The organism is Actinoplanes ianthinogenes, from assembly GCF_018324205.1.
In the GTDB taxonomy this organism is placed as follows: domain Bacteria; phylum Actinomycetota; class Actinomycetes; order Mycobacteriales; family Micromonosporaceae; genus Actinoplanes; species Actinoplanes ianthinogenes.
Genome location: NZ_AP023356.1, coordinates 8,827,835 through 8,884,055, shown reverse-complemented (window position 1 = coordinate 8,884,055; position 56,221 = coordinate 8,827,835). Strand labels below are relative to the sequence as shown.

Genomic DNA, 56,221 nt, shown 5'->3' with positions numbered 1-56,221 from the left:
GCGCCTGCCCCGCCGATCTGCGCAATGACCGGCTGGACAGCGGCAACGAGGTCGCCCGTCTGATGGGACCCGAGGCCACCACCGACACGCTGAGTGCGGCGAGCCCGATCTGTCATGTGCACGCGTCGGCTCCGCCGTTCCTGCTCGCGCACGGCACCGCCGACAAGGTGGTCCGTTTCGACCAAGGTCTGGCTTTTCGCGACGCACTCCTTGCCGCGGGCGCCGAGGTGAGCTGGAAACCGATCGAAGGCGCGCCGCACGAGTGGGCCGACCTCCCCGGGCCCGGCGACGGCCCGGAGACCGCGGGCACGTTCGGCGCGACCGCCCTGCCCTTCTTTCGCGAACATCTGTAGCGAGACGCTCACCAGGTTCCCGTCACCTCGCGGAGCGGCTGGGCTCCGATCCGGCGCCGGAAGACCGCGGGGACCATCGGGTGGAACAGGCTCAGCACGTCGGCCACGAACTGCCGCCGGCTCACGCCCAGCACCCGCAACGCCCGTCCATGATCGAGCGCGACCACGACGGTGGCGCCGGTCATCAGCACCCACCAGCCGGCGGCCGCGGCGAGGCGGCCGAGCGGCGGCGTCCGCGCGAAGCCCTGCCGCAACCGATCGAGGTGGAACGGCACGTGCCGCTGCTCGTCGGCGAGGATCCGACCGGCGACATCACCCACATACTCGTCACCCGACCCGTCACGCAGCGCCCGGTAATACCGCAACGCCACCACCTCGGCCAGCATCAGCGTCAGCAGCTCCAGCCGCAGCCCGCCACCCCGGCGGACCAGCACGAAGACGGCCTTGGTCCAGTCACCGCCGATCGGGGCCGCACCGGCATACCGCAGCACGTTAGCCAGCCGGACCGCGTGGCTCTGCTCCTCCTGCTCGAACAGCCGGATCGCGGCCAGATACACCGGGTCGCCGGCGCGTTCCGCCGCCGCGAGCAGCCGGGTCCCGTCGCCGTCCTCCCCGGCCTGGAACCGCTGGATGCTGCGGATCAGCGCCGGCGGCAGCCATCCGCCGACCGGCTGCGGCTCGACCCGCCCGGCACGGCGGCGGGCATGGTCCTCGAACGTCGCGAGATGCTCCTGGAAGTCCATGCCGTCGACCCTGGGCCCGCGCCCGGCACCGGCGAAAGGCCCGTCACGCAACCTCCACACTCCCTGCCGGACGCCTTCACCCCGGCCGCACAATCTGCCCGAAAACGCCGGGACGTGGACGAACAGCGGGAGGCCGCACGCGACGTCGCGGCCTCCCACCCGGCGTCCGGAGTTACGGGAGAGCCCAGCGCTGGTTGTCGCCGGCAAAGCAGTCCCAGATCTGCAACTTCGTGCCGTCGGCCGAGGACGGGCCGGTCGCGTCCAGGCACTTGCCGAGGGAACGCAGGGTGCCGTCGGTGCCCGCGGTCCACTGCTGGGCCGCCGTGCCGTTGCAGTCGTAGATCTGGACCTTGGTGCCGTTGGCGCTGGACGCGGCGTTCACGTCGAGGCACTTGCCGAGGGCGCGGAGGGTGCCGTCCGATCCGACCGTCCAGGTCTGCGCCGACGAGCCGTTGCAGGTCCAGAGTTGCACCTGGGTGCCGTTGGTGGTGGACGCGCCGGGCACGTCGACGCACTTGCCGCCGTATCCGGTGATCTGGCCGGAGCGTGCCGGGCCGGTGCCCGCGTCCCCGGCGCCGGCCCACACGTAGGTGCCGGTGGTCTTGGCCGGCAGGGTGCTGGTGAACTGGCGGGTGCCGGCGCGCAGCGTGAAGGTCTGGTTCGCCGCGGTCTGATTGACCACGACGGTGACCAGGGAGTTGTCCGGGTTCACGAAGGCGACGTCGGTGACCGTGCCGGTCGAGCCGTAACCGGTGGCGACCCGCTTCGCGCCGGGCTGCACGAACTTCGAGAACTGGGCGATCATGTTGTAGTCCGGGGTCTTCCAGAACGTGTCCGGGTTCGACGTGCTCTGCACCAGCATGGTCGGGTCGGGCGAGCCGCTCCAGCGTTCCGGCGAGCGGTTCTGGTCGAGCATCGAGACCCAGCCCTCGTACAGGGTGGACTGGTTGCGGAAGTACTGCACGACCCGGTCGGCGCCCGCGGTGCCCCAGACCGAGCGCTCGGTCATCAGCACGTCCTTGTCCGGGAACTGCGCCCTGACCGTCGCCATCGCGGACGGGTCACCGGCGTAGTCATGGAAGGCGATCCCGTCGACCGAGGACCGCGCATCCGCGGTCAGAACCCCTTGCGCGTACGCGACACCCTCGCTGAAGTTGTGGTCGAAGGCCCAGATCTTGGTCCCGCCCAGCCCGTTGTTCCCGAGTTCGGCGCGCAACGCGATCGCGAGCCGCCGTTCCTGGTCGGCGGTGACCCGCATGCCGGGGTAGTCGGCCGGCTCGAACAGCGGCTCGTTCTGCAGGGTCAGGCCGTAGATCGGGATGCCCTGCGCCGCGTACGCCTGGATCGCCTTGCGGTAGTACGTCGCCAGCGTGGGGATGTACTGGTCGAGCAGGCTGCCCGTGATGATGTTGTTGCTGCTCTTCATCCACGGCGGCGCCGACCACGCACTGGCGAAGATCTTCAGGTTCGGGTTGATCGCCAGCGCCTCGCGTACCGTCGAAATGATCTTGTAGTCGATGTCCCGCTGGATCGAGAAGCGCGACAGCGACGGATCGGCGGCGCCGTCGTCGTAGGTGTAGAAGTCGTGCGAGGTGAAGTCGCTCGTGCCGAACGTGATCCGGGCGACGCTGAAGCCCGCCCCGGCGCTCGGGTCGACCAGTGCACGCAGGGCGTTCGTGCGCCCGGCCGCGCTCATCCGCGCCAGGTTGAAGATCGTCGACTCCTCCAGGGAGGAGCCGACGCCGAGCACGGTCTGGAACTTCTGCGTGGTGTCGACCGCGATCGTGGCGGTGCCACCGGCCGCGGTGGTGGCGATGTCGGCCTGCTTGCTGAGCTGGTACGGGGTCCCGGCCAGGCCGGTCGCGGGACTGGTGTACCAGTTGGCGTTCTTCGGCTCGTAGCCCGCGGTGCGTGACTCGGAGCTGAACCAGGCCTGCACGCTCGCGGCCGGGGCGGCCTGAGCGGCTTGCGGGACGACCAGGCCCGCGGTGGCGAGCAGGCCCGTGAGCAGGGCGGCGAAACGGGGACGGGGCATGCGACGGGGCCTCCCGACTAGGGCGAAACCGTAAGGAAACTGAGCGGAAATCCTTCTGGCCCGGTCGGGCCCCGTCAACGAAGTGGGCGCCCCCGGCCGGCGTGCGAGGCAAGAAAATGTGAAACACCGCAGTCCCCCGTTACGGTGGCGGCCATGACGAAGGATTCATCGGCGTCGACGAGGCGCGTGGCCACGTGGATCGGGCTCGCTCTGGTGCCGGCCGTGTCCCTGATGTGTTGTGTGCCGGGGTTCGCGGCGGTCGGCGGGATGGACGCCAGTTGCGGTGACGGCTTCGACCACGCGTGCATGCACACGAACACGCCGGTGTTCAGCGTCTGGCCACTGGTGACCGGAGGGGTGGCCGCCGCGGCACTGCTGGCGCTGCTCCTCGTGCCGCGGCGGCTGGTGAGTCTCCGGATGTTCCTGGGTGCCCTTGTCGTGGTGCCGCCCCTGATGAACGCGCTCGTCGCGGCCGTGGAGCTGGGCAAGGCCGGGTCGGCGTGAGCGCCGCGGTCAGGCGAGCGGGACGTCCAGCCAGGAGCCGCCGCTGAAGGTGACGGTGGCGTTCCGCTTCGGGTTGGCGTCCAGGTATAGCGGGTCCTTGGTGTCGACGACCAGCGCCAGGCGGTGGCCGGCGGGCACGTCGTAGGCGGTCACCTGGAGCGGGAGGTCCACGGTGGCGCCGGTGCCGTGCCAGGTGATCGGGGCGTGGGAGAAGAGTTTGCCGATGCCCAGGGCGTTGACGTCGTACAGATAGGCGATGATCGTGCCGGTGGGGTTCGACGAGGTCAGCGGTGCGTGCAGCTGGGGCACACCGCGGACCTTCCAGCCGGCGGCCGGTGCGGCGGCGGACAGCCACACGCCGGCGTTGCGCCGCGAGACCGCGGGGAGCGCCACGATCGGCGGGATGCCGGTGAGGCCTTCGAGGCCGTTGGTCAGCAGGGCCACGCCGCCGTCGGCGATGGTGTCGGTGCCGGCGTGGATCTGACGGGTCCAGGTGGCGGCCGGCGAGGCCGGGCTCAGATCGCCGGTGGGGATCAGGCCGTGCGGGGCGCCGAGCGCGAGGCGGTCGCTGTGGCCGGTCACGTGCGGCAGGTCGGGGTAGGACTCGACCGCTGACGAGTTGTGCGGGCGCACGACGACGCCGGGCTCGCCGCCGATGCCGGTGTCGACGCCGGCGAGGTACTGGTCGAGCCAGCGGCGGACGCTGGTCCAGACGTGGTTCGGGATGCCGGCCAGACCGGAGATCTCCACGGTGGCGTGGTCGCCGGGGGCCAGCTCCAGGCGTTTCGGGGTGGTCAGCGCCGCATAGAAGTCGAGCATCTGGTTGGCCGGGAAGATGCTGTCACCGAAGCTGTGCGCGATCAGGACGGCCGGGCGGCTGCGGTTGAGCGCGTCGATCGAGTAACGGGCCGAGCGCTCCCGGGCCCAGCGGTCGCGGCCCTCGGCGTCCCGGTCGGCCCAGTAGTCGTCGAGGATCTGGTTCATCTGCGGGGAGGGGCGGCCGACCAGCCGCGCGGCGGTCTGCAGGAACCAGGCCGCCTGCGGCCGGCGGGTGTCGCCGCCGGTCATCGAGGCGCCCAGGTCGGACCAGCCACTGAGCGAGCCGACCGCGCGCAGCCGCGGGTCGTGGGCGGCGGCGAGCAGGCTGATGCCGCCGCCGTAGGACATCCCGACGATGCCGATCCGGTGCGGGTCGACGCCGGTGTGCGCGATCATCCAGTCGACCGCGCTGGACGCGTCGGCGATGTCACGGGGGCCGGCCACGTCGATCGTGCCGCCGGAGAGCCAGAAACCGCGGGCGGTGTAGGACAGCACCACGTAGCCCGCCTCGGCGAGCTGCTTGGCCTGCGCCAGGTATTGGAAGTCATTGAGCGCCCAGCTCGCGACCAGCACGACGCCGGGGTGCGCGCCAGGGGCGGCCGGCTCGATGACGTTCGACTTGAGCCGCACGCCGTCGGTGGCGGTGATGTCGTTCCAGTGGAAGCCGGTGGTGGGCGCCGCCGCCGAAACGGGAGCGGCGACCACCGCCAGCATCAAGAGCACCATCGACAGTACGCCCGCAAGACGGCGCATAGATGAACCCCATTCCCTCAAGTTACTGGAGGGTAGTAAGTTCAGTGGCGTCGTTTCGTGATGGCTACAAACGCATTAAAAGTACGCAAATGGTGAACAACTACGCCTCCAGGATGACGGCGGAGCCCTGTCCCCCTCCCCCGCAGATCGCGGCCGCGCCGAGCGAGCCGCTGCCGCACCCCTGGAGCTGGCGGGCCAAGGTGCCCACGATGCGGGCGCCGGACGCGCCGATCGGGTGACCGAGAGCGATCGCCCCGCCGTGCACGTTGACGACGTCCGGGCCGACACCCAGCGCGGCGGCCGAGGCGACCGCCACCGCGGCGAAGGCCTCGTTCACCTCGATGCGGGCGAGCGCCGAGGGCTCGACGCCGAGCTGCTTGAGGGCGGCGCCGACGGCGTTCGACGGCTGGTGGTGCAGGCGCACGTCCGGGCCGGCGACCAGGGCCGAGGCTCGCACCCGGGCCAGCGCGGTGACGCCGTGCCCGGCCGCCGCGGCCTCGCTCATCAGGACCAGCGCGGCGGCGCCGTCGGTGAGCTGCGACGCGTTGCCGGCGGTGATGGTGCCGTCGGTGGCGAACGCCGGGCGCAGCCTGGTGAGGGTCTCCACCGTGGTGTCCGGGCGCACGCCGTCGTCCGTACCGTGGACCTGGTCTTTGATCGTGAAGGGTTCGATCTCGCCGGCGAGGAAGTCCCGCGAGGCGGCGGCCCGCTGGTGCGAGCGGGCGGCCCAGGCGTCCTGACCGGCGCGGTCCAGCCGCAGATCGGTGTTGCCGGCCTCGGTGGAGGCGCCCATCGAACGCTTCTCGAACGCGTCGGTGAGGCCGTCGTGCTCCAGGGTGTCGAGCAGTTCGATCGCGCCGTACCGGGCGCCGGCGCGACTGCGGGCGGCGTGCGGGGCGAGCGACATGGACTCCATGCCGATCGCCACGACGATGGCGGCGCGTCCGGATTCGATCAGGTCAACGGCCGCCACGACCGCTTCCATGCCGGAGAGGCAGACGGCGTTGATCGTGGTCGCCGGGGCGGAGAGCGGAATGCCCGCGGCGACGGCGGCCTGGCGGGCCGGGTTCTGCCCGGCCAGGCCCTGGAGCACCTGACCGGCGAAGACGCGCTGCACGGCGTCGGCCGGGACACCCGCGCGGGCCAGCGCGGCCCGGGTGGCGTGCGCGCCGAGCTCGGCGGCCGGAACCTTGGCGAACGCCCCGGTGTAGCGCAGGAACGGGGTCCGGGCGTAGCCGGCGATCACGACGCCCATGCCGCCACCTCGGTCAGGTCCACCGTGAAGCCGGCGCCGGTCAGTTCCAGCAGGCCGTCGACGGTCTGGTCGTCGGCGAGGCGGCGCAGCACCAGACCGTCCACGGTGACGTCGAAGACCGCGCGGTCGGAGATGATCCGGTCGACGACACCGGCGCCGGTCAGCGGCAGGGTGCAGCGGTCGACGATCTTCGGGGAGCCGTCCTTGGCGACGTGCTCGGTGACGACGATGACTCGTGGGGTGCCCGCGACCAGGTCCATCGCGCCGCCCATGCCCTTGACGAGCTTGCCGGGGATGGTCCAGTTCGCCAGGTCGCCGTTGGCCGCGACCTGGAGCGCGCCCAGGATCGCGGTCTGCACGTGACCGCCGCGGATCATGCCGAACGAGGTGGCCGAGTCGAACACCGACGCGCCGGGCAGCAGGGTGACGGTCTGCTTGCCCGCGTTGATCAGGTCGGCGTCCTCGTCACCCTCGTACGGGAACGGGCCCATGCCGAGGATGCCGTTCTCGCTCTGCAAGGTCACCCGCACACCCGCGGGCAGGTGGTTCGCCACCAGGGTGGGGATGCCGATGCCGAGGTTGACGTACTGGCCGTCGGTCAGTTCGGAGGCGGCGATCGCCGCCATGTCGTCACGCGTCCACACGGGGCCGCACCGTCCTCTGCTCGATGTCCTTCTCGGGGGTCTCGCACCGGACCAGCCGGTTCACGTAGATGCCCGGGGTGTGGATGTCGTCGGGCGCGATGAAGCCGTCCTCGATCACCTCGGCCTCGGCGATGGTGATCCGGCCCGCGGTCGCCACGAGCGGGTTGAAGTTGCGGGCGGTAAGCCGGTAACGCAGGTTGCCCTCGAGGTCGGCACGGTGGGCGCGGACCAGGGCGAGGTCGGCGACGATGCCGAGCTCCAAGATCGTACGCAAGCCGTTGAAGTGCATTTCGGGTTTGCCGTCGGCGATCGGCGTGCCCGCGCCCGTCGGGGTGTAGAAGGCCGGGATGCCGGCGCCGCCGGCGCGCAACCGCTCGGCCAGCGTGCCCTGCGGGACGAACTCGACGTCGAGCTCGCCGTCGAGGTACTGCTGGGCGAAGAGTTTGTTCTCGCCGACGTAGGACGCGAGGACCTTGGTGACCTGCTGATTTTCCAGCAGCAGCCCGAGGCCCTTGCCGTCGACGCCCATGTTGTTGCTGACGATGGTGAGGTTCTTGACACCGGTGTCGCGCAGGGCGGTGATCAGCGTGGTGGGGATGCCGGAGAGGCCGAATCCTCCGACGGCCACGGTCATGCCGTCCCTGGCGACGGCGGCGACGGCTCGCGCCGCGCTGTCGACGAGTTTGCTCATGGCGCGGGACGGTAGGCACATCGACGGCTCTCGCCCTCGATCTGATCACCTGGCGGCCGTGACGGGCGTCACGTGCTCATAATGTGAGCATGCAGGGATCGCAGCTGGTGGCGCGAGTGGCGGCGGTGTTGCGCCGGGTCGGGTCGGGCGCGGCCGACGGGGTGACGACGGTGGAGGTGGCCTCGGCCACCGGATTGCCCCGGTCCACCGCGCAGCGGGTGCTGGCGGCGCTGGCCGAGGAAGGGTTCGTGGACCGGGACGCTCGGCGGGGGCGGTGGTATCTCGGCCCGGAACTGTTCCTGCTCGGTTCGGTGGCGGCGGAGCGGTATGACGTGACGTCGACGGCTCGGGATGTGTTGCGGTCGCTGGCGGTGAAGACCGGGGAGAGTGCGTTCTTCTCGGCCCGGCGGGGCGACGAGACGGTGTGCCTTGCCGGGGAGGAAGGCAGTTTTCCGCTTCGGTCGCACGTGTTGCACGAAGGAATCCGGTTTCCACTCGGGGTGGCATCGGCGGGGCTGGCGATTCTGGCGATGCTGCCCCTCGACGACGCCGAGGCCTATGTACGGTCGCGAGCCGGCGAATTGGCGGCGGCCTATGGCGCGCAGCATGAGGCGGAAGCGCTGTCGCGGCGGGTGGCGGCCACCCGGCGGCGGGGATACGCGGTGAATCCGGGGCTGATCGTGCCGGGCAGTTGGGGGGTCGGGGCGGTCGTATTCGACCGGACCGGGTCGCCGGCCTGGGCCTTGAGTCTGACCGGCGTGGAGTCGCGGTTCAACGGCGAGCGGACGGGGCAGCTGGGTGCCCTGCTGCTGGAGGCGGCGCACACGTTGACGCAGCGGATCGCCCGCCGGGGCTGACCACCGGGCAGCGGTCGGCCGAACGGCCGGGGCCATCCAGCCGTTCGGCCAGATAGCGGTGGCCGGGTCGCGCGGCTGACCCATTTCCCCACGACCTCGCGGCGGGGCTCCTAGCGTTCTTGGCAGCCTGCGAATCCGTCAGAAACGGGGAGAGAAATCATGTCCGGAAAAGCTCGCGCCCTCGCGCTGCTGCTGGCAGTCGGTGCACCACTCGTACCGGCCGCACCGGCGGCGGCCACGCCACCATTCCAGCGGGTGCACGTCGGATACAACAACAAGTGCCTGGACGCCGACGTCAACAACATCTGGGCCAACGGCACCACGGTGCAACTGTGGGACTGCAACGGCTCGCCGCAGCAGCTCTGGTGGCGGCAGGGCAACACCATCCGGGTCGGTTACAACGGCAAATGCCTCGACGCCGATTTCAACAACATCTGGAACAACGGTACGAAGGTCCAGCTCTGGGACTGCAACGGCTCCGAGCAACAGCAGTGGAATCCCAGCGGTGGCGCCCTGCACGTCGGCTACAACAACAAGTGCCTCGACGCGGACTTCAACAACATCTGGAAGAACGGTACGAAGGTCCAGCTCTGGGACTGCAACGGCTCCGAGCAGCAGCAGTGGATCTTCCGGCCGGCGAACGTGTGAGCGTTCCGGCAGGCCATCGATAATCGATTGATGATCGAGGACAGGCCTGCCGGCTGGGGTGCGCGGCTCATCGCCGAGACGGAGCGGCTGCTCGCGGCGTGGCGGACCGCGCCGGGCGGTGACCCGGCCCTCGAACGGCTACGACTGATGCTGCTGGCACTGGAGCGGGAACAGATCGTCTCCAAGGCCTACGACGAGGCGGTCGTCGCTGAGCGAGTGGCAAGCCTTCCCGTCTCGGACGCCGTCCGGGCCCTCGTTCACCATGCCCTCGTCTGGGCTTGGAAGGACGAAGAACTGCACACGATCTACATTCGTGGGCGGCTGTTGTCCGTGCGCCGGCACCGGGCACGCGTCTACGCCCGCCAGGTCGTCGGCGTCATCGGCGGATGGGTATCGGCGACGCGGCACCACCGATCGTTCTCCCGGTCCTGGCTGGGCTGGCCGGTGGCGACGGTCGTGCTGCTGGCCGGGCGCCTGAGCGGGCAGGTGTCGCGGGACCTGGCAGCCGGGCTGTCCTACCAGAGCTTCGCGCGGTACTGCGCGCTCAACGAGGCGCTGGAACGCAGCGCGGAGCTGTGTTACGAGCGCCTGATCCAGCTGGCGGCCGACCCGGTGGAGCAGGCCCAGTTCGAGCGGATCCGGGCCGACGAGCAGCGTCACCGCGAGATGTTCGCGGTGCTGGCCCGGTCGTTCGACGCCGCGGATCGGCCGGCGGCCGGGACGAGCGAGGCGACGATCATCGCCGGGCTGGCGAAGGTCAGTGAGTGGTTCCTGCCCGGCGAGCACCGGGGCATCGCCGCGCGGCGGTCGTGGCCCGCCACCGGCGGACCGGTCTGGGTGGCGGAGCTCCCGGGTGTGCCGCTCGAAGCAGCGCTGTTCCCGCTGCTCGACGACGCCGGTCTCGGTGACCTGGTGCGCGCCAGGCCCGGCCGGGTCGCCATCCGCACCGCGTTCATCCTCGGCTACTCCCGCGCCGACCGTTCGAACATCGTCTCCCCCGAACTGATCGGAGCCCTGTCCCGGTACGTGCGACGGCACGGTGCGACGGACGTGGCGGTGCTGGAGGCGCCATCGGTGTACGAGCGGGTGTATGCGCGCCGGTCGGTCGGGGAGGTGGCCCGGTACTTCGGATTCGAGGCGCCCGAGTACCGGATCGTCGACGTGCAGTCCGATCAACGGCCGCTGGCCTTCGACCGCGGGATCTCCCAGTCCACGGCGAGCGGCACCTGGCTGGACGCGGACGTGCGCATCGTCGTGCCCAAGCTGCGGACCGATCCGCGGCAGGGTGGGCATCTCTCGCTGAACTCGCTGGTCGGCACCGGTATGCGTACGGAACAGACGGTCTACGCGGGGCGGGAGCTCGATCACGAGAGCGCCATCATGATGCTGCTCGACGCCTGCCCGCCCGACTTCGCGATCGTCGACGGCTGGGGGCCGGTGGCGACCGGTCTGTTCGGCGTGATGGGGTGCGATCGGCCGGTGACGCTGCATCGGCTGTACGCCGGGCCCGACCCGGTCAGCGTCGACTGGCAGGCGCTGGCCGACATGGGCATACCGGATCCCGGCCGGGTGCCGCTGGTGCGCCGGGCCCGGCACTGGTTCGGCCGTGACGTCCGTCCGGCGAGGGTGCACGGCGACGTCGGTCCGATCGCCGCGGATCTGCGCCTGCCGGGCAGATTCGGGCTGCGTCGGGTCCTGGCCCGGCTGGCGTCCCCGGTCTACGTGTACGCCAGCCGTTCCGGGGAGGTGTTCGTGCCGGCGATGGACACCGAGGCCTTTCCGCCGCTGCGCCGCGCGGGACCGGGCACCCGATTCGTGCGGTGGGCCACCCAGCGGGCCTTCGGGCTGCGGCCACCGGCCTGACCTCGAACCTCACGCGAGCGTTCTGCGCGGTGTGCGGCGGCAGGTGCGCGCTGACCTGATGGCGCGGGCGAGACCGGCTCGCCCGCACCACCGTCAGGTCAGTGGCCGTGCCGGAGCTGGCCGAGATCGAACGACCAGATTCCGCGACCGTGCGTTGCCGCGTACAGGACATGTCCTGTCGGGTCCGTGCGGACCTGAAGGGTCGTCGTGGTGGGCAGATTCTTTCCGAGCACCGACCAGCCGCGCTGGTGCGCCGCCCGATAGAAGACCGCGTTGTCCGTGGCCGCGACCAGCCCGCCGCCCTTTACCAGCTTGACCGAGTCGGCCGGGATGTCCGGCAGGTTCCTGGAGATGTCCGTCCAGTGCTCACCCGCGTCGTACGACTCGAAGACGTGACCGATGCCGGCGCCCGGCCCTTCCGTCCACCGCCGCGAGAAGCCATTGATCGCCACCACCACGTGGTTCGGGTCGGCCTGGTCCACGTCGAACCCGGAGACGTACCGGTTGGGAATGGTCCCGTCGATCGGCAGGGTCAGCTGGTGCCATCCGGTGCCGTCGGTACGCCCGACCGCAATCCCGCGAGTGAATCCCTGGTTGTTACAGGGCCCGCACCATCCGGCATAGACCAGCCCGCCCGAGGTCGACACCGCGGTGGCGGTATGCCCCGCCCCGAGGTCGAACAGATTCGTCCACTGGGAACCGGAGCGAATGGCGTACCCCAGGGTGTTGAGCCAGACGTGCCGCCCGCCGGCGACCCAGATCCGCGAGTCGCGCGGATCCTGGTTGATCGGCGCGATGAATCGGGCCTCCCCGGTCTCGTTGTCCGGCGGCGCCACGTTGTAACTCGTGGCCTTGCTCGGATCGGTCGTCCAGGAACCGTCGTTGACCGCGCAGTTGTTGGTCACCCAGACGGCCAGATACACGTACTCCTCGGCGATGTTGCACCCGTTCGCCGGATCGACGATGGTGTCGCCGCCGTCCCCGCCGAAGTTCGAGCCCATCGTCCGGTCGCCCGGCCGCAGAATCGACTGCCCGTTGTCCTGCAATCCGCCGGAAACCGCGACCCCGCCCCGATCGCGTCCCACGCCGACCGAGTAATACTGCAACGCGTCCATCGATCCGTCATTGAGCGACGTCCAGTCGGTGGCGTGCCCGGAAGCGTCGGTGGAACCGCGCACCGGCCGCCGATAAACTCCGCCGTCGTCGCCGATCAGCACGAATCGTTTCCCGTGGTTCGAGCCGATCGCCACCGAATGCTGATCCGGGTGCGTCGTCTGACGACAGTCCCCGGTCTGTTTGGCCGGATCGATCGACCAGCACGGGAAGGGGAAATTCCAGTACGGTCCGGGAGTGCCCCAGGTCGTACCGCCGTCGGTGGTCTCGAACACCTCTTCCAGTCCGAGATAGACGTGATTCGCGTCGGCCGGATCGACCTGCAGGAACTGGTTGTACCAGGCCTGCGCCCCGGGCATGTATCCCGGATCGGTCAGCGCCGAGCCGGAAGCCGCCAGCTTGTGGTAATCCGCCACCCGCGTCCACGGCCCGAGCGGCGATCCGGACGTCGATACGAACACTCCGTACAGATTGCTGTCCGGGTTCGACGCCAGCAGCGCGGGCGACTGTTCGATCGCGTAGTACCGGGACCCGTCCGCCGCCGCGGCGAACGTCACGGTGCCGACGTTGGCCGCGTCGGAGGCGATGTCGCCGGCCAGAACCGTGCGCTGCCAGACGCCGCCGACCTTGGTGTAGAAGCCGTTGTAGGCGTCACCACTACGCCAGCCCGCCGCGATGACCACCTTCGCCGGATCCGACGGATCGGCGGCGAAGTCGTTGATGATGTTCTTGTACGGCGCATTCGGGTCGGTCGCCTGCGCCCCGCCGGGCAGGAAGTCCGGGTTCGGCACGAACTCCTGCTTCCACGGTCCGGACAGGTTCTTCACCGAGTGGCTGAAGGCCCCGCGGTTGGTCGCCACCCAGGCGGTGTCCCCGAGGATCCGCAGCTTGCGGATGACCGTGCTCTCCAGCTCGGTGCCACCCACCCGGTCCTTGACCGAGAATGATCCGGTCCGCGGCCGGCTGAGCAGGTAGACCCCGCTGCCCACGTACGACGAGGCGCTGGTGTTGCCCTCGCCGGTGGCCCACCAGAGCCGCCCGGACCGGTCCAGGCGCAGATCACCGGTGGACGGCGACGGCACCTTCGCCGCGATCGGCGACCAGTTGCCGCCGCCGCTGCGCGAGCGCCACACGCCGCCGTTGGCCGACCCGGCGTACACATAGCCGCGGTCGTCCGCCGCCAGGCCGGTGACCCGCCCGGTGACCAGACCGGCGCCGCCGGAGGAGTTGCTGTCGATGTCGCGGTAGCGTGGGTCATCGGAGTTGTAGGGTCGGTCGGTCACGTGCCGCCAGCGGCCGGGGGTCGCCGGCAGGGCCTGCAACGCGCGCCACGCGGCCGTGTACGCACCGGGCGCGACGATTCCCGGGGCCGATCGGGCTTCGGCGTACTGTTCCGCCTGTTCCGCGATCTCCTCCGGGTCCTCGCCCTCGTCCGGCTCGGCGCTCGCCGTCAGGTGCGCCGGCTGCGCGGCGCGCGCCTGCGCGGCTTGCACGTGACGTTGATATGGCACCGGCCGTGGCGTGTCACCGGGCGCGGCCACCGCACCTGCTGGGGCCAGCCCGACCACGACGGTCAATGCCGCGCCCCCGGCCAGAATCCCCCGGTACCTGCTCCGTTTGTGTCGAGGCTGCATTGCCTCACCTCCCACAAGCAGAACTTTCACGACCGGAACAGCCCACACAACCATCCAGCTTGGTCAATAAGCCAAATGATGAAACCGGCACAGCGGTCGATGCGTCACAACTACATGCGTAAGGTCCTGATCGCCCTCCTGCTGGTGCCCGCGGCCTGCCACGAGGCGCCCGCGCCGCACCCCTCCGGAGCCGTCATGCCCACCACCAGCCCGTCGTCGCGAGGCGACCCGGAATATCCACAGGATCGCCGCGGCGCCCCGATCGTGCTCACCGGCCCGGTCGACACCTCCGGCGAATGCGTGGTGCTGACCGCTAAGGGTCACCGCTGGGCCCTGGTCGGCATGCCGCTCGGCCAGGTCACCGACGGCGAGACGATCACCGTCCGGGGCCGCCCGGCGGCGGTGCCACCCCACTGCGACGCCGATGGGGCACTGACCGTCTACCCTCGCTGACCGCTTTCCCCAACCCTTTTTCGTACGCCATGAGCACCGCGTTCCCGCCTCGCACGGTCCGGCCGCGCCGTTCCCGGCATGCGTCGCGGAACAGCCCCAGGACTCCCTGCGGCCGAGGAACTGGCGTCGCCTTGCCGGGCCTTCGCATGATCGTCATCAATCGGGGTGCCTTCGGCCGCCGGGGTGAACCTTTTTGGTGCGAACGATTCCGCTCGCCCTGTCGTATTCAGCTTCGCTGATCACGTCAGGGGCGGGCCGGGGCGGTCTCGGCGAAGGCGGCTATCCGGTCGGCGAACTTGCCGGGATGCTGGAGAACCAGGTCGTGCCCGGCCTCGGGGACGATCTCGACGGTCGCGTGGGGCATGTGGGCGGTGACGGTGGCCGCCACCTCGCGGGCGTCGTACAGCTGGCTGTGGCCGCCGAGCATCACCAGCGTGGGCGCGGTGATCCGGCCGAGCTGCTCGCCGGTGAACGTGTCGGGCAGGACGTGCCGGCGCCGGAAGCCGAAGCTGGCTCGGACCAGGCGCATGGCGTCGTCCTCGCGCAGCGTCACGTTGCGCAGCGGGCGGGACAGCGCGTGCCGGACCGGCCTGGGGGTGAAGCCCGCCAGCCCGCAGGCGACGAGCCAGGCGATGAACTTTCCGCTGACCTTGCCGAAGCCGCCCGGGTCGAGCAGGGCGAGGCTGGCGACGGTGTCCGGGGAGTGCAGGGCGTGGTGCAGGGCCACCCAGCCGCCGTACGACGTGCCGACCAGGTGGGCGCGGGTGACGCCGAGCGTGGTCAGCACCTCGCCGAGCCACCGGGACCACTCGTCGCCGGTGTCGATGGCTCGGGTCTGGACGGACGGGCCCGGCTCGCCGATCGGGTCGATGGCGATCACCGGGCGTGACGCGGCGAGGCGGCCGACGTAGGCGTGCCACATCAGCGCCGGCCCACCGGAGCCGGGCAGGAGCACGAACGGGGTGTCGTCGCCGGCGCCGAGGCGGTGCACCCTGGTCGTACCGAAAGTGGTGTCGATCTCGGCATCGACGGAGCCGGCCGGCCAGAGCCGGTCGACGGCGTCCTGGTAGGCGGTGAAGAAACGGTCGCGGGCTCGATCGCTCCGGAATTCGCCGACGGGCATCGTATCCTCCGATCGGGTTCGTGATACGACCGTATCACGTATTTGATACGGGCGTACCATCACAGGCGTGCCGAAACGGGTGGACCATGAGCAGCGACGGCGGCAGATCGGCGAGGCGCTCCTGCGGATCGCGAGCACGCGCGGCCTGCAGTCGGCGACCATGCGCGAGGTGGCGGCCGAGGCCGGTGTCTCGCTGCGGCTGGTGCAGTACTACTTCCACACCAAGGAGGAGCTGCTGGTGGCCGCGCTCGCCTACCTCGCGGAGCAGCTCACCGAGCGGGTGCGGGCCGGCATCCGGGCGCTCGGCCCGGCGACCCCGCGCAGCATCGTGTACGGCACGCTCACCGCCGCGCTGCCGACCGACGAGGAGAGCGTGCGGCTGACCCGGGCGTACACGGGGTTCTACACGCTGGTGTTCAGCGAGCCGGAGCTGGACAAGCGGCACGGCACCACCTATCCGGACCGGCTGGAGTCGCTGCTCGCCGGCCAGATCACCGAAGCTCAGGAGGCCGGCGACGTGGCCCCCGACGTGGACCCGGCACTGACCGCGGCGGCGCTGCTCGCGCTGACCAACGGGCTGGGGTCGAGCGTGCTGGGCGGTCAGCGTGACGGTGCCGCGGCGCTGCGGATCCTGAACAATCAGCTCGATCGGCTGTTCACGCCCACGACCGGGAGTCGTTGATGCCGCACGTGACGCTGTACGCACTGGAAGCTGAGCTCGCCGGGCGTGAGCCCGCCCTGATCACCGAGCTGACGGATGCGGTGGTCTCCGTGTACGGCGACTGGGTCCGTGGCTCGGTGGACGTCCGGCTGATCGGCATTCCCGCCGGTCGGTGGGCACGTGGCGGGGTGCCGGTCACGACGGCGGCGCCGGCGGTCAGCTTCGGGATGCGCGAGGAGGTGTTCGCGCGGGAGGACGCCGGCACCGTGATCGCGCGGCTCGTGACCGCGTTCACCGACGCGGTCACCGCCGTGTTCGGTGCGGGTCGCCACGACGAGGTGCTCGTCGAGCTGGTCGGCCAGCCCACCTCCCGGTCCGGGCTCGGCGGCCGGGTGATCGACAGCGGGCGGTAGGTGATTAGCCGCGGCGGGATCGGGCAATCCGGGCGGCATGAGAGCTATCGCGCTGGACGACTACGGTGACGCCGACGTGCTGCGGCTGGTGGAGCTGCCGGATCCGCCGGTCGGGCCGGACGTCGTCCGCATCCGGGTGCGCGGCGCCGGCCTGAACCCGGTCGACTACAAGATCCGGCAGGGCCATCTGCGCGGCGCCTTCCCGCATCACACGCCGCTGATCCCGGGCTGGGACGTGGCCGGGGTGGTGGACGCGGTCGGGCCGGCGGTCACCGGGTTCGCCGCCGGGGACGAGGTGATGGCGTACGCGCGCAAGGACACGGTGCAGCACGGCACGTACGCCGAACTGGTCTCCGTCGCCGAGGGCGCGGTCGCGCACAAGCCGTCCTCGCTGACCTTCGCGCAGGCGGGCGGCCTGCCCCTGGCCGGACTGACCGCGTGGCAGATGCTGCTGGCGGTCGACGCCGGTCCGGGCGACGTCGTCCTGGTGCACGCGGCCGCCGGCGGGGTGGGACACCTGGCGGTGCAGCTGGCCCGGGCGCTGGGCGCGGCCCGCGTCATCGGCACCGCCTCGAAGACCAACCACGACTTCCTGCGCGGACTGGGCTGCGAACCGATCGAGTACGGCGACGACCTGCCGGACCGCCTGGCGTCGCTGACCGGTGGGGACGGCCGGGTCGACGCGGCGCTGGACTTCGTCGGCGGCGCCGCGCTGAGCCAGTCGCCGCGGCTGGTCCGCTCCCCCGCCCGGCACGCCTCGGTCGTCGACCCGCAGGTCAAAGAGCAGGGCGGACGGTACGTCTTCGTCCGCCCGGACGGCGACCAGCTCGCGACCCTGGCCGCGCTGGCCGACGCCGGCCGGCTGCGCGTCGAGGTGGCCCGGGAGTTCCCGCTCGCCGAGGCCGCGCAGGCGCAGCGCGTGCTGGAGCAGGGCCACGTGCGCGGCAAGCTCGTGCTGCTGCCCGATTAGCTAGTTATTACCGACTCCTTACCTGGACCGGGTTCCGCGATCCGGACGCGTACGGCTCGCGTATCGAGGGGCGACGTCGCTTGCCGCGGCGGTGGTTCCACGATGAGGAGAAGCACGTGACAGCTCGTTACCGACGGCCTTCGCCGAAGAACCCGGTCCTGGTACGGATCCTCGCGGCCGGCACCGCGCTCGCCGCTGCCGGAGTTCTGACCGTCACGTTCGTCAGCGGTGGAGGCGATGGCAAGGCCGACGCCTCGACCAGCCTGAATCAGTACGTGCCGATCGAGCGGGTGGCGGCCGGCGTGGTGAACCCACCGCCCGGCCGGGATGCCTCGCGTGGCCGGTTCACGGTGGACTGCGGCACGAACGGCAACGGCAAGTTCAGCCCGGACAACCCGGTGGCGCAGCCGGGCATCCGCAACGGCGCCGAGCACGTGCACGACTTCGTCGGCAACAAGGCGATCACCGCGTTCTCCTCCGACGCGGACCTGGACGCCTCCGGCACGACGTGCCGCAACGGCGACAAGTCGTCCTACTTCTGGCCGGTCGTGCGGATCGACAAGTCGGTGCGCGCGGACGACGCGACGGTCCGTGAGGCGCTGTCGGGCACGTCCGGAGCGGTGGTCTGCCCGGCCGTCCGTGATCGCCTCCCGGCCGTGCCGGACAGCGCAAAGGCCTCGGTCGCGGGGCTGCTGTCCGAGCTGGATCGGATGGAGGCCTCCGCAGATCGGCGGATCCTCGCCGTCAAGGGCGTGAACGCGGACCTCAACAACGAGGTGCTGCGCAAGCTGGGTGCGGACCGGACAACCGCGCTGACGAGGATGGGTGACGCGATCCGCCGGGCCGGCGGCCGATGGCCGAGCCGCATGGTGTCGATGGCCGACTGCGACATCAGCTACGACGGTGTCCACGAGGTCCTGCACACCGCTGGGGCGAAGGCCGCCCCGGTGGCGACGCCCCAGATTCACTGCCCGGGCGTACGCGACAAAATCCCCGGCGTGCCGGCGCCGGCGCTGGCCGAGGTCGACCGCAGCCTCGACGAACTGGACCGGCAGATCTCGGAGGCCGACGAGCGACTGGTCGCCACCCGCGGGCAGGGTGGTGCCGCCTTCGTGGACAACGCGATTCTCGGCCCGCTGAAAGCCAAGCGGATCGCTGTCCTGGACCGCATCGCCACCGCCATCGGCCGTACCACCGCCCGCCCCGACGGCCTGGAGAAGCTGGCCGGCTGCACGCTCGACGGCCGGCAGAGCACCACGGGACAGGGCACCGGCCGGCCGTCGGCGTCACCGTCCGCTGTCGCGCTGCCGGATCCGCAGGGCCCGAATCTGGAACTGCCGAACAACACCGGCGGCATCGTGCGCCCCGCCTCGGTGCTGATCGAGTACCGCGGCAACCCGGTGAGCAAGGTGGTGCCGATGCCGAAGTTCCTGCGCGCACTGACCGGTGACGCGAAGCCGACCAGCCGCGGCCCGGCCAACGCCCGAGCCACCTGGACCTGCTCCGGTTTCGCCGACCGGCTGTCCGACAAGTACCCGGTGTGCCCGGAAGGTCGCCAGGTCCAGCGGGTGCAGGACTTCCCGGGCTGCTGGGACGGCAAGAACACCGACAGCGCCAACCATCGCAGCCACGTCGCCTTCGCCGACCGGAAGACCGGCGCCTGCCCGGCCGGGTTCGTGGCCATCCCGCAGCTGCGCATCACCCTGTCGTACAAGATCTCGCGGGCGGTCCAGCTGAAGGGCCAGTACGCCCTCGACTCCTTCCCGGAGGAGAACCACAATCCGTTCTCCGACCACAACGACTTCGTGAACGTGAACTCCGCCCGGACCATGCAACGCATCGCCACCTGCATCAACAAGGGAAAGAACTGCCGCTGACCGGCAGCGCCGTGTCCATCTAGCACGAGGCTGTGGGTCAGCGGGCTTCGAGCTCGTCGGGCGGGGGACGCTCATCCCCCGAAAATGTCCCGGTGGGCCCGGCTCCACTCGATCCGCCGGGCCACCTCGTCGAGCAGGCCGGCCCGCTCCCAGGCGACCTGCGGCTGCCGGCCCTCGGCGGCCAGTCGCCGGGCCCGCTGCCAGACCTGATGCTGCTGAGTGATGACCTCGTCGACCAGGCCGTCCATCGTGGTGAGCCCGTACGCCTCGGCGAACAGTTCCATCCGGCGCCTGCGGTCCGGCGGCGCCGGATGGTGCAGGTCGGCGGCCGCCACCGCGTCGTCGCGAAACGGTGTCACATATTCGAGGGCGTAGGCGACGTCGTGGACGGCCGGGGCCGGCCAGGCGTAGTCCCAGTCCAGGATGCCGACCGGCTGACAACCGCGCCACACCAGGTTCCAGGGCCCGAAGTCACCGTGACAGACCAGGTCCCCGGCATCGAACCCGCCGGCGCTGGCCGCCCACCCGGCCGCGGCCGCCGGCCGGAAGTCACGCACGGCGTCGTGGTAATCCCGCAGCAGCCGGGCCATCGCCACCAGCCCCGCGTCGCCGACCACCTTGGACCATGCCGCCCCGCCGGACTCCCCCGCGATGTAGGTGAGCACCTCCCGCCCGTCCGTGTCGATCCCGAGCACCCTCGGCGCGTACGGAAAACCGACCGCCTCCAGGTGCCGCAGCACCTCGTGAATCGTCGGCGACCAGGGGTGCACGGGCCGGCGAACGGTGTCGCCGACCCGCACGACCCGGCGGTGCGGATCGTCCTGAAGCACCTGTGCATCGGTCATGCCCAGCGACAGTACCGGTCTAATATCCAGTGATGACCGGCGAAAGCGGACAGGCAGGAAAGCTGGTGCGCGACCGGATCCCGGAGATCATCCGGCGGGACGGTCTGGAGCCGATCGTGCGCACCGCCACCGAGGACGAGTTTCGCGGATACGTGCAGGCCAAGCTGCGCGAGGAGCTCGCCGAGTACCTGGAGAGCGAACGGGCCGAGGAGCTCGCCGACGTTCTGGAGGCGTGTTTCGCGGCGGCGGCGTTGCAGGGCGTCAGCCGCTCCGAGCTGATCGAGTTGGCCGAGCAGAAGCGGCAGGAGCGCGGCGGTTTCGACGACCGGCTGATCTGGCTGGGCAACGCGTAGGGCCGCGGGCCGCGTCAGCACCGGACGCGGCCCGCGTTCCCGGTGTCAGCGCACGGCCGGCACGTCCAGCCCGGCGGCGCCGAGCACCTCGTCGGCCTCCACCTCGGCCACGGTGAGCTTCGGCTCCCGGACACGCGGCAGCAGCCAGGCGACGGTGACCGCGGCGATCGCGGCCAGGCCGGCGCCGATCACGAAGACCGTCACGAACTGGGCCTCGCGGGGCAGCGGCAGCGGGCCGGGGATCGGGTTGCGGGTCATCATGGTGACCACGAACGCGGTGCCCAGCGACATGCCGACCGAGCGGGCGATCGAGTTCACGCTGTTGGCGATGCCGGTCTCGGCGGGCGTGACGTGGGCGACCAGGAGGGCGGGCAGTGCCGCGTACCCGAAGGTGACCGCGGTGTTGACGATCAGCGCCCCGACGATCACCTGCCAGGTGGCCGAGTGCAGCGCCGCGAGCAGCGCGAAGCCGGCGCCGGCCAGGACCGCCGCGAGGACCAGCGTCGCCTTGGCGCCGAAGCGGGCCACCAACCGGCCACCCAGCGGAGCGGTGAGCACGCCGCCGGCCGTGCCGGGCAGCAGGTAGACCAGGCTGGCGGCGAGCACCGAGGCGCCGAAGCCGTAGCCGGCGATCGCCGGTGGCGTCTGCACCAGCTGGGAGACCGACAGGAAGACGGCGAACATCGCGAAGCCGAGGAAGAGCCCGGCCGCGTTGGCCACCACGATCGGGCGGTGGCTGAGCATCCGGGTGCTGACCAGCGGGTGCGTGACCCGCCGCTCGAACAGCACGAACACGGTCAGCACGACGAGCGCGGCGGCCAGCAGGCCGAGCACCCGGGCCGAGCCCCAGCCCCAGCCGTTGCCCTCCTCCAGGGGCAGGATCAGCAGGACCAGGCCGAGCCCGAGCAGGGCGGCGCCGGTCCAGTCCAGGGTGCCGGTGGCCGCCCCGGCGCGGCGCGGCAAGGTCCACACCCCGGCCAGGCCGATCGCGGTCAGCGCGGTGGACAGCCAGAACAGCTGGTGGTAATCGCCACCGTGGCGCATCAGCAGGCCGGTGACCACCAGGCCGAAGCCGGCGCCGACCGAGAGCATGCCGCTGACCAGGGCCATCGCGCCGGTCAGGCGCTGCGGCGGCAGCTCCTCCCGCAGCACGCCGATGGCCAGCGGGAACAGGCCGAAGCTGGCCGCCTGGGCGACCCGGCCGGCGAGCAGCAGCGGCAGGCTCGAGGTGGTGGCGGCGAGCACCGAGCCGAGCAGCACCACGACCAGCACGCCCAGCATCACCGGGCGGCGCCCGTGCAGGTCGCCGAGCCGGCCGAGCATCGGGGTGAGCACCGCGGCGGCGAGCAGGTTGGCGGTCACCACCCAGCTGGCCGCGCTGGTCGAGACGCCGAGGTCGGCACGGATGTTGGCGACGACCGGGACGACCAGGGTCTGCAGCGCGGAGACGAGCAGCACGACGTAGCAGGCGACGGGCAGTGCCATGCGCGTTCTTGAGGGCATGGGCTGACCGTAGACCCGGCGACGAGAGTTTTCAACGCTGTGTCAAAAACCAAAGATGCGGCGTCAATTACATTTGATGGGTTGTAGAGTCGCGGCTGTGCCAGCCATCAAGAGCCGTCGTGCCCCCACCAAGGGCGACCAGCGCGAGCAGGCCCTGCTCGGCGCCGCGCGGGTCGTCTTCCGGGACAAGCCGATCAGCCAGGTGACGATCGACGAGCTGGCCGGGGCGGCCGGCATCACCCGGTCCGGCTTCTACTTCTACTTCGAGTCGAAGCAGGCGCTGCTCGCCGCGGTGGTCGACCAGGGCATCGCCGAGGCCGACCTGGAGATGGCCGAGTGGCTCGCCTCCGACGGACACGATCGCGCCGGGCTGCGCCGCGGGCTGGCGGCCGGACTGGCCCGGTGGAAGGTCGAGGGCCGGTGGCTGCGCGAGGCGTTCCTCGCCCCCGACCCCGGTCCCGACGTGATGCAGATCCGCGCCCGGCTGGTCGAGCAGGGCTGCACGCTGTTCAGCAAGCGCATCGAGCGCGACGCCCGGGCCGGCCTGACCGTCGGCGGCCCGCCCGAGCTGATCGCCAAGATGGCCGTCAACCTGCGCAGCACGATGTTCGCCGACGCGTACGCCGACCCCGGCGCCTACGACGAGGACGAGTTACTCGACACGCTCACCGACGCGATCCTGCGCCTGGTCTACGGCCGGGCGCCGGGGGCGGAAGACCGCGCAGAGGACAGCCAGGACCAGGGCGAACACCGGTAGCCACAGCAGCCGGTGCATCGGCCACAGTCCGGTCGGCGCGTCGAGCAGGCCCGGCAGCGGCCCGGCCGGCAGGCTCGCGAAACTGACCAGCAGCAGCGCGGTCTGGTGCCAGCAGAACAGGGTCATCGCGGCGAGGTTGAGCACCACGACCGGCAGCCACAGCGCAGGCCGGCGCAGCCCGGCCGCGAGCCGGGGACGCAGCAGCAGGAAGACGCCGAGTTGGGCGGCGGCGAGGGCCAGGGCGAACAGCGACGGCGGGTCCAGGTTCGACCAGTTGTCGCCGGGCACGCCGACCGCGCTCGCCGGATATCCGGCCACCAGGACCAGCACCGCGCCGGCGACGACCCCGCCGACGGTCAGGGCCAGGCCGTGCCGGCGGGACAGCCGGCCCTCCGACAGGGCGATGCCCAGCAGGTACGGGGCCGCCCACCCGATCGGGGCGGCCAGCAGCAGCACCGGCGAGTCGGCGCCCAGGTGCCGGCACAGGTCGGCGAGCGCGATCAGCGCCACCGGGAGCAGCGCCGCCCACAGACCGCATCGGATCAGAGTGGCACGCAGCAGCGGGGTCAGCGCGAGCAGCACCACGTAGACGATCAGGAACCACATCGGATGGGTGACCAGCGACCACACCGCGTGGCGGGTGCTCTCCGGGGCGCCGGTGAGTTTCAGCAGGCCCAGCGCGGGCAGCCAGACCGCGGCGAGGACCGCGATCGGCCGCAGCAACCGGGTGACCCGGCTGGTCAGCCACGGCCACGCCGGGCGGCCGCGCAGGCCGCGGGCCGCCGCGAAACCGCCGGCGAAGAAGAACAGGCCCAGCGTCTGGAGCAGCCAGGTCGCCGGGACGAGGGACGGATTTTCCGCCAGGGGGCTGGCGCCGTGCCACGCGGCCGGCTGGGCGGGGTCACTGACCAGGGCGGACACCAGCCAGTGGCCGAGCACGACGCCGAGGATCGCGACGGCGCGCAGGGCGTCGATCGTACGGTCGCGGTCGTTGATCGTCATCGTGCTCCTCCGGCGATCGCGGCCAGGGCGGCGAGGGAATCGGTGCCCGGCGCCAGGTAGTGGTCGTGGTCGCGGACGTCAGCGGTGGCGAAGGTCTGCGCGCCGAAGGCGCGGTCGGACGGCTTGGTGCCGTGGCCGAGGCCGAGCCAGCGGATGCCGGGCACCCAGCGGACCCAGTCACCGGCGCTCTGACCGGCCCAGACCCGGGCGCCGGTGCCCAGCTCGGCGACGCTGTCGACGCCCATCCCCGGGCTGCCGAACACCGCGATGTCGGTGACCCGATTCGGTAACCGGGATGCGGCCAGGCCGATCACGGTCGACCCGTAACTGTGCCCGAGCAGCGCGAACGTGGCCCCCGGATGCGCGGCGGCCAACTCGCCGACGAAGTCGGCCAGGGCGTCGGCGCCCGCGGCGGCCAGCTCCTGGCGACCGGCCTGCTTGATCGTCTGCGGGGTGTCGTAGCCGAGCCAGGCGATCACCGCCTGCTCGCCGGGCCCCATCGCCCGGTGCAGATCCGCTGCCTGGGTGGCGGGTGACCGATAGTGCTTACCGCCGACACCGCACCAGAAGTTCGCCAGCCGGTTCGACATGCCGGGCACCAGGATCGCGATCCGCCGCGCGGTGCTCAGGTCACCGAACACCTGCGCGACCCGCCCCTGCCCCCGGGTGTCGAACATCAGGTACACGCCGGGCGGCCGGATCACCACCGCGGGCGGGGCGGTCGCCGGGGGCGCCAGGAGGGTGCTCGCGGTCGGCGTCACGATCATGGCGAGGACGGCCAGCAGCACGTTCTTCTTCATGACCGACAATCTGCTGGCCGGGGACATGGATCCACATCGGCCCGTGGATCACATCGGGCCCACCGGCGGGTAGCCCCCAGGTCTTACACCCGTGGGCTGATGTGCGCCCTGAGCAGCGTCGATACGATCGGCGCCATGTCCGAACGCCTGGGTGTCCTGTCGCGGTGGAGCCTCGCGCTGCTGTTCCCGATCGCGCTGTGGCTGGTCGCGATCGCCCCGGTCGGCCCCGGCGTGCTGTGGGCCGCGGCGGTCGTCCTGGTGATGGCCTTGCCGCTGGGGCTGATGCGCCGGCACCCGGGGACGGCCCTGACGGTGGTGCTGATCAGCGGGATCGCCCTCATGCCGATCGTGCACCAGCTCTTCACCGGGCGGGCCATCCTCGTCCCGCTGCTGATCCTGGCCGACCTCATGGTGGGCGCCGTCGCCGCCTCGGCGCCGCGGCGGCGGTCGATCCCGGCCGCGCTGGCGACCGTCGCCGTGCAGATGGGGGTCACCACGTTCGACAACCCCACCGGCGTGATCATCCTCTACCTCCTCGAGGCCCTCGCGGTCGCCACCGCGTGGCTGATCGGCAACTCGGTCCGGCAGCGTCGGCTCTATGCGGCGGCGCAGCGGGTCGAGGCCGAGATGCGAGCGGTGCAGGCGGAGCGGTTGCGGATCGCCCGGGAGCTGCACGACATGATCGCGCACAGCATCGGGGTGATCGCGGTGCAGGCCGGGATGGGCCGCCGGGTGATCGACACCCAGCCGGCCGAGGCCCGTAACGCCCTCGCGAACATCGAGGAGACCAGCCGGGACACGGCGGCCGCGCTGCGCCGGATGCTGGGCACGCTGCGGCGCAACGACCTCCAGGCGGGTGCCGCCGCGCGGGACCCGGCGCCCGGGCTGGACGACTTGGAGGGCCTGGTGAGGCGTACCGAAAAGGCGGGGTTGACGGTCAACCTGCTGCGCAGCGGCGCGCAGGCGTCGCTGCCGCCCGACATCGAGTTGTCCGCTTTCCGTATCGTCCAGGAGGCGATGACCAACGTGATCCGGCACGCCGGCACCGACCGGTGCGACGTCGTGATCGAGCAGAGCGACCAGGAGCTGACCATCGAGGTGATCGACGGCGGGCGCGGCGCCGCCGGCGGCAGCGACCACGGATACGGCATCGCCGGGATGCGCGAGCGGGTCAGCCTGCTCGGCGGCGAGTTCCGCGCCGGTCCCGGCACGCCCGGCGGCTTCCACGTGCACGCCCGGATCCCGCTGCCGAGGGACGGCGCGTGAGCGAGCGGGCGCCGGAGAGCGGCGGGGGTGGCGGCATGAGCGTGCGGGTGTTGCTCGTGGATGACCAGCCGCTGATCCGCAACGGACTGCGGGTGCTGATCAACGACGCCACGGACCTGACCGTGGTCGCCGAGGCCGGTAACGGCGCCGAGGCGATCCGGCTGGCCCGCGAGCACCGGCCGGACGTGGTGGTGATGGACATCCGGATGCCGGTGATGGACGGCATCGAGGCCACCCGGCACATCCTGACCGGCGACGACCCGGCGAAGGTGCTGGTGCTGACCACGTTCGACGACGACGAGTACGTGTACGCCGCGCTGCGCGCCGGAGCCAGCGGCTTCCTGGTGAAGGACATGGCGCTGGACGACATCCTGAACGCGGTGCGGGTGGTCGCGGGCGGTGACGCGCTGATCGCGCCGAGCGTGACCCGGCGGCTGATCGCCCAGTTCGCCGGGCGCCCGGCCGTGCCCGCGCCGGTCTATCGGTCGACGGACGGGATCACCGAGCGCGAACGCGAGGTGCTCACCCTGGTCGGGCTCGGCCGGTCGAACGCCGAGATCGCCACCGAGCTGTACATCAGCCCGGCGACGGCGAAAGCACACCTGGCCCGGCTGTTCACCAAGCTCGACGCCCGCGACCGCGTGCAGCTGGTGATCATCGCGTACGAGATGGGGCTGGTCAGCCCGGGGGCTTAGTTCCGCGGGCCGATTCGCGGGGCCCGGCCGGCGCCTACCGTCGTCGGCGTGACGATCATCAACGCGGTCGCGAGCACCCTGTCGCGCCACACCCGGTACCTGGACAACGAGCTGCACACGATCGGCGGGTTGGTCCGCCCGGGCGACGTGTGCCTGGACGTCGGATCGGCGGCCGGACTCTACAGCCGGGCGCTGTCCGACCTGGTCGGGCCGCACGGGCTGGTGCACAGCGTGGAGCCGCTGAGTTTCGGGCATCCGTTCTGGTCGCGGGTGCTGGGCGCGCGGCGGCGCGGGAACGTCCGGCATCACGCGGTCGCGCTCGGGGCGCAGCCGGGGCGGGCGGCGATGCGGGTGCCCTACACGGCGAGCGGCCCGGCGACCAGCAGATCCTTCCTCGGCTGGCAGAGTCACGGGCTCGGTTCCAACGACGAGTTCGCCCGGCACGAGGACGTGGTCGTCGAGGTCAGCACCGTCGACGCGCTGGTCGCGGAGGCGGGACTGGAGCGGCTGGACTTCGTGAAGATCGATGTGGAGGGCGGGGAACTGCACGTGCTGCACGGGGCGCCGGAGACGGTGGCACGGTTCCGGCCGGCGATGTTCATCGAGATCGAGGCCCGGCACACCGTACGGTACGACTACTCCCCGACGACGTGGTGGCGTGGCTGCGCGCCCGTGGATACACGATGTACACCTGGCAGCGGGGCTGGGTGCCGGCCGAGCGGGTGTGCGCCCACGCGAACAACTACCTGTTCCGGCCGCGTTGAGCGGGCTTGACCTGGAGCGCGCTCCAGGTGCCAGGGTGTAGGACATGATCGACAAGACGTACTGCCCGCTCGTGCTCGGGGCGATGATGTTCGGCACCGGCGTCGACGAGGAGACCTCGTTCGCGCTGCTCGACCGGTTCGTCGAGCGCGGTGGCGTGTGGATCGACACCGCCGACTGCTACTCGTTCTGGGCCAGCGACACCGGATTCGGCGGCGACAGCGAGCGGGTCCTCGGCCGGTGGCTCGCCGCCCGCCCGGGTGTCCGCGAGCGGGTCCGGATCGCCACCAAGCTGGGCGCCGAGCCGCTGCGCCCCGGTTCGTGGCCGGACGGCCGGGCGGGGTTGTCGCCGGAGGCGGTGCGAGCCGCGTTCGCCGGCAGCCTGGAGCGGCTCGGCGTCGACCGGGTCGACCTGCTCTGGCTGCACCAGGAGGACCGGTCCACCCCGATCGAGGACACCGTCGGCGCGCTGGCCGGGCTGGCCGCCGACCGGTTCGGGGTCTCCAACCACCCGGCCTGGCTGGTCGAGCGGGGACGTGCGCACGCCCGGGCGATCGGTGTCCGGCCGTTCGACGCGATGCAGCTCAACGCCACGTACCTGCGTCCGCGGCCGGGCACGCTGCCGCCCGGGGTGGTGCACCGCTTCGGGGTGCTCAGCGACGAGCAGGCCGACTATGCGGCGGAGCACGGGATGGATCTGTGGGCGTACACGCCACTGCTGTCCGGTGCCTACGACAACCCGGCCAAGCCGATCCCCGAGGTGTACGACCACCCGGGCAACGCGGCCCGGTTGACGGCGCTGGACGAGGTCGCCGCCGAGACGCGGGCGGCCCGCGGGCAGGTGGTGCTGGCCTGGCTGCTCAGCCGCGGCATCCGGCCGATGCTCGGCGGCAGCAAGGTGCACCAGCTCGACAGCGCGTTCGACGGGGTCGCCCTGGAACTCAGCGCCGACCAGGTGCGGCGCCTCGACGCGGCTGACCACTCCGCGTGGGCGGACCCGTACCCGAAGCACTGATCGGCGGCACACAGACGAGCGGGGCGGCAACCGTGACGGTCGCCGCCCCCGCTCGGCGGATCAGTCCAGCAGGTCGTCGAATTCACCCTTCTTGGCGCCGTCCAGGAAAGCCTCGAATTCCGGCTGTGTATACAGGATGATCTCTGCGTCGGGACGCCGGGAATTGCGCACGGCGATCAGGTTGTCGGTCCTGGCGACCTGGACGCAGTTGCCACCCTGACTGCGGGTGGCGATGCGCCACGCGAGTGCGTTACGGTCAAAATCCACGTGGGTCATGATTTTCCTTGAATGTGCTCAGGATAATGCGCGGATGTGTTCGTCGATTTTTCTCAGCGATTGCTCCGCGTCCAGCGCGAGGCCGGCCAGCTCCGAGAAGGCGTGCTCCATGCGCGCGACGACCTCGGGGTCGTCCTCGAAGACCTGCCCCAGCTGCCCCTCGGTGTAAATCACCGTGGGCAGCAGTTTTTCCGCGAAGCTGAGGACGGCGAAAGGCCCGTCGAGCGCCTGGCTGGCACCGGCGGAGAACGGCAGGACCTGGAACGTGACGGTGGGCACCCCGGTGGCGAGGTCTCTGACGTGCCGCAATTGCTGCCGCATGACGTCACGGTCCCCGACGATCCGGTGGAGAACCCCTTCGTCGACCACGGCATGGAAAACGAGCGGATTCTCGGCGGCCGTCAGGATCTGCTGACGGCGCAACCTCGACTCCACTGCCTGTGCCCGTTTGTCCTCGGACAGATGCAGACGCAGCGTCCCGATTACCGCTTCAGCGTACGGCGTGGTCTGGAGCAGGCCGGGAAAGACCGCGGTTTCGAAATCGTCGATCGAGACCGCGGCGGACTCCAGGTCCAGATAGGTCGCCGTCGGTGACTCGAGGTCGTATCGCTGCCACAGGCCCGGCTTGGATCCCTCCCGGGCGAGTTGGACCAACCGTTCCGTGGTCTGCGCGTCCAATCCGTAATAGCCGCACAGCGCACGGACCTGTGTCACCCCGGTGCGCGGTGACGACCGGGAGGCGGTCTCCAGCCGGCTGATGGCGGCCGCGGACAGGCCCACGTCGCCGGCCACCTGGACGGCGGTCAGGCCCCTCGCCTCGCGATAGCTCTTGAGGAGTGCGCCCAGCTCACGGTTTCTGACGGTCGGGCTGCTGCGCCGCTCCACCAGACACCTCCCGCACCCGATCCTAGGCGCAGTGGCAACGGCGCCGCTGGAAAACATAGTGTGTCAACGCACTCTCTGGCAATTGCCAACTAGGCGTGTTGCCAGTCAGACTGTCCGTAAGGGTGAAAACCCGACGTCGAATGCGGACGGGCACCTCCGGCTGCCACCGGAGATGCCCGCTTGTCCGCTACCCCCAACCGGTCACACGGAATGAAGGAGCAGTAGTGGAAAGTTTAGTCGTCCTGCTGTCCGCACAACAGCCGCCTGGTCACAGTGCCTCAAACGTAATGATCGGCGGTGCGGCGATTCTGATCATTCTCGCCATCCGCGCCGCCGGCCGTTCCGTGCAGCCGTTCTCCGAATTGCTGAAGGCGGCGGCGCGGATCGGTCTGGCTCTGGTCCTCGCCATAGCCGCCCTGGCTCTCGTCGTTCTCTCACTGTTCGCCTGAGCCGCACTCGGTGACCAGAAACTTATGGCGGCGGTCGTCAACGGCGACGGTGCCGCCATAGGCCGGCCTACGACTCGGGCACGCCGTCCAGTCTTGCCAGCGCCCGGTCCAGGAAGGCGTCCAGGTCCCGCGCGGGCGCGGCCAGGTCCGCCAGCCGCTCGAACCGATCGCCGTAGGGTGCGGCCTGCGCCGGCCCGACCCGGACGACATCACCGTTCTCATCCTCCAGGTAGACCAGTTTCCCCGGCTCCGCCGTGGCGAGGTCCACGGCGACGAACGATCCCCTCATCCCCTCGTGCGGACCCGAACTGAGCGGAATCACCTGAATGCGCACCCGCGGGTTGCGGGCCGCCTCGCGAAGGTGGACGAGTTGCTCGCGCATGACCGCCGAGCCCGCACCGGACCAGCGGCACAGCGCGGACTCGTCGATCAGGAAGCGCATCTCGGGCGCGTCCTCGCGGGCCAGCAGGCTCTGCCGGGCCAGGCGCGTGTGCACGTGCGCCGCCAGATCGCCGGAGGCCACATAGAAACCGAGCACGACCTCGGCGTACGCCTCGGTCTGCAACAGCCCGGGAACGACGAACGGCTCGAAGGTGTCGATCGCGGCGGCCACGGTCTCGTACGCGAACAGGATCCGCAGCTCCTGGCTCAGCTGGATGTCGCGGCGCGGCAGCGCCCGGACCGCCTCGATCTCGCCACCGGCGCTGATCCCCCAGTAGTCGGCCAGGGCATCGAGGCGTCCGGTGTCGATCCCGTCCTCGACGGCCTCGACCAGCAGCAGGTCGATCACCGTCCAGCCGAACGCCGCGGCGACCTGTTCCAGGGTGCGACCGGACGCCTCTCGTGCGCTCGTCAGCTTGCGCCTGAGAACGAGGCGGGGGTCTGTCGGGTCCGCGCTTGCGGTCATGGGATCGACTCCTCCAGGATCTCCGAAACCGGATCTGCGTGGGTGGCAGGCCTTCCTTCTCGTCGGATCAAGATCGGCGAATGCCGGCAGCACCATGCTACCTATGGCGCAGCCGCATTCGGCCGCGCGCGAAGCGGGGATGCACGTCCCGCGTTCCGCAATGGCGCATTCTCCTGAGTCGCTTTCGCATTCTCGGCAGTTCCGGTTTTAAGGAGCGCCCCGTACAATGGCTCGGGTTGGCAGTCGGCGGCCTTTCCGGAGCCACTCCCTCGGCCTCCCGGCACGATTCGCGGGAAATGTTTGATTCGCGACGTTCGACTTATCGTGCCGAGACCTGAACAAGTGGCGTATACCTTGGTCGGTGCCCGCGTAGACCATCGACCGTCGCCGGGGTGGGAGCACCTGCTCCAGCCTGGTCGCATGGGTTTCACACGAGCGGAATTTCTGGGGCTGGCCGCGGCGGCGAGCGGTGCGATGCTGTTGCCGTCGACGGGAGCCGCGGCGAGTACGACACGGCGGGGACTGAGCCTGCGGGGCGTCGTCTACGAGGTCGGCGACGGCTGGAGCGCGCGCCGCATGCGCCACGACCTGCGCGTCATCCGGCATGACCTGCACGCCAACTCGGTCAAGGTCACCGGCGCCGGCGTGGAGCGGCTCACCGCCACCGCGGCCGAGGCGGCGGAGCGCGGGCTGCACGTCTGGCTGGAGCCGACACTCGGTGACCGGCCGGAGCCGGAGATCCTCGACCACCTCGCCGAGACCGGCCGGTTCGCCGAGCGGCTACGCCGGCAGGGCGCGGGCGTGCATCTGAGCGTCGGTTGCGAGTTCGTCCTGTACGTTCCGGAGATCGTTCCCGGCGACACCGTCCTGGAGCGGATCGAGAACCTGGTCAAGGGCACCTTCGATCCGGAGACGATGGTCCGCCGCCTGCGCCGTTTCACCGCACGGGCCGCCGCCGTGGGCCGGTCGGTCTTCCACGGCAGGCTGACGTACGCGGCCGCCGAGGACGAGGACGTCGACTGGGACCTGTTCGACATCGTGGGGCTCGACTACTACGGATGTTTCGAGGACCACGCCGGCTACGTGCGGGACATTCGGCGCCACGTCCGGCCCGGCAAGCCGCTGGCCATCATGGAGTTCGGCACCTGCACGTTCCGGGGTGCGCCGGAGCGGGGCGGCATGGGGTGGAACGCGGTCGACTACACCAAGGAGCCGCCCGAGATCCGGGGCGACCTGGTGCGCAGCGAGCAGACCCAGGCCCGTTACCTGGCGAGCGTGCTCGCCGCGTTCGAGTCGCTGAACCTGTACTCGGCGCTGGCGTTCACCTTCGTCACCCCGGAGGCCGAGCACCGCCGCGAGCCGCGCTACGACCTCGACATGGCCAGTTACGCGATCGTCAAGCCGGTCAGGGAACGGCCCGGCGACCCGGCATCCGACTGGCACTGGGTGCCCAAGCAGGCGTTTCACACTCTCGCGCGCGCCTACGGCGATCGCGACTGTTAGATATCGGCGATTCTGTATCACCGAGGAGGTCCCGCCGTCCAGTCGACGAAACAGCACACGAGGAGGGAACCTCATGAATCGACGATGGCGGTTGTCCACCGCGGCGGTTGCCGCGCTGCTGACACCTCTGGCGGGGATCACCCTGGCGAGCCCCGCCCACGCGGACCCGACTCCGAGACCGTCCGGCACGCTGCGGCTCGAGAAGACGTTGACCCCGACCGGCTCGACCACGTCCGCGAAGACCTCGACCGGCAAGCTGGCCAGGACGGACCCGTCGCTGCTCGGCCGCAAGGACACCGCGACGATCCCGGTGCTGGTCAAGCTCGACTACGACTCGATCGCCACCTACGGCGGCGACGTCAAGGGTTACGCGCCGACCAGTCCGTCGGTGACCGGGCGCCCGCTGGCGCACGGCCAGCCGGAGCGCAAGTACGAGCAGCACGTCGCCGGGGTCGAGAGCGAGATCCTCGGCGCCATCGGCAAGCGCGTACCGGACGCGAAGGTCGGCCAGAAGCTGCGCACGGTCTACGGCGGGGTGGCGCTGACCGTGCCGGCGAACGAGGTCGGCAAGCTGCTCACCGTGCCCGGCGTGGTCGCCGTCCAGAAGGACGCGGTGAACCAGCCGCTCGCCGACCCGACGTCCGAGTTCATCGGCGCGAGCGGGCTGTACTCGCAGCTCGGCGGCGCCGCCGACGCCGGCAAGGGCATCATCTTCGGCTCCGTCGACACCGGCGTCTGGCCGGAGCATCCGTCGTTCGCCGACAACGGCAACCTGGGCGCGCCTCCGGCGAAGCCCGACGGCACACCGCGCGCCTGCGACTTCGGCGACAACCCGATCACCCCGGCCACCGACACGTTCACCTGCAACAACAAGCTCATCGGCGGCAAGGCGTTCCTGACGACGTATCTGGCGGAGAACCCGCCGGACCGGTACACCAACGCGCGCGACGCCGAGGGCCACGGCACGCACACCGCCTCCTCGGCCGTCGGTGACCCGGTCGCCTCGGCCAAGGTCTTCGGCACCGAGGCGGGCCCGGTCAACGGGATCGCGCCGGGCGCCTGGCTGTCGGTCTACCGGGCCTGCGGGCTGGCCGGCTGCTACTCCAGCGACACGGCCGCGGCCATCGAGCAGGCCATCCTCGACGGCGTCAAGGTCATCAACTTCTCGATCGGCGGCGGCGGCAACCCGTACACCGACGCGTCGGAGCTGGCGATGCTCGACGCGTACGCCGCAGGTGTCTTCGTGTCGGCCTCGGCGGGCAACAGCGGCCCGGACGCGGGCACGACCGAGCATGTCAGCCCGTGGGTGACCACGGTGGCGGCCTCGTCCGAGACCCGCACGTTCCGGTCCACGCTGACCGTCACCTCCACCGACGGGGCGTCCGCGACCTTCACCGGCTCGTCGATCACGGCGGGCGCCGGACCGGCGCCGATGGTGGCGGCCTCGACGGTGCCGTACAACGACATCCTCTGTGCACACCCGGCGCCACCCGGCATCTTCGTCGGCAAGATCGTCGTCTGCCAGTCCGGTGGTGTGGTCAACGGCTCCGCGATCGGCCGTGTGCAGAAGGGGTTCAACGTCATGCAGGGCGGTGCCGCCGGCATGGTCCTGTACAACCCGGCGCCGGCCTTCGCCGGCACCGACAACCATTTCCTGCCGACGGTGCACCTGGCCGACGGCACCGCGCTGCGCACCTTCGCCGACGCCCACCCGGGCATCACCGCGCAGTTCACGCCCGGTGCCCCGGCGCAGGGCAAGGGTGACGTGATGGCCTCGTTCTCCTCGCGCGGCCCGGGCGGTCAATTCCTCAAGCCCGACGTCACCGCGCCCGGCGTGCACATCCTGGCCGGCGACACGCCGACCCCGGAGGAGCTCCCGGCCGGCCCGCAGGGGCAGTACTACCAGGCCATCAGCGGCACCTCGATGTCGGCGCCGCAGGTCGCCGGCTCGGCGATCCTCCAGATGGCGCTGCACCCGGACTGGACCCCGGGGCAGATCAAGTCGGCGCTGATGACCACCGCGGCCACCGCCGTGGTCAAGGAGGACGGCAGCACGCCGGCCGATCCGTTCGACGACGGCGCCGGGCGGGTCCAGGTGAACGTCGCCGCCGACCCGGGCCTGACCTTCGACGAGACCGCCGACCGCATGGCCGCCCTCGGCAGCAACCCGGTCAACGCGGCCCAGCTCAACGTGCCGTCGGTGAACGCGCCGGTGATGCCCGGCGCGCTGACCGTGACCCGGACGGCGAAGAACGTGTCCGGCAAGACCCAGACGTACCGGGTGGAGACGACGGCGCCGACCGGCAGCGCGATCGCCGTGGTGCCGCCCGTGTTCACGGTGAAGGCCGGCGCGACCGTCCCGCTGAAGATCTCGATCGTGTCGAACGCGCCCACCGCGCAGTACTTCGGCCAGGTGCGGCTCGTGCCGGTGGGCGGCGGCCAGCCGGCGCTGCACCTGCCGGTCGCGTTCGTCCCGAAGCAGGGCGCGGTCACGCTGGCCCAGTCCTGCACGCCCACGACGATCAACCTGCAGGCGACCAGCACCTGCACGGTGACCGCCACGAACACCACGTTCACCGACACCACGGCCGACCTGACCAGCGTGCCGGGCGTCAACGCCCCGGTCGTCTCGGCCACCGGGGCCACCGTGAGCAACCCGCTCCTGGTGCAGAAGAAGGGCGCCGCGCTCCCTGGCGCGAAGCCCGGCAAGCCGAGCATCGGCTCCGGCGTCAGCCCCGGCGGCTACATCCCGCTGGACGCGCTCGGCGTCGCCCCGACCGGCATCGGCGACGAGGAGCAGAGGCACCTCGACGTGACGCCGTTCCTGTTCAACGGGGTCACGTACCATTCGGTCTCGGTCGACAGCAACGGATACCTGATCCCGGGCGGCTCCGGCGCGCCCGCGGACAACAACTGCTGCGACATCGTCGACATGCCGAACCCGGCGACGCCGAACAACGTCCTCGCGCCGTTCTGGACCGACCTCGACGGCTCGGGCGCCCAGGGTCTGTACGCCGCCGAGGTCACCGACGGGGTGAGCCACTGGACCGTCGTCGAATGGCGGGTCAACGTGTTCGGCACCAGCAGCGTCCGCCGGTTCCAGGTCTGGCTCGGCCACAACGGGGTGCAGGACATCTCCTACACGTACGACCCGGGCACCCTCCAGCCGCCGTTCGGGCAGCCGTTCCGGATCGGCGTGGAGGAGGCCACCGGCACGTACGGCGGCCAGCTCCCGGCCGGCGCGATGCCCACCGGTGACCTGGTGGTGACCAGCACCGACCCGGTGGCGGCGGGTTCGGTGTCATACACCTTCACGCAGCGGGGGCTCGTCGCCGGGACGCTGCCGACCACCACCGGGATGACCAGTCCGCTGGTGCCCGGCACCACCGTGGTCACCACCCCGATAACCGTCACCAACCACCGGTGACCGGTGGCCGGTCCCCGCATCTGGCCGGGGACCGGCCACCTTTCGTCCGGCAGGCGGCCCGCTAAGTGGGGATTTCTCCGCAACGGTACGAGAGGCCGGTGCGCCCGAGCAGGTCGACCAGTTCGGCGCCGCTGATCAGGGTCAGCGGCTTGTCCCGGGCGAACTCGTGCGACCCGGGGCCGAAGCCGGAAGTGGTGACGAGGATGCCCTTGGTCGCGCCACGGTGCTGGACGGTGCCGTACAGATCGCGGACGACGCCGGGGTCGATGGTGGCCCGGTGGCGTTTGACCTGGATGACGATCAGGCCCCCGGTGATCGGATCCGGATCGCGCGCCTCGATGTCGACCCCGCCGTCGCCGGCGCGGCCGGTGCCGGTCACCTCCAGTCCCCGGCTGCGGAACAGGTCCGCCACCAGATCCTCGAAGCGTGCCGGATCCATCTCGTACAGATCCTGGTCGTCGCCGAGCGCCGGAGCGGCCTCGGGCGCACCGCTCGCGCGCCGTGCGGGGCGCACCGTCGCCAGCCGCTCGGGCCGGGCGGAGATCTGGGCGCGCAGCTGCCGCAGGCACGCCGCGGCGTCGACCACGGCGATGTTCAGTCCGGCGAGGCCGGCCCGGTCGATCATGACGCTCACCAGGAACCGTTCGGTGTCCTGGCCGGTCGCCGGGTCGGGCGCCAGGACGTACCCGTTGAACGCGATCGACGCCAGATTTCCGAAGTGGTCGGCGCGGAACAGGTCGGTGACCACGCGCAGGGCACTCTGGCACAGCACGTCCCGGTACAGCGCGGCACGCTGGCCGGCGGGCATCGTGATCGGCCTGTGCTCGTCGGTGGTCTTCACGTACCGGATCCGGGTGGTCTCCGGGACGACCTCCAAGGCGGGTAGCTGCCAGTCGATGATCAGCTGTTTGGCGCTGTCGTCCCAGGCCGTCACCGGGTTGCGCGGGAACGCGGCCGGCCAACCCGCGGCGAGGTAGAGGATCGCGGCGAAGTACTCCTCGATCGCCGCGGGCTCGCCGGCGTGCAGCCGCTGCGGGAGCAGGTCGACCCGGGCGTTGTGCTCGGCGGCCAGCTGCTGCTGGGCGTGCAGCCACGCCTGGTGCTGCCGACCGGCCTCGTCCAGGCGACGGCGACGGTCGGCTTCCGCGGCCTGGGCCGCCAGGCAGTCGTGGTCGTACCGGCTGCGGGCTCGGGCGACCTGCTCGGCGTGCTCGCGCCGAGCGGCCGGGTGCAGCGCCTGGAGCGCGGGCAGCGACGGGACCTGATAGCGCGCCGGGTCCGGCATCGAGATCGGCTGGGCGAGCGGTCCGGGCTGGAACGGGACCGCGGGCGCGGTGGTCCGCAGGTGCGCCGGGTGCAGCGGCGGGAGGGCAGCGCCGTCGGCCAGGATCCGGCCGAGCGCGCCGATCAGCTCCTCGAGCTCGGTGGTCCGGCGGGCCGCTTCGGCTTCCTGGGCCGCCTGATAGGCCGCCCAGGCCTCCTTGTTCGCCCGGATCGCGGCCCGATGCGCGGCGCGGTGCGCCTTCTGCTGCTCCTGGAAGGCCGCGTGCCAGGCACGCTGCTGCGCCTGTTGCTCCCGCTGGCGGCGGCGCTGTGCCTCCACGAACAGGCCGAGGACTCCCGGGTTCTGCTTTCCGGCCATCGGCCGCCCTCCTGATGTACGCCCCCACGCGCGGGTCGGCAGACGGTACCGCACACCACCCCTTGTGGATCTTCGTCCGATCCCCCCGTGACCGTTCGGGCACCGTCGGTTTCACCGGAGCGGGCGGCGGGCACCACCGAAGGGACAAGGTAAGGAGGTGCACCCCCGTGACGACCAATCCATCGACAGCGGACCTGGTCAATCAGGCCGCCGCCCAGATCTCCACGCTGGTCCGCGACGAACTGACACTGGCCAAACAGGAACTCACCGAAAAGGGCAAACGTGCCGGCGTCGGCGGCGGCCTGTACGGCGGCGCCGCGGTCCTGAGCCTTTACGGACTCGGCCTGCTGCTGGCCCTGACCGTGGTGCTGCTCAACCTGGCGATGCCCCTGTGGGTGGCCCTGCTCATCGTCATGGTCGTCGTGTTCGCCGCGGCCGGCGTCGCCGCGCTGCTCGGCAAGCAGAAACTCGCGACCGCGACCCCACCGATCCCCACCGACGCGATCGCCGGCGTGGAAGCCGACGTGCAGACCATCAAGACCGCAGCCCAGCGAGGACGGCAGGCATGAGCGACCCGAAGAAGTCTCCCGACCCTGACCAACTGCGTGCCGAGATCGAGCAGACCCGCGCGGAGCTCGGCGAGACGGTGGAAGCCCTGGCCGCCAAGACGGACGTGAAGGCCCGCGTCCGGGAGGAGGTCGCGACCGCCAAGGACCGCGTCGCGCAGGCCGCGAGCACGGCCGGCGACCGGATCGCCGGTGCCGCGAACACCGCGGGCGACCGGATCGCCGGTGCCGCGAACACGGTGGCCGAGAAGACCGAGCCGGCCCGGCAGCAGATCGTCGAGACCGCCACCAGCCCGCAGGTCCGTCGCGCCCTGCCGCCGACCGGCCTCGCGGTGGCCGGCGCCCTCGCCGTCATCGGGATCATCCTGATCATTCGCGGACGCCGGGCATAACCCACCCGGGGCTCCCCCGGCAGCCGCAACGCCGTCGCCATGCCGGTGACCGCGGGTAAGGCCTCGCCCACCTGCCTCATCGGCATGCGACTGATCGTCACCACCGCTCGACGAGATGCTCCCGTCCCGCCGGAGGGTCATTACTCTCCGGCCAGTAATCGGTGATCCGCTCGACGAGGCCGCTCTGGCTCACGTCGAGCCACAGCGCGGCGAACCGCCCGTCGGCGACCACCTGGCGCATCCGCAGGTGCCCATCCCCCGGATAGTCCGCGTTGAACCGCATGAACGCGGCGCGCCCACGGATCCGCTCCTGGGTCTGCGGCATCTCGTAGACCACGTCCTCGCTCAGCAGCGACCCGAGCCGGTCCCCGAGGCTGCTCCAGGCTCTCCGCATACCCCGTCGCGATCCGCCTGGTCTCGCCCGTCTCCTCCATGCGCCAGACCACACCGGCCGCCATCGACGAAAAAATCGGCCGGAACCGCGGCGGCCTTGGCCCTGAGCGCGCTGTCCACCACATCGCCGCAAGATCTCGGGGTGAGCCGAATCAGGGCGGCGGCGTGGGCTGGAGTGTGGCCGCTGGATTCGCCGGGGACGGCGGTGACGCCCTCGGCGAGCGGGGTCTCGCGGGTCGCGTGCTGGACCGCTGTCACCGCGTACGTAAAAGATCGTCGGGCGGGCCCGGAGCGTGCCGCATTGCGGCGCGGCAGCCTCTCGTCGGCGGCCCGGAACGGAGGGCGGTCATCGGGCGCGGGCGTGACTTTGGTGGCGTCGACCAGGACGGGCAGGATGACCGCGAGGCGTGCCTGGACACGGGTGCCGAACATCTCGGAGCGGATCGCGTCGAGCCGGCCCTGCTCGACCCAGGCGCGGGCGGACGACGACTTGCCCGAGGCGGGCGGGCCGGCCAGAAGAATGAGGCCGGCGGTGTCTGCCATGGTCACGGAGCCACCATGGCAGCGTTGAGACGTGCGAACGCGCCCGGGCCGTCGCGTGGTTTCGGTGGGGCGTCGAGGTGGCGGACGCGCAGCTCGTCCATCAGCTCCTCGATGAACGCGGGCCCGGCGTCGCGCATGACCTGCTGGCGGACGCGCAGGTCGGGGCTGCCGGAGGTCCAGTCGAGACCCCAGTTGCCCAGGGCGTAGATGACCGGCAGGGTCTGGATGCCGGCCTCGGTGAGGCTGAAGCGGGCGCGCTGGCCGCGGGCGGCGGCGCCGCGGGTGAGGAGGCCGGCGTCGACCAGCCGTTTGAGACGGTCGGCCAGGATGTTCGACGCGATGCCCTCGATCGATCCGGTGAGCAGCGCCCGGAAGTATCGACGGTCGCCGAAGATGACGTCCCGCAGCACGAGCAGCGACCACCGGTCGCCGAGCAGCTCGACGGCGGCGTTGATCGGGCACTCGGACCGTGGCTCCACGACGCCTCCTTGACAGGTATGCCGCTCCCCATAATAGTGATTGCAAAATGCAACCACTACGGGATGGATGACGATGGGCCGCTTCGTTTATGTGATGAACGTGTCCCTCGACTTGCGGATCGAGCAGGTTCCCGGGGACAACGGCGCGGGCGAGTGGCTGCGCATCGACGAGGAGCTGCACCGCGAGTTCAACGCGCGGGCACGGGAGGTCGCGGTGATGGTCCACGGCCGGGTGTTCTACGAGATCATGGAGGAGTTCTGGCCGCGGGCACGCGAGGACGCGTCGCTGCCCGACTACATGCGGGAGTACGGCGAGATCTGGACCGCCAAGCCCAAGGTGCTGGTCTCCCGCACCCGGGACAGCGCGGAGCACCACACCCGGGTGATCGGCGACGACGCGATCGAGCGGCTCGCCGCCCTGCGGGCCGGGACCGACGGCGTCCTCAGCGTGGGCGGCGCGACGCTCGCCACGCACCTGCTCCGGGCGAACCTGCTCGACGAGCTGATGATCTGGACGCACCCGGTGATCCTCGGCTTCGGCAGGCCGCTGTTCGACGACTACGACCAGCCGATCGACACCGAACTGCTGGAGCAGCGGTCGTTCGGCACGGGTGTCACGCTGCACCGCTACGCCGTCGGGGCAGCCAAGGCGGACAGCTGATGCTGCGGCAGGTGGCGGACGGCGTACTGGTCCACGAGAGCGAGTTCTGCCAGAGCAACGCGGTCGTCGTGCGGGGCGGCGGTGGCGTGCTGCTCATCGACGCCGGGGTCTACGGCACCGAGCTGGCCTGCCTCGGGGCGGACCTGTCCGATGCCGGCGACGCCGTCGTGGCCGGCTTCTCGACCCATCCGCACTGGGATCACCTGTTGTGGCATCCGGCGCTCGGCGCCGTGCCGCGCTACGCCACCGCGCGGTGCGCGGCCACCGTCCGGGAGCGGCTCTCGGGCGGGGTGGAGCACGTCGCCAAGGCAGCGGGCGTTCCCGACGGGGTGCCGCTGGACCTGCTCGGCGGTGTGACCGGACTCCCCGCCGGGACGACCCGGGTGCCCTGGGACGGGCCGCAGGTCCGGATCATCGAGCACCGGGCCCATGCGGCGGGTCATGCGGCGCTGGTCGTCGAGGACCGCGGGGTCCTGGTCGCCGGTGACATGCTCTCCGATCTGCTGATCCCGATGCTCGACGTCGCGGCCGCCGACCCGATCGGGGACTATCTGGCCGCGCTGGATCTGATCCAGGGACTGGCGGTCGACGTTCTCGTCCCCGGCCACGGGTCCATCGGCGACGCCGGCCAGGTGCGCGCCCGGATCGATCGGGACCGCGCCTATCTGTACGCCCTGCGCGACGCCCGCGAGCCCGATGACCCGCGGACCGCCACCGGCTGGGTCGCCGAGGTTCACCGGCGTCAACTGGCGGCCGTCCGATCGGCGACAGCCGGTGGCCGGCGTACCCCATAGCCTCACCGTGATCGAAACGGATCTATGGAGGAGAGCTATGCGCATCGGCAGACTGCCCACCGCGATCGCCACCGTCGCCCTGACCCTGCTCACCCTGTTCGTCGCCCCGGCGGCGGCGCAGGCCGCCGGCCCGATCTACATCAGCGTGCTGAAACCGACCAGCATCAGCCCGACGCGGGTCCTCGACATGACCGGCTGGTCGAAGGAAGACCTGACCCAGGCGCAGCTGTGGATCTACCGGAACCGCGACGAGGTGCGCAACCAGCGCTGGTACGTCGAGTACCGGTACAAGGATTCCGGCATGGGCGTCTATCGCCTGCGCAACGCGCTGAGCAACAAGTGCCTGGACCGCCGCCTCGACGGCTCGCTGGACAACGGCGACGTGGTGCAGCAGTACACCTGCAACGACAGCAGCAAGAACCAGCAGTGGCGGGCACACGCCAAGCCGGAGAACACCGGTGACCCGGACCTGAACTGGGTACGCCTGGAGAACATGTCCGACGGCCGATGCCTCGACGTCACCGGGGCCAGCTTCGCCGACGGCGCGAAACTACAGGTCTGGGACTGCGGCTGGGCCTGGAACCAGCGCTGGAACATCTACTGACCACTGGTAGTGCCGGGATGTGGTGATCTCCTGGAAGCCGCATCGGCGCAGAATCGGCGCGCTGTCCGGGGAGCCGTCGACGTGCAGCAGCGGAAAGCCGCGGGCGACGGCTTCCCGGGCCCGGGCCGCGAGCATCGCGCGATAGATGCCACGCCCCCGCCAGTCCGGCAGCGTGGTGCCGCCGAGCAGGGCGGCGAACTCGGTGCCCGGGTGGTACACCATCCAGGCACTGCACACGATCCGATCGCTGGCCGCGGCGACCAGGACGGTGATCTGGCCGGGGTCGGCCGACATCCGGCTGATCAGATCGTTGCCCACCCAGGAGCTGTCGATGCCCCACACCTCCGCCTGCTGGTCGCCGATGCGGCGCAGGTCCGCGGCCTCGGTCACCCGCCGCAGCGTGACACCGCCGGGCAGGACCGGTTCGGCGGCGGCCACCTCGGCGGCGGAGCCGATCAGCACGGTCGCCGGCGGCTGCGGCACGAAACCGGCGGCGACCAGGCGCTCCGGGAGGTCCGTGGGGAGGTCGTGTGCCCGGACCTTCCACTCGACGCCCTGGCCGCGGGCCCGGAAGTAGTCGCGCTGGCGGGCGATCAGGCGGTCCAGCTCGGCACCGGTGACACCGACGTCGCGGGGTGCCCGGATGCGCCCGACGTGACCGCCGACGATCCGCAGGAGGGGGCCGTCGTGCTCGTGGGTGACTCCGGCCGGGATCGCGCCGGGCGGCATGCGCATCTGCGCGTCGTAGGCGGCCAGGAGGCCGGCGGTATCGACCATGGCCACATCATGCCAACGCACCTGGCGTGGTCGCCGGTTGTGGTTGACTCGATCGGTGGACAGGCGGATGGTCCTGGGCGGGCTGGTGGGGGTCGCGCTGGGCGGATGCACCCGCTCCGGCACAGGTCCCGTCGCGTCTCCCGCGGTGACATCGCGGCCTGCTTCGCCGCGACCGCCGTCCGCCGAGGTGACAGCGGCAGACTTCGACTGGTTCGAGCAGGAGGAGCCGGGCCTGGCGGTGTGCTTCACGTTCAGCTGGCTGGCCGGGCTCACGCCCGAGCAGGTGGTGCGGCGCATCGGCGGGCGGCCGGTCGGCCGGTTCACCTGGACCGATGCTCCCGAGGACCCCGACGACGGGGTGATCGTGCTGGTCACCCGGGCCGGCGACTGGGCGTTGATGATCGAGACCTACACGATGTACGGCACCTACGAGGCGACCACCGAGCTGTGCCGGGACACCCGCCTGATCGCGAACTTCCGGAACGTCGAGTTGGACGGCATGTTCCTGCTGGCCGAGAACGGCGAACGGCTCGTGGATTTCGACCCGTACACGGCATACTCGCGCTCCGGCGAGCGACCGGACATGCTGGTGCCCGAGATGAAGGCGCTCGGTTTTCAGGTCGAGCAGCCCACCGCGCCCGAGCCGAGCCCGACGGCAGAATTCTCCGAGACCGAGGCCGGCTTCGCCCTCGCGGAACGCCTCACCCGGGTGCCGTTCACGTCCGAGCTGCTCAACTCCTCGACCTATCTCGCCGCGGTGGTGCCCGACCCCCTCGACGGCGCGGTCTACACGCCCGACCAGGTGCGCACCGCGCCCACCTGACTACCCGGGGTCGCGCAGGTATTTCGCGCGTTCCTCCGGGGTGAAGTCCCGGCTGGTGCGCTGCCCGGCCAGGGCCAGCACCTCGCCGATCGGGCCGCAGACCTCGCACGGCGTGGTACGCACCTCGGCGCCGTACAGGGTGATCAGCCGCCCGTCCGGGCTGAAGGCGATCTGCCGCGCGCCGGTGGGATGGTCGAGGGTCAGTGCCTCGCCGCTGCCGTCGGTGTTCCACAACCGCACCACGGCGTCGGTCCCGATGCCCGCGATCAGTCTGCTGTCCGGGCTGAAGGTGATCGCGGTGAGCTGCCCGGCGGTGCCGGTGAGAACGACCGGGTCGGCGCCGGAGTCCAGCGTCCACACCCGGACCGCCCCGTCCTCACCGACGGCCGCCAGCAGCCGCCCGTCCGGGCTGAACCGGACGTGGTCCAGGGGCCGGCTCGGACTTTTCAGCGTGCGCACGACACGGCCGGCGGCCAGGTCCCACAGCACCAGGTCGGTCGTGTCCTGGGTCAGCGCGACCAGGGTGCCCGCCCGGTTGACGACCACCGGGCCGTAGCCGTGGATCTCGCCGGCGGCCTGCTCGACCAGGATCGTGCCGTCGCCGCAGTTGACCGTCAGCACGTTCCCGTCGCCGCTGAGGACGGCGCTGTTGGTGGTCAGGACCGACCGCCGCGGACATGCGAAAACCACAGGTTTCGTACGCCACCAGCGGATCTGCTCGCCATGGCCGGTCACCACCGTCTGCCCGTCCGCGCCGACGGCCAGGATCCGCAGGTCCGTCCCGGCGTCGTGCAGTGTGGACACGGCACGCCCGGTCCGGGTGGAGACGACCGATATCGTGCCCGGCGCGGTGGCCGCCGCCGCATGACCGCCGTCCTCGCTGAGCACCGCCGGGGTGCCCGCCGCCGAGCCGAGGGTGACCGTGGCCGGGTCGGCGCGGGCGGTGATGTCCCACACCCGCACGGTGGCGTCGTCGCTGCCGGAGATCAGCCGCCGCCCGTCCGGGCTGAACGCCACCGCCTGCACCGCGCCCCGGTGTCCCCGCAGGACCGTGCCGTGCATCTCCAAGCCGGGGGTGCTGTCCGAGACGTCCCAGATCCGCACGGTCCGCTCGGTCGTGCCCGCGGCGATGCGCCGTCCGTCCGGACTGAACGCCACCGAGCTGTACCACGGCTCCGGACCCCGGTAGACGGCCGGTCCGGTACGCCCGTCGGCGGACCAGACCAGCACCTTCTCGAGCCCGGCGACCGCGATCCGCCGGCCGTCGGGACTGAACGCCACCGAGCCCGGATAGGTCTCCCCCGGCTGGTGGATCACCACCGGCGACGCCGCCGAGCCGAGGTCCCAGATCCGCACGGTGCCCTCGTCCGAGGCGACGGCCAGTTTGCCGGCGTCGCTGACCGCCAGCGAGGCGATCTCTCCCGGGTAGCTCAGTGTCCGGTGCGACCCGGCCCGGGTGTCCCAGACGTGCACCTGGGAGTGGCTGCCGTCGGCCGCGACCCAGCGGCCGTCCGAGCTGTAGACCAGGCGGGACACACTGCCGGACAGATCCGGTCTCAGCGGTCGTTTGTCCCCCGGGCGCCACAGCACGAGCTCGCTGACGCCGCCGATCGCCAGTCGTCCGTCCGGGCCGAAGTCGACGAAGAGCCCGGGGACCGGCACGGTGACCGGGGGTGTCCGGCTCCGCAGATCCCACAGCTTCACCACGCCCTCGCTGTCCGCGCTGGCCACCTGGGAGCCGCTGACCGAGAGCGACGTCACCGGGGCGTGATGCGCGTCCATCGTCACCGTCGAGAACGTGTCGGCCGTGGCCTGGCGCACCACCGACTCCGTCTCGGCGTCCGGGTGCAGCCGGTACGCCCGCTGCGCGAGCAGCAACGCCAGCTCCGGGTCGGTCAGCCGTTCGGCGCGCGCGGCCGCGGCCAGCTCCCGGGCCACGGCCCGGTCCCGCTCGGCGGCGGCCCGTCCGGCGGACACCGCCGCCGCGACCCCCAGCGTGGACACCACGGTCAGCACCGCGACCAGTCCGGCGACCAGTCCGCGGGTCCGGCGCTGCCCCTGGCGTGCCTCCCGGTCGCGCAGCGCCCGGCTGGCCGCCAGGAACTCCCCCTCGGCCGGGGCCAGGTCGATGGCCCCGGCGTCCACCGCCTCGACCGTCGCGGACAGCCGCAGCCCCCGATACAGCGCGCCCTCGTCGCGGTCCAGCGACTCCCAGGCGGCCGCCGCCTCGGTGAGCTGCCGGTGCAGGCGCAGACCGGCCCGGCTCTCCTCGACCCAGCCGTGCAGCCGCGGCCAGGCCCGGATCAGCGCCTCGTGCGCGATCTCCACGGTGTCCCGGTCGGTGCTCACCAGCCGCGCCGCCGCGAACGCCTCCACCACCCGCGACGCCCGCTCGATGCTGCCCAGCTCCGCGCTGCCCAGCGGCCGGCGGGTGATCAACCCGTCCGGGCCGACGTCGACCATCCGCAGCAGCACCCGCTGCGCGACGATGCGGTCCCGATCGCTGAGCTGCTCGTACGCCCGCTCCGCGGTGTGCGCCACCGCCCCGGCCACCCCACCGGCCGCCTGGTAGCCCGCCAGCGTGAGCAGCGCGCCGTGCCGCCGGTTCCAGGTCTCCCGCAGCGCGTGCGCGGCCAGCGGCAGGGCGCCGGGCGCGTCGGCCACCTCGGCCACCACGGTGGCCACCAGCGCACCCTCGACCCGGGCGCCGCGCTGCTCGGCCGGTTTGGTCACCGCCTCGCGCAGCTCGGCCGGGCTCATCGCGCCGACCAGCACCTGCGCGTCGGTCAGCGCGGCCAGCAGCTCCGGGTACTCGGTGAACCGGGCATAGTGGTCGGCGCGCACGGCCAGCACCACCCGGGCCGGGCCGTCCGGGTGGCACATCGCCAGCAGCGCGGTGATGAAGTCCGCCCGCTCGGCCGGGTCGGCGCAGGTCGCGAACGTCTCCTCGAACTGGTCCACGACCACCAGCAGCTCACCGGAGCCCTGCCGGACCGTCAGCCGTGCCCGGCGCGGGTCCGCGCGCAGCTCGTCCAGCAGAGCGCCGGCCGAGATCCCGGCGTGCCGGCTCAGGTGCACGGCCAGCTCCGTCATCGGGTGCGCGCCCGGCGTCAGCACCACCACCGGCAGGCCCATGGCCGGGACCAGGCCGGCGCGGACCACCGACGACTTGCCGACGCCCGACGGGCCGAACACCGCCAGGAAACGCCGCCGGCGCAGGCGGCCGGCCAGCTCGTCGACCAGCGCGGCCCGGCCGAAGAACAGTGGCGCGTCCTCGGGCTGGAACGCGGCGAGCCCCGGGTACGGCGACCGGGCGGGCCCGTCGGTGGCGGCGGACTCGGCGTTCTCCCGGGCGGCGGCGCGCCAGCGCTGCTCCCAGTCCTGCGGATCGCCGTCACACGCGGCGACGTAGGCGAGGGTCACCTCCAGCGACGGCAGCCGCCGGCCGGACGCCGCCGCGGACAGCGTCGCCACTGAGTAATTCACCCGGGCGGCCATCTGCCGGTATCCCGGCGTGCCGGCCTTCTCGCGGAGCGCCCGCAACCCGGCCGCCAGCTCCTCGACCGGGCCGCCGTGGCCCTGTAACGGCCGCTCCGGCCTTGGCATCGTCACCCCCGGCAACCGTGGCATCCATCGCCCATTGTCGCCGGGTTGTCCAATGTTGTTTGTTCAGCGTCGTGAGCAGGAGCAAGACAACTCGCGAGCGACTAGACAGGGAGATGGCCGTCGCCCACCGCACGTCTCGGGGGAGCGCGGATGGGCGGCGGCCGATGTCCTGATCAGATGTCCGCACCGGCGAGCTGATCACGCAGCTTCGCCAGCGCCCGCGTGAGCAGCCGCGACACGTGCATCTGCGAGACGCCGACCTGCTCGGCGATCTGCGACTGGGTTAGGTTGCCGTAAAACCGCAGGCTGATGATCTTCTGCTCGCGCTCGTCCAGGCTGGCCATCGCCGGGCCGAGCGCGACCCGCAGCTCGGCCTCCTCGAACCCGGCGTCCATCCCGCCGAGCGTGTCGCCCAGCTCGGTGCCGCTGTCGCTCATCGGCGTGGACAGGCTGGTCGAGTTGTAGGCCCGGGCGCCCTCCAGACCCTCGATCACCTCGTCCTCGGTGACGTTCAGGTACTCGGCGATGTCCGCCACCGTCGGCGAGCGGCCCAGGTCGTGGGTCAGCGCGTTGTTCGCCGTGGTGATCGCCAGCCGCAGCTCCTGGAGCCGCCGGGGTACCCGCACCGACCAGGTCTTGTCCCGGAAGTGCCGCTTCAGCTCACCGATCACGGTGGGGATGGCGAACCCGGCGAAGTCGACGCCCCGGTCCGCCTCGAACCGGTCGACCGCCTTGATCAGCCCCATCACCGCGACCTGGTACAGGTCGTCGCGCGGCTCGCCCCGGTTGGCGTACCGGTTGGACAGGTGCCGCGCCAGCGGCAGCCACGCCTCGATCACCCGATCCCGCAGCCCGGCCCGCGACGGATGTCCGGCCGGCAGTGCCGCCAACGCGGCGATCAGTTCGCTGGCCTGGTCCGCACTCGTCGCGGCGTCGGTCTCAACCAGGACGGTCATCGGGGGTGCTCCTCACCATTCGGCAAACGTGTTCCCCCTGATCTCCACTGAGAAGAATCATCAAACCTCTTTTTTTCGTACGCCCTGAGCACCCGCCCCGCCGCCGGGGTCGATCAGGTCCACTCCGGACGCCTACGATCGCCGGATGACCGGGATCGACTACGCCGCCGCGGGTCCACTCACCACCATCGGCCAGGCACTCGACGACCTGCCGCACGACCCGGTCGAGATCTGCTCGCTCGCTCGTCACCTGGTAATCCAGCCCCATGACGCGCGCGAGCACGGCCTCGGTGAGGACCGTTTCGCCGAGAACCAGCTGCGGCCCGCCGACCGCATCGTCGCCGCGCTGTTCGCCCTCGACCCGGCCCCGCTGACCGTCGCCCGCGTCCCCACGCTGCGGGTCATCGGCACCTGCCGGCACTTCGCGGTGCTCAGCTGCGCCCTGCTGCGCCACCGCGGCATCGAGGCCCGGGCCCGGTGCGGCTTCGCCACCTACTTCCAGCGCGGCCAGGGCCTCGACCACTGGATCACCGAGTACCGGCAGGACGGCCGCTGGGTCCGCATCGACACGGAGATCCTCGGCGGCGCCCTGGTCGCCAACCCCGCGGACCTGGCCGTCGGCGAGTTCCTCACCGGTGGCGAGTCCTGGACCGCCTTCCGCGAGGGCCGCATCGACGCCGCGACGTTCGGGGTCTACGGCACCGAGAACTGGGGGCCGGCCGAGATCCGCGGCAACGCCGTCCGCGACCTGGCCGCGCTGAACAAGGTCGAGATGCTGCCCTGGGACGAGTGGGGCCGCATGGAAGCGTCCTACCAGGGCAAGACGGGCCCGGAATACGACCGGCTGATGGACACCATCGCCACGGTCTGCGCCGCCGACGACCCGGACGCCGTCAGCGCCCTCTACAACTCCGAGGACCTGACGGTCCCGTCCGCCCTGATCAACTAAGGGTGAGCCGGAACCGCTGGCGGCTGCCGCCCTCGGGGCCGTCCGCCACGGTCTCGCCCGCGACGAAGCCCAGCCGCTCGTAGAACGCCCGCGAGCCGCTGGGCCCGGCTCCCGGATGATCCGCGCCGAAGGTCACCACCTCCACGGTGCACGGCCGCTCCCAGCGGTCCAGCACGTGCGCCATCAGCGCCTGCCCGACGCCACCGCGCCGGGCATCCGCGGCCACGACCAGCCAATTGATCCGGTGCACGGGTGACCGGCCGCCCGTCATGATCGCGCCGAGCAGTCGCTTCCCCTCGCCGCGGACGACGAACGCGCTCCCCCGCGCGATGTTGCGCCGCACCACGTCGAGAAACTCGGGATCCCCCACCATCGGCCCGAACCACTGCTCGACACTCGCCGCGAGCCGCATCAGTTCGTCCACATCACCCGGCACCGCAGGCTGCACATTCACCGAACCATGATCTCACGGGACATCGCGGAGACCTGGGTCTCACTTACGCCGGCACCGCGGTCAGCGCTGGCGGCGCCGCGCTACCGGTCGCGCCGGTGCCGCAGTCATCGACGGCCGGGCGGACTAAGAACGAGAGGAACAATTGGTCGACCGTCATGCCCGCATAGGTGCCGTGGCCTTTCTTGCGGCGTGAAAGGCGCCTCCCCTCGGTCCCCGGAAGTCATGACCGTTCTAACCGCATGAAGGACGGCCACCGGGGGGCATTGCCGGTAAGGTTATGCCCCTTGCAGCAGGTGGCGAAAGGCTAGCGGTGTCTCAGAACGTGGAAGGTGCACCCGAGATCCGGATCGGGGTGTTTCTTGCGGAGAGCGGGTCTCCCGAGCACGAGGTCGACATCGAGACAGACTTCGACGAGGGACACGTGCCGGCCTTCGGCTACAAGGGGCGACACTCGATCGATGTCTCGACCCGGGTCGTACAGCTCGGGAATGACGTTCTGCGAACGGCCGCCGAGGCGGTCGGCCGCGAGGTGGCGCTGGTCGTCGATGGCGTCGTCGCCGGTATCGAAGAGCGGTATCCGGCCGATAGCAAGAATTTCACCATCGGCGATCTCGAGCTCAAGTTCGGAGTAAAGGCGACCCTGGGTGCCGGTAAAGCAATCGAAGCGCTGTTGACGGCGTCCAGTGAGGCCACAGTCGAGGTGACCTTGAAACTGAGCCAGCGGCAGGCGGCCAACAGGCAGTGAGCTCTGTCGAGCCGGCTGTGGGACGTCTGCTGACCGAAGCGGAGCGCTCCTCGGGCACCGTAAGGAGTCTGCGAAGCGCGTTCGCGATCGGGGCTGGCAACGTTCTCACCGCATGGCATTGCGTCCGGGAAGTCGGTGGTCAGGAAGCCCAGTTGTGGCTTCGTATGCAACCCGACTCGCCCGGGGGGAGCCCGGTTGACGTTCCCGTCTCCTATCGCGAGCACTGCGTCGAGTTGGATGCCGCCGTACTCACCGTTGATGCCCAGCGGGGAGGCGAGGTTCTGAGAGACCGGCTCGACGCAGTCGCTCTGCCCCTCGGCGTTACGGTGGCGGCCCACGACCGGGTGAGGGTCGCCGGCCATCCCGAAAGAAATCCCGCCCCATCGTGCGTCGTGTCGACCGGCGTCGTGGAGACGCCAGAATTCCAGTCGACTGCTCGGCGATTGATTCGCGCACTGGTCACCAGCTTCGCTGCCGTCTCTCCCGAGAGTCCTTCGGGCATGTCAGGCGGCCCGTTGCTGCGAGCAGACGCCAACGGGAACGAAACGGTGGTCGGGTTCGTGTCGGCCTATGCCGAACGACAGGACAAGCGCGGCACTCACACGGCACTTGGTGGTGTGGTGCTGTGCGGACGCATCGCCGATTTGAATAAGCTCCTGCCCAGTGTCGCCGAGGCGCTTAGGGCCACTCCTCCCCCGCAGGTTGACCCGGCGACCAGCGAGGAAGAACTCACCACCGAGGCGATGAAGAGTCTTCAACCGAAGCTTGGCGCCTCGGGCGCGATACCGACTCGCTGGACGCCCTCGGCGATCGAGAAGTCGCTGGAACATGTGATCTCATCACCTTCGGCCGATCCCCGAGTGGTGGATGGGCTTCGCATCGCCAAGGCCGCCGCCCGTGCCAAGGCGGTCTTCGTCGCCCTCGGCGGCCGCGAGGTGGAAATCGGACGCTTACAGGGCATCTATCGTCGGGAGGTCGGGGCTTGGCCAAGCGGCGGCACCGCCGATGCTCTCCTGGTTGAGGCGGCCGACGCGACCCTGTACGAACAACGTAACGGTGGGCACAGCCCTCTTTCGGCTCTGGCCCGCTTCCTCGTGGCCATCGCCACCGATCAGGGAGTCAGCACCGCGGAAAACCGGGAGCTCCTTGACTGGCTTGCCGCGTGTGGACACCAGGCCGGTGACGCTCACCGGTACCAAGCCGCGCACACCGACGGCGGCTGGCTCGTCGTTGATCTAGGCGATGAACCCGGGCCCGCCGCCCCGCCGTATCCGGCCCAGATACGGTGGACGATGGTGACTGGCAACGAAGTCATGAGTCGCTCCGTCGAGGCTGGCGCCACCCGCGAAGGCCTCCTGCGGGCTCTGCGCCAGGTCTTCAAGGAGATTCCGCCAACATATCCGCTGATCGTCGACCTAGCCGTTCCGTGTGCGCTGCTAACCGAGCGGATCGAGTATTGGCCGGTCCGCGAGGTAGACGGTGAGCTTGAGGCGATTGCTGAGGAGTGTCAGCCCAGGTTCCGCTGGTCGAGCAGGAGGCGACCGGGCCCTCTGCACGGCCGGGTCGTCGATCGGATCCGTAACGCCAACTGGGATCACCTCCCGGATCCACTGCCAGTCGACCTGTTGGAGGACGAGACTCGCCTTTCCGCTTGGGCGAAAGCCGACGGTACGGGGGCATGGATCATCGCCGGGTTGCCTGCGGCGAGCTCCGTGCGGCCGTTGCGATGGCTTCTCCGGGCGGGGCACGGCTTCGTCGTGTGGCTCCCTGGGTCGGGCAGAGACGAGGATTCGTTGGCCGTCCGGCTGGCTGCCGAACGGCTGCCGTCAGCAGCTCGCCGATACCAGCTTCCTGACGAGCTGCCGACGCTGGATGATCCACCGATCGTGATCTGGGACGACCCGCGCGGACGCGGCGGGTTCGCATTGCCGCCCCCGATGGCGGCGGAAAGCTGTTAGGAGACGGCGTGGGTTGGCACCTTTTCACCGGTAGCGGCAGGGTCGCCGAGGCGGAGGCTTGGCGGGGTCTGCCGCAGCCGCCGCCGTGGCGTAGCCGTAAAACGGCGATCGAGCACTTCATCCTTCCTGCCGGTCTTCTCGACGCGGTCAACGCCGCCCTCCATCTGCGCCGGCCACTCCTGCTCAGTGGTGCACCCGGATCAGGGAAGTCCACGCTCGTCAATCTCATCGCGGCCGAGCTCGCGCTTGGCGATCCACTCAACTGGCATGTGACGTCGCGCAGCACGCTTGGCGATGCGCTCTATCAGTACGACGCGCTGGGCCGGTTGCACGCAACTCAGGCCGGCAACACCGACGGCGACACTCGGGTCGACAAGTTCATCACCCTCGGCCCCCTCGGTACCGCACTCGCCGACCCCAACCGGCCCCGCGCAGTGCTGATCGACGAGATCGACAAGAGCGATCTGGACCTGCCCGGTGACCTGCTCAACGTCCTGGAGCAGGGCGAGTTCGACATCCCGGCTCTCGTGCGGGACGAGTCCGACCTGCACGCTGTCCGCGGCGCCGACCGCGCCACCTACGAGGTCCGCAACGGCACCGTCAGGCGCACGCACTGGCCCATCATCGTGTTGACCAGCAACAATGAACGGAGCTTTCCGGCGCCGTTTCTGCGCCGGTGTGTCCGCTTCGAGATGCCCACACCGAACGTCGCCTTCGTCAAAGACGTAGTGGCCGGGTATCTGCATGATGCGGCAGAGACAGAACGCGCCCAGATCGAGGAGTTCACGGAGCGGTTGGTAGCCGGCGAGAACCTTGCCCTCGACCAGTTGCTCAACTTCGTGTTTCTCGTGTCCGGAGAGGCGAACGACGCATCGGTCCGAAAGCGCCTCAAGGAAGTCCTGCTCGCCGAGCTGAGCGGCAAGTGATCGAGCGCGCCGCCGAGGCGCTCGCCGGCGCACTGTCGTCGTGGTCCGCCGACGAGATCGCCGACCTGTTGCGGCTGGTGGCGACCGCATCCGCAGGGTCGGTCGACGGAGCCACCGCGCCTGGTAGCGAGGACGATGTCACGGGAATCGCGACGAGTGAGGTGGAGCCCGCAGCGCGCCTCCCGCAGGAGTCGTCTCGAGCTTCGGGCGAAGACTCAACCACTCCGCGTCTACTTCACTCTCACGGAGGCGCCGGAGACGTCGCCCGGCCAAACTCGACACCGGCACAGACTCTCGGATTGCGAACGGCAGCGGGTAACAGCACATTCTCACGGGCGGGCCGAGCGTTCACCGCGTTCCGGCGTGTGCGACGGCCTGGACCACCGGTGGTCGACGTCGAAGCGACCATCGACGCCACCGCTGAGGCCGGACGCCTGGTCGTCGTGACCTCACCGAAGTGGGAACGCGGTCTTGACCTGGCCATCGTGGTTGAGTCAAACGGTGTCGCCGCGGTTTGGGCAGACGCCATACGGGAATTCGAGAGCTCGCTGTGGAGAATGGGGGCCTTCCGTTCGATCACTCACTGGTCGCTGTCGAGCACGACCGACGAGGAACCCACGCTGACCGTGACCGACGCGGCCGGTCATCGCCATCATCCTGACGGGCTGTACCAGGCTGGTGGTCGCCGGGTGATCCTGCTCGTCACCGACGGCTCGGCCGACCATTGGTATGGCTTACCCACCTGGAATGTCGTTCGCAGCTGGGCAATCGGCATGCCGACGGCCATCGTCCAGCTCTTGCCGGAGGGTTATTGGGGCTACACCGCCCTGGGCGTCCCCGGCGCCGCCATGCGAACCGTGCGTCCGGCCGCCCCGAACATCGAAGCCGAGGTACGACACGCTTGGTGGGAAGACATCCCAGATGATCTGTCCCCGGTGCCGGTTCCGATCGTCGCATTGACCGACGCGTCGCTGACGAAGTGGGCCAGGGCCGTCGCCGCCGGCGCCGAATGGATCGACGCGGTATGGGCTGCTCCGCGGGACCGGCCCGCCGACGAGCCTTCCTCCCGTACGTTGACGCCGCCCGAGCGAGTGCGAGCGTTTCAAGCCCGGTCCAGTATCGAGGCCCAGACGATTGCTCGAATCCTGGCCGGTGCGCCTTCCCTGTCGATCAGGCTGATCCGGGTGCTTCAGACGCGGCTCGTGCCTGGCAGCGGGCCTTCTCATCTCGCCGAGGTACTGGTGAGCGGTCTCCTCGAGCGCGTCGGTCCCGATTCGGACGATCCTCGGCTGCGCCTTCGTGACGGTGTGCGTGACCTGCTGCGTCGCGGCACCACGACGACTCAGGAGTGGGACACGTTCGAGGTGCTCACCGAACACCTCGAACGCCATGCGGGAACCGGTCCAGCGGTGCAGGCGTTACTCGCCGATCCTTCGGGAGCGAGAGCTCTCGACGCCGAGATGGAACCGTTCGCGGCTATGGGCCGGGCTGTGGCACAGCGTCTAGGCATCGACCTCCAACCGCCTCCTTCGGTCCCCCTGCCTACTGCGGAGGATGGGCGGAACCAGGCCCCTCCGGATCCAGAGAACGTGAACTTCGCTGCGCCGGCCGTGTGGTGGTCAACACCACGCATCCTGTTCGCCGCCGCCTCACCGGAGGACGCCGGTCTGCCGGTACCGATCGAGGGCCATCGTGCGGCGCTGCGCGAAGCGTTGAGGCCTTGGAATGAGCCAGTACCGGTCGAGGGAATTGTCGAACCGGAGTTTGACGATCGCGGCATGCTAACCACTGTCGAACGCGCCTCTGTTTCACGGATCGCACAGACGGCGCAGGTCGCGGCGGCTGCCGGGCGGCCTTATACCCACGTGCACGTCCTCGCCCATGGGTGCCGTGTCGGCGATCAAACGACCCCTGCACTGGGACTCGCACTCTACGCCGACGACGATCGGACAACGGCACGGGTGACGTCGGAAATGCTGCGCGCAGCGATCACCTCGGTCGTGCCGGGCCCAGCCGTCGTGACTCTGGCCGTTTGCAGCGGCACTCAATCAATAGGTGCGGCTGACAGCGACGAGCTCGCCCGAACGCTGCATGAGGCGGGTACGTCGGTCGTCGTAGTCTCGAAGACCCGCGACACCTTCGACGAGTCGGTCAGCTTCACCCGGCACTTCTATGGCCTCATATTGAAAGGTGCCGATGTCCGTACCACGTTGTCCAGCACCCGAGAGTTGCTGCATGGGGAGCAGGTCCACCAGGCCCAGAGAGAAAGTCTCGCATCCTATATAAGGCTTCCGGAGCACTATCAGGACCGGCTTTATGAGGTGGCGATGCGGGCCCAGATGGCTTCGCTGAGCACCGCCCAGTTGTGGGCCGACCGACTTATCGACGCCGCCCTCCCCGATGCCGCGGCGTACGACACCGTTGCGGACATTCTCGGTTTGCGCATCGCCGCGATGAGCCGCTACGTCGAAGCTGACGCGGCGGCACCGGGCCAGGTTTCCCGGCTCGACAATCTCGGCTTGCTGGGCAACGCGCAGGAGAGTCTGGCAGAGCTGGGCTTCCGTTGTGCCCAGTTGGACGGGACCGACCGCGACCGGCGGATGATTGCTTCCCGCGAAGCGCTGAGCCTGGCGCATCAACGGTACCTGCACGGCCTCGCCGTGAATCCCTCTCATTCCTGGCACGGGGTGCAGGCGCTCTCCCTGGAGGCGGTACTCACCGGTCGTATCGGGCGGGTCGATCGGTGGTACGCCGCGCAGCAGGCCGCGGCGGATCAGAACGATGCTTGGGCGTCCACGTCAATGATCGAACTACTGCTATTGGCCCCGCTCACTTCCGGCGCTCGAGCACTCGACGAGGCCGAGGAACACCTGCACGAGCTGGTTCGCCGCACACGAGAGCAACAGCCCGACAACCCGTTCCCGATCAACGCCATGATCCGCCAGCTCGGCCGCTACATCAGCTGGTGGACACGGGAAAACGGATACTTCCCGGGCCGCCAGGAGGGCGACCTGGCCACCGATGCGATGCAGTTGCTCAACGTTCTGCGCGCACTGGTGGCGTCCTCAGAAGGGGATCACGGCAGCGACGAGCGCTCCC

At 70.7% G+C, this 56,221-nt stretch carries 53 protein-coding genes (2 of these 53 cut by a window edge); 30 read left to right on the top strand and 23 right to left on the bottom strand.

All coding sequences use genetic code 11. The features are described 5' to 3' along the window. Window positions 1-353 carry the 3' end of an alpha/beta hydrolase gene (locus Aiant_RS40075; protein ID WP_189329871.1) on the top strand. 436 nt of this gene lie to the left of the window's left edge, so the window shows 353 of its 789 coding nt (coding positions 437-789); its start codon lies off the left edge, out of view; its stop codon occupies window positions 351-353. Window positions 354-361: 8 nt separating this feature from the next. On the opposite strand, the gene Aiant_RS40070 is transcribed toward Aiant_RS40075, so the two are convergent. After that, the gene (locus tag Aiant_RS40070; RefSeq protein WP_212846708.1) at window positions 362-1,096 is read right to left on the bottom strand and encodes a ferritin-like domain-containing protein; all 735 of its coding nucleotides are present in this window, start codon (window positions 1,094-1,096) and stop codon (window positions 362-364) included. Between the two features lie 172 nt (window positions 1,097-1,268). Beyond that, on the bottom strand, window positions 1,269-3,131 hold the full coding sequence (locus tag Aiant_RS40065; protein WP_189329870.1) for a ricin-type beta-trefoil lectin domain protein: 1,863 nt from the start codon (window positions 3,129-3,131) through the stop codon (window positions 1,269-1,271). Window positions 3,132-3,284: 153 nt separating this feature from the next. On the opposite strand from Aiant_RS40065, the gene Aiant_RS40060 reads away from it, so the two are divergent. Continuing rightward, complete coding sequence (locus Aiant_RS40060; RefSeq protein ID WP_189329869.1) at window positions 3,285-3,635, top strand: hypothetical protein; 351 nt, start codon at window positions 3,285-3,287, stop codon at window positions 3,633-3,635. 9 nt (window positions 3,636-3,644) lie between these two features. On the opposite strand, the gene Aiant_RS40055 is transcribed toward Aiant_RS40060, so the two are convergent. From Aiant_RS40055 to Aiant_RS40040, 4 genes are all read right to left on the bottom strand, one after another. After that, window positions 3,645-5,207, bottom strand: coding sequence for a CocE/NonD family hydrolase (locus Aiant_RS40055; protein WP_189329868.1), 1,563 nt, complete (start codon window positions 5,205-5,207; stop codon window positions 3,645-3,647). A 100-nt stretch (window positions 5,208-5,307) separates the two neighbouring features. Next, a complete protein-coding gene (locus tag Aiant_RS40050) occupies window positions 5,308-6,462 on the bottom strand; it encodes an acetyl-CoA C-acyltransferase (protein WP_189329867.1) in 1,155 nt (384 codons plus the stop codon). Next, window positions 6,450-7,106: a CoA transferase subunit B gene (locus Aiant_RS40045; RefSeq protein WP_212846706.1), complete on the bottom strand. Its 657-nt coding sequence runs from the start codon at window positions 7,104-7,106 to the stop codon at window positions 6,450-6,452. Before Aiant_RS40045 ends, Aiant_RS40050 begins: the two co-directional genes overlap by 13 nt. Further along, window positions 7,093-7,797 carry a CoA transferase subunit A gene (locus Aiant_RS40040; protein WP_189329866.1) on the bottom strand — a complete coding sequence of 235 codons (705 nt, stop codon included), beginning with the start codon at window positions 7,795-7,797 and terminating at the stop codon, window positions 7,093-7,095. Before Aiant_RS40040 ends, Aiant_RS40045 begins: the two co-directional genes overlap by 14 nt. A gap of 116 nt (window positions 7,798-7,913) precedes the next feature. On the opposite strand from Aiant_RS40040, the gene Aiant_RS40035 reads away from it, so the two are divergent. The 3 genes from Aiant_RS40035 to Aiant_RS40025 all read left to right on the top strand — a co-directional run bounded on the left by Aiant_RS40035 (window position 7,914) and on the right by Aiant_RS40025 (window position 11,165). Further along, window positions 7,914-8,654: an IclR family transcriptional regulator gene (locus Aiant_RS40035; RefSeq protein WP_229829945.1), complete on the top strand. Its 741-nt coding sequence runs from the start codon at window positions 7,914-7,916 to the stop codon at window positions 8,652-8,654. Between the two features lie 159 nt (window positions 8,655-8,813). Beyond that, window positions 8,814-9,302 (top strand): ricin-type beta-trefoil lectin domain protein, encoded by a 489-nt coding sequence (locus Aiant_RS40030; protein ID WP_189329864.1) that lies wholly within the window; start codon window positions 8,814-8,816, stop codon window positions 9,300-9,302. 30 nt (window positions 9,303-9,332) lie between these two features. Further along, complete coding sequence (locus Aiant_RS40025) at window positions 9,333-11,165, top strand: DUF362 domain-containing protein (RefSeq protein WP_189329863.1); 1,833 nt, start codon at window positions 9,333-9,335, stop codon at window positions 11,163-11,165. Window positions 11,166-11,263: 98 nt separating this feature from the next. On the opposite strand, the gene Aiant_RS40020 is transcribed toward Aiant_RS40025, so the two are convergent. Then, window positions 11,264-13,771, bottom strand: a complete 2,508-nt coding sequence (locus tag Aiant_RS40020; RefSeq protein WP_229829944.1) for a glycosyl hydrolase — start codon at window positions 13,769-13,771, stop codon at window positions 11,264-11,266. 216 nt (window positions 13,772-13,987) lie between these two features. On the opposite strand from Aiant_RS40020, the gene Aiant_RS40015 reads away from it, so the two are divergent. Further along, on the top strand, window positions 13,988-14,365 hold the full coding sequence (locus Aiant_RS40015; RefSeq protein WP_189329861.1) for a hypothetical protein: 378 nt from the start codon (window positions 13,988-13,990) through the stop codon (window positions 14,363-14,365). Window positions 14,366-14,609: 244 nt separating this feature from the next. On the opposite strand, the gene Aiant_RS40010 is transcribed toward Aiant_RS40015, so the two are convergent. Further along, on the bottom strand, window positions 14,610-15,488 hold the full coding sequence (locus tag Aiant_RS40010) for an alpha/beta fold hydrolase (RefSeq protein ID WP_189329860.1): 879 nt from the start codon (window positions 15,486-15,488) through the stop codon (window positions 14,610-14,612). Between the two features lie 67 nt (window positions 15,489-15,555). On the opposite strand from Aiant_RS40010, the gene Aiant_RS40005 reads away from it, so the two are divergent. The 4 genes from Aiant_RS40005 to Aiant_RS39990 all read left to right on the top strand — a co-directional run bounded on the left by Aiant_RS40005 (window position 15,556) and on the right by Aiant_RS39990 (window position 19,409). Then, window positions 15,556-16,170, top strand: coding sequence for a TetR/AcrR family transcriptional regulator (locus tag Aiant_RS40005; protein ID WP_189329859.1), 615 nt, complete (start codon window positions 15,556-15,558; stop codon window positions 16,168-16,170). Further along, on the top strand, window positions 16,170-16,562 hold the full coding sequence (locus Aiant_RS40000; RefSeq protein WP_189329858.1) for a tautomerase family protein: 393 nt from the start codon (window positions 16,170-16,172) through the stop codon (window positions 16,560-16,562). The genes Aiant_RS40005 and Aiant_RS40000 overlap by 1 nt, the downstream gene beginning before the upstream one ends. 37 nt (window positions 16,563-16,599) lie before the next feature. Continuing rightward, entirely contained in the window at window positions 16,600-17,532 is a 933-nt protein-coding gene (locus tag Aiant_RS39995) for an NADP-dependent oxidoreductase (protein WP_189329857.1), read from the top strand. Between the two features lie 116 nt (window positions 17,533-17,648). Then, window positions 17,649-19,409 carry a DUF1996 domain-containing protein gene (locus Aiant_RS39990; RefSeq protein WP_229829943.1) on the top strand — a complete coding sequence of 587 codons (1,761 nt, stop codon included), beginning with the start codon at window positions 17,649-17,651 and terminating at the stop codon, window positions 19,407-19,409. A gap of 71 nt (window positions 19,410-19,480) precedes the next feature. Here Aiant_RS39990 and Aiant_RS39985 read toward each other — a convergent pair whose 3' ends face one another. Then, window positions 19,481-20,254, bottom strand: a complete 774-nt coding sequence (locus Aiant_RS39985) for an aminoglycoside phosphotransferase family protein (RefSeq protein ID WP_189329856.1) — start codon at window positions 20,252-20,254, stop codon at window positions 19,481-19,483. 32 nt (window positions 20,255-20,286) lie between these two features. Here Aiant_RS39985 and Aiant_RS39980 point away from each other — a divergent pair, with 32 nt between their 5' ends. Beyond that, window positions 20,287-20,607, top strand: coding sequence for a nucleoside triphosphate pyrophosphohydrolase (locus Aiant_RS39980; protein WP_189329855.1), 321 nt, complete (start codon window positions 20,287-20,289; stop codon window positions 20,605-20,607). A 45-nt stretch (window positions 20,608-20,652) separates the two neighbouring features. Here the strand turns inward: Aiant_RS39980 and Aiant_RS39975 are convergent, their stop codons facing one another. After that, the gene (locus Aiant_RS39975; RefSeq protein ID WP_189329854.1) at window positions 20,653-22,110 is read right to left on the bottom strand and encodes an MFS transporter; all 1,458 of its coding nucleotides are present in this window, start codon (window positions 22,108-22,110) and stop codon (window positions 20,653-20,655) included. 97 nt (window positions 22,111-22,207) lie between these two features. Here Aiant_RS39975 and Aiant_RS39970 point away from each other — a divergent pair, with 97 nt between their 5' ends. Then, window positions 22,208-22,867 (top strand): TetR/AcrR family transcriptional regulator, encoded by a 660-nt coding sequence (locus Aiant_RS39970; protein WP_212846704.1) that lies wholly within the window; start codon window positions 22,208-22,210, stop codon window positions 22,865-22,867. Here the strand turns inward: Aiant_RS39970 and Aiant_RS39965 are convergent. Beyond that, window positions 22,763-23,869 (bottom strand): acyltransferase family protein, encoded by a 1,107-nt coding sequence (locus Aiant_RS39965; protein WP_189329853.1) that lies wholly within the window; start codon window positions 23,867-23,869, stop codon window positions 22,763-22,765. The genes Aiant_RS39970 and Aiant_RS39965 overlap by 105 nt on opposite strands. Continuing rightward, entirely contained in the window at window positions 23,866-24,669 is an 804-nt protein-coding gene (locus Aiant_RS39960) for an alpha/beta hydrolase (RefSeq protein ID WP_189329852.1), read from the bottom strand. The genes Aiant_RS39965 and Aiant_RS39960 overlap by 4 nt, the downstream gene beginning before the upstream one ends. A 135-nt stretch (window positions 24,670-24,804) precedes the next feature. On the opposite strand from Aiant_RS39960, the gene Aiant_RS39955 reads away from it, so the two are divergent. The 4 genes from Aiant_RS39955 to Aiant_RS39940 are packed head-to-tail and all read left to right on the top strand — an operon-like array spanning window position 24,805 to window position 28,407. Beyond that, complete coding sequence (locus Aiant_RS39955) at window positions 24,805-25,935, top strand: sensor histidine kinase (RefSeq protein WP_189329851.1); 1,131 nt, start codon at window positions 24,805-24,807, stop codon at window positions 25,933-25,935. Between the two features lie 35 nt (window positions 25,936-25,970). Continuing rightward, window positions 25,971-26,630 carry a response regulator gene (locus Aiant_RS39950; RefSeq protein ID WP_189330609.1) on the top strand — a complete coding sequence of 220 codons (660 nt, stop codon included), beginning with the start codon at window positions 25,971-25,973 and terminating at the stop codon, window positions 26,628-26,630. A 48-nt stretch (window positions 26,631-26,678) separates the two neighbouring features. Continuing rightward, a complete protein-coding gene (locus Aiant_RS39945; protein WP_212846702.1) occupies window positions 26,679-27,404 on the top strand; it encodes an FkbM family methyltransferase in 726 nt (241 codons plus the stop codon). Window positions 27,405-27,438: 34 nt separating this feature from the next. Further along, window positions 27,439-28,407 (top strand): aldo/keto reductase, encoded by a 969-nt coding sequence (locus Aiant_RS39940; RefSeq protein WP_189329849.1) that lies wholly within the window; start codon window positions 27,439-27,441, stop codon window positions 28,405-28,407. Between the two features lie 60 nt (window positions 28,408-28,467). Here the strand turns inward: Aiant_RS39940 and Aiant_RS39935 are convergent, their stop codons facing one another. Both Aiant_RS39935 and Aiant_RS39930 read right to left on the bottom strand, forming a co-directional pair. Then, complete coding sequence (locus Aiant_RS39935) at window positions 28,468-28,683, bottom strand: DUF397 domain-containing protein (RefSeq protein ID WP_189329848.1); 216 nt, start codon at window positions 28,681-28,683, stop codon at window positions 28,468-28,470. Between the two features lie 18 nt (window positions 28,684-28,701). Next, window positions 28,702-29,568: a helix-turn-helix domain-containing protein gene (locus Aiant_RS39930; protein WP_189329847.1), complete on the bottom strand. Its 867-nt coding sequence runs from the start codon at window positions 29,566-29,568 to the stop codon at window positions 28,702-28,704. A 224-nt stretch (window positions 29,569-29,792) separates the two neighbouring features. Between Aiant_RS39930 and Aiant_RS39925 the strand changes: the two genes are divergently transcribed. Then, window positions 29,793-30,017 carry a hypothetical protein gene (locus tag Aiant_RS39925; RefSeq protein ID WP_189329846.1) on the top strand — a complete coding sequence of 75 codons (225 nt, stop codon included), beginning with the start codon at window positions 29,793-29,795 and terminating at the stop codon, window positions 30,015-30,017. A 67-nt stretch (window positions 30,018-30,084) separates the two neighbouring features. Here the strand turns inward: Aiant_RS39925 and Aiant_RS39920 are convergent, their stop codons facing one another. Further along, a complete protein-coding gene (locus Aiant_RS39920) occupies window positions 30,085-30,924 on the bottom strand; it encodes a DUF5753 domain-containing protein (RefSeq protein WP_189329845.1) in 840 nt (279 codons plus the stop codon). A 420-nt stretch (window positions 30,925-31,344) separates the two neighbouring features. Between Aiant_RS39920 and Aiant_RS39915 the strand changes: the two genes are divergently transcribed. Beyond that, a complete protein-coding gene (locus tag Aiant_RS39915) occupies window positions 31,345-32,427 on the top strand; it encodes a glycoside hydrolase family 113 protein (RefSeq protein WP_189329844.1) in 1,083 nt (360 codons plus the stop codon). 73 nt (window positions 32,428-32,500) lie between these two features. After that, window positions 32,501-35,854, top strand: coding sequence for a S8 family serine peptidase (locus Aiant_RS39910; protein WP_189329843.1), 3,354 nt, complete (start codon window positions 32,501-32,503; stop codon window positions 35,852-35,854). Window positions 35,855-35,915: 61 nt separating this feature from the next. On the opposite strand, the gene Aiant_RS39905 is transcribed toward Aiant_RS39910, so the two are convergent. Next, window positions 35,916-37,496 carry a restriction endonuclease gene (locus Aiant_RS39905; protein WP_189329842.1) on the bottom strand — a complete coding sequence of 527 codons (1,581 nt, stop codon included), beginning with the start codon at window positions 37,494-37,496 and terminating at the stop codon, window positions 35,916-35,918. 167 nt (window positions 37,497-37,663) lie between these two features. Between Aiant_RS39905 and Aiant_RS39900 the strand changes: the two genes are divergently transcribed. After that, a complete protein-coding gene (locus Aiant_RS39900) occupies window positions 37,664-38,065 on the top strand; it encodes a phage holin family protein (RefSeq protein ID WP_229829942.1) in 402 nt (133 codons plus the stop codon). Further along, window positions 38,062-38,454: a DUF3618 domain-containing protein gene (locus tag Aiant_RS39895; protein WP_189329840.1), complete on the top strand. Its 393-nt coding sequence runs from the start codon at window positions 38,062-38,064 to the stop codon at window positions 38,452-38,454. The genes Aiant_RS39900 and Aiant_RS39895 overlap by 4 nt, the downstream gene beginning before the upstream one ends. Window positions 38,455-38,551: 97 nt before the next feature. Here Aiant_RS39895 and Aiant_RS39890 read toward each other — a convergent pair whose 3' ends face one another. From Aiant_RS39890 to Aiant_RS39885, 3 genes are read right to left on the bottom strand one after another with little or no spacing between them, the layout of a single operon-like run. Then, window positions 38,552-38,848: a nuclear transport factor 2 family protein gene (locus Aiant_RS39890; RefSeq protein ID WP_229829941.1), complete on the bottom strand. Its 297-nt coding sequence runs from the start codon at window positions 38,846-38,848 to the stop codon at window positions 38,552-38,554. Beyond that, window positions 38,800-39,396: an ATP-binding protein gene (locus Aiant_RS46240; RefSeq protein ID WP_229829940.1), complete on the bottom strand. Its 597-nt coding sequence runs from the start codon at window positions 39,394-39,396 to the stop codon at window positions 38,800-38,802. The genes Aiant_RS39890 and Aiant_RS46240 overlap by 49 nt, the downstream gene beginning before the upstream one ends. Beyond that, window positions 39,393-39,869: a winged helix-turn-helix transcriptional regulator gene (locus Aiant_RS39885; protein WP_189329839.1), complete on the bottom strand. Its 477-nt coding sequence runs from the start codon at window positions 39,867-39,869 to the stop codon at window positions 39,393-39,395. The genes Aiant_RS46240 and Aiant_RS39885 overlap by 4 nt, the downstream gene beginning before the upstream one ends. 73 nt (window positions 39,870-39,942) lie before the next feature. On the opposite strand from Aiant_RS39885, the gene Aiant_RS39880 reads away from it, so the two are divergent. The 3 genes from Aiant_RS39880 to Aiant_RS39870 are packed head-to-tail and all read left to right on the top strand — an operon-like array spanning window position 39,943 to window position 41,928. Next, window positions 39,943-40,530 carry a dihydrofolate reductase family protein gene (locus Aiant_RS39880; RefSeq protein WP_189329838.1) on the top strand — a complete coding sequence of 196 codons (588 nt, stop codon included), beginning with the start codon at window positions 39,943-39,945 and terminating at the stop codon, window positions 40,528-40,530. Continuing rightward, entirely contained in the window at window positions 40,530-41,324 is a 795-nt protein-coding gene (locus Aiant_RS39875; RefSeq protein WP_189329837.1) for an MBL fold metallo-hydrolase, read from the top strand. Before Aiant_RS39880 ends, Aiant_RS39875 begins: the two co-directional genes overlap by 1 nt. Window positions 41,325-41,361: 37 nt before the next feature. Continuing rightward, complete coding sequence (locus Aiant_RS39870; protein WP_189329836.1) at window positions 41,362-41,928, top strand: RICIN domain-containing protein; 567 nt, start codon at window positions 41,362-41,364, stop codon at window positions 41,926-41,928. Here Aiant_RS39870 and Aiant_RS39865 read toward each other — a convergent pair. Beyond that, window positions 41,875-42,705 (bottom strand): GNAT family N-acetyltransferase, encoded by an 831-nt coding sequence (locus Aiant_RS39865; RefSeq protein ID WP_189329835.1) that lies wholly within the window; start codon window positions 42,703-42,705, stop codon window positions 41,875-41,877. The genes Aiant_RS39870 and Aiant_RS39865 overlap by 54 nt on opposite strands. Window positions 42,706-42,892: 187 nt before the next feature. On the opposite strand from Aiant_RS39865, the gene Aiant_RS39860 reads away from it, so the two are divergent. Next, window positions 42,893-43,528 (top strand): DUF6461 domain-containing protein, encoded by a 636-nt coding sequence (locus Aiant_RS39860; protein ID WP_189329834.1) that lies wholly within the window; start codon window positions 42,893-42,895, stop codon window positions 43,526-43,528. Here the strand turns inward: Aiant_RS39860 and Aiant_RS39855 are convergent, their stop codons facing one another. Together Aiant_RS39855 and Aiant_RS39850 are read right to left on the bottom strand one after the other, a co-directional pair. Further along, on the bottom strand, window positions 43,529-47,134 hold the full coding sequence (locus tag Aiant_RS39855; RefSeq protein ID WP_229830015.1) for an nSTAND1 domain-containing NTPase: 3,606 nt from the start codon (window positions 47,132-47,134) through the stop codon (window positions 43,529-43,531). It abuts the gene before it with no gap. 173 nt (window positions 47,135-47,307) lie between these two features. After that, window positions 47,308-48,090 carry an RNA polymerase sigma factor SigF gene (locus tag Aiant_RS39850; RefSeq protein WP_189329832.1) on the bottom strand — a complete coding sequence of 261 codons (783 nt, stop codon included), beginning with the start codon at window positions 48,088-48,090 and terminating at the stop codon, window positions 47,308-47,310. A gap of 145 nt (window positions 48,091-48,235) precedes the next feature. Between Aiant_RS39850 and Aiant_RS39845 the strand changes: the two genes are divergently transcribed. Continuing rightward, window positions 48,236-49,039 carry a transglutaminase-like domain-containing protein gene (locus Aiant_RS39845; protein ID WP_189329831.1) on the top strand — a complete coding sequence of 268 codons (804 nt, stop codon included), beginning with the start codon at window positions 48,236-48,238 and terminating at the stop codon, window positions 49,037-49,039. On the opposite strand, the gene Aiant_RS39840 is transcribed toward Aiant_RS39845, so the two are convergent. Beyond that, a complete protein-coding gene (locus Aiant_RS39840; RefSeq protein WP_189329830.1) occupies window positions 49,032-49,493 on the bottom strand; it encodes a GNAT family N-acetyltransferase in 462 nt (153 codons plus the stop codon). The genes Aiant_RS39845 and Aiant_RS39840 overlap by 8 nt on opposite strands. Before the next feature lie 310 nt (window positions 49,494-49,803). Here Aiant_RS39840 and Aiant_RS39835 point away from each other — a divergent pair, with 310 nt between their 5' ends. The 4 genes in view from Aiant_RS39835 to Aiant_RS39820 are tightly spaced (at most 17 nt apart) and all read left to right on the top strand, a layout consistent with a single transcriptional unit that may run on beyond the window. After that, complete coding sequence (locus Aiant_RS39835; RefSeq protein ID WP_189329829.1) at window positions 49,804-50,238, top strand: hypothetical protein; 435 nt, start codon at window positions 49,804-49,806, stop codon at window positions 50,236-50,238. Window positions 50,239-50,255: 17 nt separating this feature from the next. Next, window positions 50,256-52,196, top strand: coding sequence for a trypsin-like peptidase domain-containing protein (locus Aiant_RS39830; protein ID WP_189329828.1), 1,941 nt, complete (start codon window positions 50,256-50,258; stop codon window positions 52,194-52,196). 8 nt (window positions 52,197-52,204) lie between these two features. After that, window positions 52,205-53,122 carry an AAA family ATPase gene (locus tag Aiant_RS39825; protein WP_229829939.1) on the top strand — a complete coding sequence of 306 codons (918 nt, stop codon included), beginning with the start codon at window positions 52,205-52,207 and terminating at the stop codon, window positions 53,120-53,122. Then, window positions 53,119-56,221, top strand: the 5' portion of a protein-coding gene (locus Aiant_RS39820; RefSeq protein ID WP_306415815.1) for a NaeI family type II restriction endonuclease. 1,409 nt of this gene lie beyond the right edge of the window; the window shows 3,103 of its 4,512 coding nt (coding positions 1-3,103); the start codon lies at window positions 53,119-53,121; its stop codon lies off the right edge, out of view. The genes Aiant_RS39825 and Aiant_RS39820 overlap by 4 nt, the downstream gene beginning before the upstream one ends.

Bases quoted from the DNA above. Each gene is read 5' to 3' on its own strand.
- Aiant_RS40070 (WP_212846708.1), bottom strand. From the start codon at position 1,096: ATGGACTTCCAGGAGCATCTCGCGACGTTCGAGGACCATGCCCGCCGC.
- Aiant_RS40065 (WP_189329870.1), bottom strand. From the start codon at position 3,131: ATGCCCCGTCCCCGTTTCGCCGCCCTGCTCACGGGCCTGCTCGCCACC.
- Aiant_RS40060 (WP_189329869.1), top strand. From the start codon at position 3,285: ATGACGAAGGATTCATCGGCGTCGACGAGGCGCGTGGCCACGTGGATC.
- Aiant_RS40055 (WP_189329868.1), bottom strand. From the start codon at position 5,207: ATGCGCCGTCTTGCGGGCGTACTGTCGATGGTGCTCTTGATGCTGGCG.
- Aiant_RS40050 (WP_189329867.1), bottom strand. From the start codon at position 6,462: ATGGGCGTCGTGATCGCCGGCTACGCCCGGACCCCGTTCCTGCGCTAC.
- Aiant_RS40040 (WP_189329866.1), bottom strand. From the start codon at position 7,797: ATGAGCAAACTCGTCGACAGCGCGGCGCGAGCCGTCGCCGCCGTCGCC.
- Aiant_RS40030 (WP_189329864.1), top strand. From the start codon at position 8,814: ATGTCCGGAAAAGCTCGCGCCCTCGCGCTGCTGCTGGCAGTCGGTGCA.
- Aiant_RS40025 (WP_189329863.1), top strand. From the start codon at position 9,333: ATGATCGAGGACAGGCCTGCCGGCTGGGGTGCGCGGCTCATCGCCGAG.
- Aiant_RS40015 (WP_189329861.1), top strand. From the start codon at position 13,988: ATGATGAAACCGGCACAGCGGTCGATGCGTCACAACTACATGCGTAAG.
- Aiant_RS40010 (WP_189329860.1), bottom strand. From the start codon at position 15,488: ATGCCCGTCGGCGAATTCCGGAGCGATCGAGCCCGCGACCGTTTCTTC.
- Aiant_RS40000 (WP_189329858.1), top strand. From the start codon at position 16,170: ATGCCGCACGTGACGCTGTACGCACTGGAAGCTGAGCTCGCCGGGCGT.
- Aiant_RS39995 (WP_189329857.1), top strand. From the start codon at position 16,600: ATGAGAGCTATCGCGCTGGACGACTACGGTGACGCCGACGTGCTGCGG.
- Aiant_RS39985 (WP_189329856.1), bottom strand. From the start codon at position 20,254: ATGACCGATGCACAGGTGCTTCAGGACGATCCGCACCGCCGGGTCGTG.
- Aiant_RS39980 (WP_189329855.1), top strand. From the start codon at position 20,287: ATGACCGGCGAAAGCGGACAGGCAGGAAAGCTGGTGCGCGACCGGATC.
- Aiant_RS39975 (WP_189329854.1), bottom strand. From the start codon at position 22,110: ATGCCCTCAAGAACGCGCATGGCACTGCCCGTCGCCTGCTACGTCGTG.
- Aiant_RS39965 (WP_189329853.1), bottom strand. From the start codon at position 23,869: ATGACGATCAACGACCGCGACCGTACGATCGACGCCCTGCGCGCCGTC.
- Aiant_RS39960 (WP_189329852.1), bottom strand. From the start codon at position 24,669: ATGAAGAAGAACGTGCTGCTGGCCGTCCTCGCCATGATCGTGACGCCG.
- Aiant_RS39955 (WP_189329851.1), top strand. From the start codon at position 24,805: ATGTCCGAACGCCTGGGTGTCCTGTCGCGGTGGAGCCTCGCGCTGCTG.
- Aiant_RS39950 (WP_189330609.1), top strand. From the start codon at position 25,971: ATGAGCGTGCGGGTGTTGCTCGTGGATGACCAGCCGCTGATCCGCAAC.
- Aiant_RS39940 (WP_189329849.1), top strand. From the start codon at position 27,439: ATGATCGACAAGACGTACTGCCCGCTCGTGCTCGGGGCGATGATGTTC.
- Aiant_RS39935 (WP_189329848.1), bottom strand. From the start codon at position 28,683: ATGACCCACGTGGATTTTGACCGTAACGCACTCGCGTGGCGCATCGCC.
- Aiant_RS39920 (WP_189329845.1), bottom strand. From the start codon at position 30,924: ATGACCGCAAGCGCGGACCCGACAGACCCCCGCCTCGTTCTCAGGCGC.
- Aiant_RS39915 (WP_189329844.1), top strand. From the start codon at position 31,345: ATGGGTTTCACACGAGCGGAATTTCTGGGGCTGGCCGCGGCGGCGAGC.
- Aiant_RS39910 (WP_189329843.1), top strand. From the start codon at position 32,501: ATGAATCGACGATGGCGGTTGTCCACCGCGGCGGTTGCCGCGCTGCTG.
- Aiant_RS39905 (WP_189329842.1), bottom strand. From the start codon at position 37,496: ATGGCCGGAAAGCAGAACCCGGGAGTCCTCGGCCTGTTCGTGGAGGCA.
- Aiant_RS39895 (WP_189329840.1), top strand. From the start codon at position 38,062: ATGAGCGACCCGAAGAAGTCTCCCGACCCTGACCAACTGCGTGCCGAG.
- Aiant_RS39890 (WP_229829941.1), bottom strand. From the start codon at position 38,848: ATGCGGAGAGCCTGGAGCAGCCTCGGGGACCGGCTCGGGTCGCTGCTG.
- Aiant_RS39880 (WP_189329838.1), top strand. From the start codon at position 39,943: ATGGGCCGCTTCGTTTATGTGATGAACGTGTCCCTCGACTTGCGGATC.
- Aiant_RS39875 (WP_189329837.1), top strand. From the start codon at position 40,530: ATGCTGCGGCAGGTGGCGGACGGCGTACTGGTCCACGAGAGCGAGTTC.
- Aiant_RS39870 (WP_189329836.1), top strand. From the start codon at position 41,362: ATGCGCATCGGCAGACTGCCCACCGCGATCGCCACCGTCGCCCTGACC.
- Aiant_RS39865 (WP_189329835.1), bottom strand. From the start codon at position 42,705: ATGGTCGATACCGCCGGCCTCCTGGCCGCCTACGACGCGCAGATGCGC.
- Aiant_RS39855 (WP_229830015.1), bottom strand. From the start codon at position 47,134: ATGCCAAGGCCGGAGCGGCCGTTACAGGGCCACGGCGGCCCGGTCGAG.
- Aiant_RS39850 (WP_189329832.1), bottom strand. From the start codon at position 48,090: ATGACCGTCCTGGTTGAGACCGACGCCGCGACGAGTGCGGACCAGGCC.
- Aiant_RS39845 (WP_189329831.1), top strand. From the start codon at position 48,236: ATGACCGGGATCGACTACGCCGCCGCGGGTCCACTCACCACCATCGGC.